Source organism: Paenibacillus endoradicis (assembly GCF_024721975.1).
Map to the genome: position 1 here is coordinate 1 of NZ_JANQBB010000004.1, position 57,671 is coordinate 57,671.

Sequence of the window (57,671 nt, forward strand, 5' to 3'; positions counted from 1 at the left end):
CGCCGCTAAGTATCAGAGAAGCAAGCTTCTCTTCAACTCCGCTCGACTTGCATGTATTAGGCACGCCGCCAGCGTTCGTCCTGAGCCAGGATCAAACTCTCCATTAAAGTGTTTGACTTGCTCATTTGTTTCGCTTGTTATTATCATGTTCACGGGGTGAAAATGATAATGGCAGTTCTTACTCGTTGTTCAGTTTTCAAAGATCAAGTGAAAATATCAAAGCGTTTCTCATTTACTTATGTAAGTGTGATTCGCATTTCGTTTTCGTGTGTGTCTCGCAATCTCTCGCGGCGACAAGAAATAATATACCATAGAACTTATAGGCTTTGCAAGCTTTTTGTCGATATTTTTATTAGTTTTTTGTCGAATAAATAGAAACCCCAACATCTAGTTATTGTTCATTGAACAGTGCTAGATGTTGGGGTTTCTATTATTGCAATACTTCAGTTATATATAAGTTTCTTTCAATCGTTAAATTCACGATAACATTATTAATGGATACCCATGGTCTTGTTGGATAATCTCTTTCGAAAAATACAATTTCGCCAATACGATTATCACTCAGTTTTACTTTTGTACCTGTATTGAACTTAGTAACCTTCTCAATAAAGATTCTAACGTACACAGGATCAAGTTTACCGAATGCGTCACTTTGAATTTGTTCCATTACTAAGTATGGTGAAAGAGGCTTACGATACACTTTATTTAGCGTCATAGCATGATATATGTCTGCTACTGCAACAATTTTAGAATATGGATGTAGTTTAGTACCATCAAAGCCATTAGGATAGCCTGAACCATCGACACGCTCATGATGTTGTAGTGCTGCTAACTTAACACCCTCATTTAATGCCGTAATGTTACGAAGAATTTGATATCCTATTAGAGTATGCTTCTTCATATCAATTTTTTCAGAATCGGTTAGCTTACCTGGTTTTGAAAGAATGCTACCATCAATTCTTGCATTGCCAATATCCATTAATAGACCGGCTAACGCAATTTGCATCCAATCCTTTTGTGGAAAGCCTACCCACTGTGCTAATAAATATGAGGTTAATGAAGTTAAAACACTTTTGTGCATCACATAATCAATATTATTAATATAGGCTGGTGCAAATGTAATAAGATTATACTCACTAATATGATTAAAGATTTTTTCAAGTTGTTGTCGAATATCCATTAGTGGAATTGGCTGATTAGCTAATATAAGATGTGGAACATTTCTGAGCATCTCAACCATCTTGTCATACTCTTTAATGAATGGACTTACTGGAGCTATAACTTTAGCTCCAGCTTTGGCCTCAACTATTTCTTCCTTCTTAATCGGTTCTTCAGTCATACTCGCTGCAATTTGAACCTTTGTAACCATAAAAGCTGTTAGAATGTCCAAATCTCGGTCTGAGATTACTCTATCCTTCGCAAATAAAGTACTTCCTAGTGGAGTGAGGACATCTTCGATCAATTTATCACCCATCTTAAGCTGATTAATTTTGATAGATACCATGGGTCCTCTTCCTTTCTAGTCATATATCAGTATTATGATTCGGTATCCGTAGATTCGTCAGCTATTTCTTCTACAACTTCCGTTTCTGTATCAGAATTTTCATTACCTTCACTAATGATACTAACTTCATCATTCACAGTACCATCTTCGTTCTCATCAAACTCTTCGTCTTCCGTCTTATCTACACGTGCTACTGTTGCTACCGTATCTTCATCACGTGTATTAATAAGTTTAACGCCCATTGTATCGCGTTTCATAGACTTAATACCATCCATGCTTGTACGAATAAGTGTACCAGAAGCAGTGATGATCATTAGATCCTCTGCATCGTCGACCACTTTCAATGCGACAACTAAACCACGTTCATCCGTTTGATTAATCGTTTTAATACCAATACCACCACGATTTTGCGGACGATATTCACTTTCAGGTGTACGTTTACCATATCCATTAGAAGTAACAACAAGAATTTCACGATCTGGAACAATAATATCCATATCAATGACTTTATCTTCATTTACTAATTGAATACCTTTAACACCTGTTGCTGAACGACCCATAGAACGAACATCTTTTTCATGGAAGCGTATGGACATACCATAACTAGTTCCTAACATCACGTTCTGATTACCATCTGTAAGCTTAACTCCAATTAGATCGTCATCTTCACGTAGAGAAATAGCAATTAACCCAACTTTACGAATATTTACATAATCGCTCAGAGGCGTTTTCTTAACAACACCAAGTCTCGTTGCAAAGAATAGATATTGCTCATCGTTGAATTCTACTACTGGAATAACAGCATTAATCGTTTCACCTTGTTCAATCTGAATAAGATTGATAATCGGCGTTCCTCTTGCTGTACGACTTAGATCTGGAATCTCATAAGCTTTCATCTTATAAACTTTACCTTTGTTCGTGAAGAACAGTAAGTAATGATGAGAGTTTGTTACGAATAAATGCTCTACGAAGTCATTTTCTTTCGTATCCATGCCGACAACGCCACGACCACCACGTTTCTGACTACGATATGTAGTTACAGGTAGACGTTTAATATAGCCTGAATGAGTAATTGAAATAAGCACATCTTCTCTAGGAATTAGATCTTCATCCAATATTTCCTCATCGCTAGCTGTAATCTCGGTACGTCTATCATCACCGAAACGAGTTTTAATTTCTTCTAGCTCTTCATAAATAATATCTAAAACAAGCTGTTCATCAGCCAAAATCGCTTTAAACTCAGCAATTTTGCGTTGAAGCTCTTCATATTCGGCTTCAATTTTGTCGCGTTCTAGTCCTGTTAGACGTTGCAGACGCATATCCAAAATCGCTTGTGCTTGTTCAAGTGTTAAGGAGAATCTAGAGATCAAGCCTTCACGTGCCTCATCAGCCGTTTGAGAAGCTCTAATTAATTTGATAACTTCGTCTAAATTATCTAATGCTATGCGTAAACCTTCCAAAATATGAGCTCTAGCTTCAGCTTTTTTCAATTCGAATTGTGTACGACGACGAATAACTTCGATTTGATGCTGTAAGTAATGATAAAGCATATCATGAAGATTCAATGTTTTCGGTTCACCGTTAACAAGAGCAAGCATATTAATACCAAAGTTAGATTGTAACTGAGTATGCTTATACAAGTTATTAAGTGCTACGCTCGGATTTACATCACGACGAAGTTCAATAACTATTCTCATACCAGTACGATCTGATTCATCTCGTAAATCTGTAATACCTTCAATTTTTTTCTCGCGAACTAGTTCGGCTATTTTTTCAATTAGGCGAGCTTTGTTTACTTGATAAGGTATTTCATGAACAATAATACGAGATTTACCGTTGTTTTCTTCTATTTCAGCACGAGCTCGCATCGTAACAGATCCACGACCAGTTAGATAAGCTTGTCTTATACCAGCACGTCCCATAACAAAACCAGATGTCGGGAAGTCAGGTCCTTTAATATGCTCCATCAAATCAAGCGAAGTTAATTCAGGATTGCGAATAAGCGCTTGAGCTCCATTAATAACTTCAACAAGGTTATGAGGTGGAATATTAGTTGCCATACCTACAGCAATACCTGTTACCCCATTTACAAGCAAGTTAGGGTATCTTGCAGGAAGTACGACAGGTTCTCTTTCTTCACCATCATAGTTATCTATGAAATCAATTGTTTCCTTGTTAATATCGCGTAATAGCTCCATTGCTACTTTGGATAATCTAGCCTCTGTATAACGCATTGCTGCCGCCATATCTCCATCAACTGATCCAAAGTTACCATGTCCATCAACGAGCATATAACGCATGGAGAAGTCCTGTGCCATACGAACCATTGATTCATATACAGCTGAATCACCATGAGGGTGATACTTACCAATTACTTCCCCAACGATTCTTGCTGATTTTTTGAAAGGTTTATCGGGTGACATGCCTAAATCTGACATCGCATATAAAATACGACGATGAACGGGTTTAAGTCCATCTCTAACATCAGGCAATGCGCGACTTACGATAATGCTCATTGCATAATCTAAAAATGAATCACGCATCTCCGTACCTATATCACGATTCACAATTGACATTTTTTGTTCCTCGGCCATGCTTTACCTCCTTGACGTCATATAAATCTTATTAATATAATCTCCAACATTAAACTATAGCAAACGAGAAGATTTAAATTGAATGACGATTATTTTCCACTATTACTATACTTGGATAACAATAGTTTTAATTGAAATACCAAACTTTATTATACCATTTATTGTGTTGACTGTCTTGATGAAAATCGGTTGTATTGCACAAAAAAAGATGCTATTCAGATTAAATCTATAACTTGAATAGCATCTTTAAATGTTAGAAATCTAGATTGTTTACATATTTAGCATTTTGTTCGATAAAGTCTCTACGAGGCTCAACATTATCACCCATAAGCGTATCGAAAATTGCATCTGCTTCCATTGCATCCTCAATTGTAACTTGAAGCATTGCACGACTTTCTGGATCCATGGTTGTTTCCCATAATTGTATAGCATCCATTTCTCCAAGACCTTTATAACGTTGAATATTAATTTTTGCACCTTCACCGAATTCTTCTAAGATAACTTCTCTTTCTTGCTCGGTTAAAGCATAACGCACAACTTTACCACGTTCAATTTTGAACAAAGGCGGTTGTGCAATATAGATAAATCCTGCCTCAACGACTTGACGCAAATAACGATAGAAGAAAGTAAGCAGTAATGTACGAATATGTGCGCCATCGACATCGGCATCCGTCATAATAATTACTTTATGATATCTAGCTTTCTCAATATCAAAGTCATCACCGATACCAGTACCGAGTGCTGTAATCATCGCTCTTATCTCAGCATTACCAAGAATACGATCAAGACGCGCTTTCTCTACGTTCAAAATTTTACCACGCAATGGCAAGATAGCTTGGAAGTGACGATCGCGACCTTGTTTTGCAGAACCACCCGCAGAGTCACCCTCTACAATGTACAATTCACTAATTGCTGCATCTTTGGAAGAACAATCTGCTAATTTACCAGGTAACGAACCAACTTCTAGCACACTTTTACGTCTAGTTAGCTCTCTTGCTTTACGAGCTGCTTCTCTTGCTCGTGCTGCTTGTAAACCTTTTTCAATAATTTTTTTCGATACGCTTGGATTCTCGTTCAAAAATTCCTGAAGCTTCTCAGAGAATAGTGATTCAACAATACCACGAACTTCACTATTACCTAGTTTAGTTTTTGTTTGACCTTCAAATTGAGGTTCAGGGATTTTTACAGAAATAATCGCCGTTAACCCTTCACGAACATCATCGCCAGAGAAGTTAGTATCATTCTCTTTTAACATATTAGATTTACGAGCGTAATCGTTAATGATTCTCGTTAATGCTGACTTAAAGCCAGATTCATGAGTACCACCTTCGTGGGTATGAATATTATTAGCAAAAGAATAGATATATTCAGAGTAGCTAGCATTATATTGCAATGAAACTTCAACATGAATATTATCTCGGTTACCTTCTACATAAATTGGTTCTTCATGAATGACTTCACGATGACGGCTTAAGTATTTAACGAACTCAATAATACCGCCCTCATAGTAGAACTCTTCAGATTGGCCATCACGCTCATCTGTCAGAATCAACTTAATCCCTTTATTTAAAAATGCTAACTCTCGAATACGAGTTTGTAACATTTCATATTCAAATACAGTCGTTTCTGTAAATATTTCAGGGTCAGGTCTAAATGTAGTCATTGTACCTGTCTCATCAGAGTCACCAACAATTTTAATATCGTATTGCGGGGCACCACGTTTATATTCTTGTTGATGGATATGCCCGTCACGCTTTATTTGAACCTTCACATGCTCAGATAGCGCATTTACAACGGAAATACCAACACCATGCAGACCACCAGAAACTTTGTAGCCTTCTCCGCCAAATTTACCACCCGCATGGAGTACCGTCATGACGACTTCAAGCGTAGATTTTTGAAGTTTAGTATTCAAACCAACTGGAATACCACGCCCATTATCAATTACGGTAATACTATTATCTGCGTGGATGATAACTTCAATTTGCGAACAGAAACCTGCTAGCGCTTCGTCAATACTGTTATCAACGACCTCCCACACAAGATGATGTAAACCTTTTCCGCTTGTAGAACCAATATACATACCAGGGCGCTTACGAACTGCTTCTAGCCCCTCTAATACTTGTATCTGGCTCTCGTCATACGTATTTTGTTCCAAAGACATGTACGTTCACTGCTCCTCTCAACTGCTAATGCATCTTAATTCTATATTTTTAATATTATAACGCTGCAAAATGATGAGCTCTTTTCTTCAACGTAGAAGATGAAATAGGAGAATAAATAACTTTATTCGATGTGACAACGATGCTTTTCGCTTCTTCCTCACCAATATCTTCGACTTCTTTACGATTACGAGCTCCCACCACAAACTGTTTGGATAGTTTGGATGAACTTTCAATCGTAATATCAAAAATAGCTACTATTTCAGATGTTCTCACAATTTTTTCTCCACCTACATGAATATACATGGATGGCTTTCACCTCATTCACGGAGATAAACTCACTTTGCCTTCTTTCACATAATAAATACCCGCATCTTGCAACTTCTCCATATCAACACTCTCTAGTCCAGTCGTTGTTATAAAGGTTTGCACTTTGCTTTGAAAGGTTTCTATTAGTTGTGTTTGACGATTACGATCCAACTCAGACAACACATCATCTAAAAGTAATATCGGATATTCACCGATCTCCTCATGAATGAGTTCTAACTCAGCAAGCTTTATAGATAATGCGGTTGTCCGCTGCTGTCCCTGTGAACCGAATATTTGAGCTTCCTTGTCGTTAATAAAAAATCCGATATCATCGCGATGAGGTCCTGCTAGTGTTACACCTCTTCGAAATTCCTGTTCTTTGACCTGTGTTAACTTTACCATAAATTGATCAAATAACATAGCTTCATCTCCGGAAGCATCGCAATCGAACGAAGGACGATATTCTAACTCAAGTTGCTCTTTACCATTCGTAATTTCTGCATGAATTTGCTTAGCATAAATTTGCAACTTATTAATAAAGTGTTGCCTTTTAATCATAATTTTAACACCTAATTGTGCTAGTTGCATGTTCCATACTTCTAACATGGCAAGATCATTACGCGCATCGCCATTTTTCAATACATTATTACGCTGTTGTAGCACTTTATGATATTGCTGTAACCAATACAGATAGCCAGGTTGTACCTGACCGATCTCCATATCAAGAAATCGTCTCCGTACCCCTGGCGTCCCTTTAACTATTTCAAGATCCTCGGGTGCAAACATCACAACATTCAAAGCGCCAACGTAGTCGCTCAGTTTCCGTTGTTCAAGTCCATTCAACTTAGCTTTTTTGCCTTTTTGACTGTAACTCAATTCAAGTTTAACTGATCCATACTTCTTATCGACTTGTCCTGCAATATGTGCAGACTCTTCATTCCAGCCAATAAGTTCTTTGTCCTTTGTTGTACGATGTGATTTAGACAAGGCTAGAACGAAAATAGCTTCTAGCAAATTAGTCTTACCTTGTGCGTTTGGTCCGAGAAATACATTTACCATATGCGGTGTAGCCAAATCTAAAGATTCATAATTACGATAATTTTGTAACTTAATACTGTTTAGTAGCACCTTACAACCTCCTGGTCTACCTTATCATTATGAACCAACTATAACAAATTTACCGTGTCCTTCAACATCAACTTTATCCCCAACGTAAATTTTACGTCCTCTACGTTGATCAACTTCACCATTTATCAACACTTTTGTTTCAAGCAAGAAAAATTTAGCTTGTCCACCTGTGGATATACAGTCAGACAGCTTCAAAAATGGACCTAAGGCAATATATTCTGTGGATATCTGTATTTCTTTCATCATGGTTCCTCCTACAATTTTTCTGTGCTTTCTAGATCAACTTCGTTGTACAGAAAAATACTTCGGAAGCATGATCCTAAAACTTTTCTGATCTTGCTTGCTTAACCTCTTCGTACAGAAAAGTACATCGTAAGCATTATCCAACTTTTCGCCGGAAAATACTCATCTGGTTTAGCCTGTTGTACGGTATGGCAAAATAACGTAGATGCTATAGTCGTGATCTAATGGTCGAATAATGATCGGGCGCATTGCACCTGTAAATCCAATCACAATTTTCTCACTATCGATGACTTTCAATACATCTAGCATATATTTTGAGTTAAATGCGATACGCAATGCTTCACCTTTATAATCAATGGCTTCGATCTGTTCAATAACACGTCCTAATTCTGTGGAACTTGAAGAAACCTCTATCATACCATTATCAATCGTTGTTAGGCGTACAATATTTGTTTTCTCTTCGCGAGACATCAAATAAGCACGATCCATAGCATCCGTTAAGTTTTTAGTATTAAGTACAATCTCTGTTTCAAAAACAGATGGAATTATTTTTGATGTATCTGGGTATGTTCCATCCAAAATACGAGTATAGAACATAATATGATCTAATTTAAACAATACTTGGTTATCAGCAACAACAACATCAATATTGTTATTGTTATCAGGAATAAGCTTTGAAAGCTCATTTAATGTTTTAGCAGCGATAACGATATTGTTAAATTTATAGTCTTCACCAGCATTAACCGTCGTTTTACGACTTGCAAGGCGGTGACGATCCGTAGCTGTAAATTTCAATTCTCCTTGTAATAAACTCCATAGAACACCTGTAAGAATAGGAGTTTGTTCACTTGTTGATGCAGCTAGTACGGTTTGTCTAATCATAGATTTGATTAAATCTCCTGGTACTTGCAAAATATAGTTTTGTTCAATGCTAGGTAGGACAGGGAAGTCTTCTGGATCAAGACCAACCATTTGAATTTCAGTTGAACCTGATCTAATCAATGTTTGATACTGTGATGACACTTCGATAGATACTTGGTCAGAAGGTAATTTCTTTACAATTTCGACTACGAATTTAGCAGGTAATACAACACTACCTGGTTTTTCAATTTCAGCGATAATTTGTCCGTTTTGTTCTACTGGGATGTAACTTTGAATAGAAATATCTGTATCACTTGCAGTTAATGTGACAGCTTGATGTGTTACGTCTATTTTAATACCACCTAAAATCGGTATTGTTGGTCTTGCAGAAACGGCTTTTGCTACGTTTTGAATGGCTTGGTTTAATTCATTTTTGGCAATTGTTAATTTCATGTTGAATCCCTCGTTTCGACATCTTTTATAGATGATATTTATTTAAAATATTAGTAGTAGTAGCAGTAGGGGCACTGAATATGTGGATAACCCCATATAATGCGGATAAAACAAGCCTATCCACATGTGCATAGCTTGTGCATAGGCTTGTTAAGTTGTTCACAGTTAATTTTTGATTTTTTCAGTAAGATTTTGAATGATTTTATATAACTCTTGATCAACTTGAATGAGCTGTGAAATTTTCTCATGTGCATGAATAACTGTCGTATGATCTCTACCTCCGAAAGCCTCTCCAATCTTAGGCAAAGAATAATCTGTTAGCTCACGAGATAAGTACATCGCAATTTGTCGCGGGAAGGCAACGGCCTTTGTTCTTTTACGCGCCTTGAAATCTTCCATGCGCAGGCCATAAAATTCACCAACTTTTGCTTGTATATCATTCATGGTAATCATGCGTGGACGAGAGGAAGGAATAATATCTTTCAATGCCTCGGCAGCAAGATGCGATGTAATATCAGCATTAATTAACGATGAATAAGCGACAACGCGAATAAGTGCACCTTCTAACTCACGAATGTTGGTATCAATCTGATTCGCAATGTAGTTCATTGCTTCATTCGGAATATCTAGATTTTCTGCGCGCGCTTTTTTACGAAGAATCGCAATTCGTGTTTCCAGATCCGGTGGTTGAATATCGGTAATAAGTCCCCATTCAAAGCGCGATCTCAGGCGTTCTTCCAATGTTGGAATTTCTTTTGGCGGACGGTCGCTTGAAATAATAATTTGTTTGCGCTCTTCATGCAATGCATTGAAAGTATGGAAAAACTCTTCTTGAGTTTGTTCTTTACCAGCAATAAATTGAATATCATCGATCAATAAAACGTCGATATTCCGGTATTTTGTACGGAAACTTTCACCTTGACTGTCACGAATAGCGTTAATGAATTCATTGGTGAATTTTTCAGAGGAAATATAGAGTACACGCGTATTTGGGTTATGTTCCATAATATAATGGCCAATCGCATGCATTAAATGTGTTTTTCCGAGTCCTACTCCACCATACAAAAATAATGGATTATAGGCTTTTGCTGGAGCTTCTGCTACAGCCAGTGATGCAGCATGAGCAAAACGATTATTCGTTCCAATAACGAATGTATCGAACGTATATTTCGGATTTAACATATTAGAAGGTGTTTCTTCAGCCAATACGACTCTAGAAGGCTGTCTAGAAGGAAATACAACAGATTGTTCTGCTGATTTAGGCTCACCAATCGAATATTTTATATTAATATTTTGTCCTAAATAGTCATAAAGAGTACTTTTTATTAAATTTGTATATTTGTTTTCTAACCATTCTGCAGCAAATGTAGTTGGCGCAATAATTTCTAGTAATGAATCATCAATAAATTTAGCTTTAGTGGCCTTAAACCAAGTATCATAACTCGGTTTACTAAGCTTCGTTTGGATGATTGACAATACTTGCTGCCATAAATCTTGAGTATGGCTATCCACAGCTTGTCACTCCTTATCAATAAAAATACGAATTTAGGAATAGATTGGGTTTATGTCGAATTTGACAATATAAAAGAGAAAGTTGTCCACAATATGCAGAATTTCTACAATAGGAGTTATTAGACTCAGAATATGTTGTACACAATATTATCCACAGACTGTTAATAACATTGATTATCTTTTAAACAATCCACAACGAAAACATATCTATCATAGCAAAAGATGCCTAGTATTTCAACGAATTTAAGGAAATTATCCACAATGTCAATAGGTTGTGCATAGAAGTTATCTACAACACAAGATATTGTTTATATCATGTGTAAAGTTCGACAGTTATTGCAAAACTCAAAATTTAATATCCACAAGTTGTTAAAAATTCAATTTACGGTGCTTTATTTAGTTATCCACAATAGTGATGAAAGCTATTCAAAAGAGAATGAACATATGAAGTGTTTACCTATTGTCATTAGATTGACTTTTAGGCTGTGACATGGTTTAATAGTAAAAGCGTATTTTTTGATGAACTATTAAACGTAAATCTTCTAGGAGATCATTACGTTTGAATAAGAATCTCATAGGAGGTGCAGCATAATGGGTCCTACATTTAAACCGAATGTAAGCAAACGTGCTAAAGTACATGGTTTCCGTAAACGTATGAGCAGTAAAAATGGTCGTAAAGTTTTGGCAGCTCGTCGTCAAAGAGGAAGAAAAGTGCTAAGCGCATAATTCAAAAGACCACACTGGGTGGTCTTTTTTTTATGCTTTTGTATAATGAATGATGGAAATTTTGGCAATACTGATATGGAATTTATAGAAACGGTGGCGATGGATGGTGCGCAGAAAGTTGCGTCTACGTAATCGTGAGGATTTCGGTCGCGTATATCGTGGAGGAAAATCATTTGCTAATGGTCAATTTGTTGTATATTGGTCACGGCAGCCAATTGCAGAACCATTTCGCTTAGGAATATCTGCAAGTAAGAAAATAGGTAATGCTGTTGTGCGTAATCGTATGAGACGCGTTATTAAGGAAATTGTTCGTCATATGGAGCAAGAAATTGCTCAAAATGTTGATTTTATTTTAATAGTAAGAAAGCCAGCCGTCAGCATGTCCTATACCGAGCTGGATCGGTCTATCCACCATGTGCTGCGCAAAGGTGGTTTGCTAAAAAGTAGCAAGCCTCATTCCCCAAGACGTACTACGATTTCAAAGAAAAGTTAGAGCTTTCTTCATTTGGACATAAACTTGCCCAATATTGCATTTCTATTGTAGTTAACTCGTATTTATTTGTGGAATTATTTATGGTATAGTCTAATTTGAGGTAACTGTACTAGCTCTCAGAGAGGAGATTTCATCTTGTTTCGTAACAATCGGAAATGGATTTTAGTTGTAGGTTTATTGCTTTCGATAAGCTTACTATCAGGTTGTATGCCTGAAGTTGACAATACGAAAACTACCGAGCATCTGTTAGAGGGTAATTTTTGGGAGAAAAATGTTGTTTATTACTTCGCATTAACCTTGGATGCTTTCGCAAAATGGTTTGGCGGTAGTTATGTGCTTGCTATTTTGTTACTTACTATTATTGTTCGCACAATAATCTTACCATTAACATTAAAGCAATATCGTAGCTCAAAAGCAATGCAGGCTTTACAGCCACAATTAGCCGAGTTAAAAACGAAGTACAAAGATAATCCTCAAAAGCAACAAGAGGAAATGATGAAATTGTACCAAGTTAACGGCGTTAACCCGCTTGCGGGATGTTTGCCGCTTATTGTACAGATGCCAATCTTTATTGCGTTGTATAATTCAATTTATTGGAATGCGAATCTTCGTACTACTGACTTTTTTGGTCTTTCTTTGAATGAACCAAGCCCATGGTACTTCTTGCCGCTTCTAGCTGCAATTACAACATTTACACAAACGAAGATGATGCAAAAAACACAGCAACAGCAAATGCCGGGTATGTCTATTTTGCTAGCTGTTTTCCCAGTCATGATTTTTGTAATGTCATTGTCATTCCCGATGGCACTACCACTATATTGGGTATTCAGTAACTGTTATACAATTGTTCAAAATTACTTCCTATATGTACTTCCAGCCCGCAAGGGGAAAGATAAGAAGGGGGCTCTTGGGAAATGACAAAAGTTCTTGCATCAGGTAAAACGATAGATGATGCGGTGAAAAACGGATTAGCGCAATTGCAAGTCACAGAAGATCGAGTGAAGGTTGTTATAGTTGAACAACCAGTAAAAGGTTTTTTAGGATTAATTGGTTCAAAGGAAGCTAAAGTCGAGCTTGAATTAATTCCAGATTCTAAAGAAGAAGCAGAAATCTTTATTCGTGATGTTGCAAAGGCAATGGGACTTGATGTTCAATTGACTTGGCAAGAATCGAAAGATGGAATACAACTTTCTATTGCTTGTGATGGAGACATTGGTATGATAATCGGAAAACGTGGACAAACGTTGGACGCATTGCAATATCTGGTCACTATTGTAGCGAATCGTTATTCAGATAACCACATTAGAATCGTTTTGGATGCACAGAATTTTCGAGAAGGTCGTCGCAAGAGGCTAGAAAGTCTTTCAGATCGTCTTGCAGGTACCGTCATTCGTACGAGAAAAGAAATTGTGCTCGAACCAATGGTACCGCATGAACGAAAAATTATTCATTCACATCTTCAAAGTCATGCGAAAGTTAGAACTTTCAGCAAAGGTGACGAGCCGAATCGTCGCATTGTCATTGCTTTGAAATGATCGGATAGTAGATATACAGGTAAGATAGAATAGAGGTGCAGCAATGACTCCAAGAGGTCATTGCTGTTTTCCGTTTATGAGAGGTGCAACTAATGATTGAACAAGATACAATCGCAGCAATTGCTACGGCAGTTGGAGAAGGCGGTATCGCTATTATCCGTGTTAGTGGTCCAAAAGCAATTGCAGGCGTAAATCATATATTTTCATCGAAGGTACCATTAATTGATGCACAGTCACATACGATTCATTATGGGCATATTGTAGATCCCGTAACAGGCGAAAGGGAAGAGGAAGTGTTAATCTCGTTAATGAGAGGTCCTCGATCTTTTACAGCTGAAGATGTTGTAGAGATTAATGCACATGGTGGTGTTATTGCCGTAGCTCGAGTTATGGATTTATTACTGCAACAAGAGGATATTCGCATTGCTGAGCCAGGTGAATTTACAAAACGAGCGTTTCTTAATGGACGTATTGATCTGATGCAGGCTGAAGCCGTTATTGATCTCATTCGTTCGAAGTCAGATCGTGCATTTGCTGTTGCCCGTAAGCAAGCGGATGGCGTACTTTCGAACAAGATTAAAGATTTGCGTCAAAATGTTATTGAATTACTGGCACATATTGAAGTTAATATAGATTATCCTGAGCATGATGTAGAAGCGATGACAAGTAGCTATATAAGAGAACAATGTGAAAAGACAATTACGGATATTGATAAATTATTAAAGACAGCTAGTGAAGGTAAAATACTTCGTGAAGGTATTCTAACCGCAATTGTCGGTAGACCAAACGTTGGAAAATCCTCACTTATGAATACATTGACCCAAGAAAATCGAGCAATTGTAACCGATATTCCTGGTACAACACGAGATGTAATTGAACAATATGTTACGCTTAATGGAATTCCGTTACGCTTATTAGATACAGCTGGTATTCGTGAAACGAATGATGTCGTCGAAAAGATTGGGGTAGAGCGTTCCCGTGATGCTATCGTTGAGGCGGATCTTATTCTATTCATGCTCAATGGTAATGAACCATTACAGGAGGAAGACAAAGAATTACTGTCTTCACTAGCGGGTCGCTCTGTAATTGTGATCGTGAATAAGACGGATTTGGAGCAGCAATTACAATTGGATGAAGTTATGCCTTTCCTTAATAGCGGTTCTCTTGTTAAAATGTCTATGATAAAGCAAGAGGGATTAGATCAACTTGAGGCTGCAATAAGTGGAATGTTCTTTGAAGGTAAGCTTGAAGCTAATGATCTTACGTATGTCAGCAATGTGCGACATATTTCCTTGTTGAAGAAATCAAAACAGTCGATGCAAGATGCGATTGAAGCAACATATATAGGTATACCGATTGACGTGATTCAAATAGATGCAAGATTGGCATGGGAAGCTTTAGGTGAAATTTTAGGTGATGAAGCCGGAGACTCCTTAATCGATCAAATTTTCTCCCAATTCTGTTTAGGTAAGTAAGGAGGTTGAATTAGTGGGTTATCAAGCGAAAGAATTTGATGTTATCGTTGTTGGTGCTGGTCACGCGGGATGTGAATCTGCACTAGCTTCAGCACGTATGGGGTGTGATACATTACTTTTAACGATTAATTTAGACATGGTAGCATTTATGCCATGTAATCCTTCAATAGGTGGTCCTGCTAAAGGGCATGTTGTTCGTGAAATTGATGCTCTTGGTGGTGAAATGGGCCGTAATATCGACAAAACGTTTATTCAAATGCGGATGTTGAACACAGGTAAAGGACCAGCAGTACATGCATTGCGTGCACAAGCTGATAAATTTCAGTATCAACATGAGATGAAGAAAACGATTGAAACAACGCCAAATCTTACATTGCGTCAAGGTATGGTGGATGATCTAATCATTGAAGATGGTAAATGTGTTGGTGTTGTATCACAAACAGGTGCACATTATCGTGCAAAAGCAGTTGTAATTACAACCGGTACGTATTTGCGCGGAAAAATTATTATGGGTGAGTTGATGTATGAAAGTGGACCTAACAATCAACAGCCTTCATTAAAGTTAGCAACATCTTTAAAAGAGAATGGACTTGATCTTGTTCGTTTCAAAACTGGTACACCACCACGTGTAAATGGTGAGACGATCGATTTCTCCAAAACGGAAATTCAACCAGGCGATGACGATCCGAAGTTTTTCTCTTATGAAACAAAGGAATCAAATATTGAGCAAATTCCATGTTGGTTGACATACACTTCGCCAGAAACACATCAAATTATTAATGATAATTTGCATCGTGCACCAATGTTCTCCGGAGCAATCGAAGGTACTGGGCCACGTTACTGTCCATCAATTGAAGATAAAATCGTACGTTTTGCGGACAAACCGAAACATCAAATTTTCCTTGAACCAGAAGGCCGTAATACACTTGAGTATTATGTTCAAGGCTTCTCTACAAGTATGCCGGAAGATGTCCAATTAGACATGCTTCGTTCTGTTCCAGGTCTTGAAAATGCTCAAATGATGCGTAATGGTTATGCGATTGAGTATGATTCGGTTGTACCAACACAATTATGGCCTTCATTGGAAACGAAGAAAATTGATGGTTTGTTTACTGCAGGTCAAATCAATGGTACATCTGGTTATGAGGAAGCAGCTGGGCAAGGTGTTATTGCAGGTATTAACGCTGCACGTAAAGTGCAGGGGAAAGAACCAGTTATTATAGACCGCTCACAAGGCTATATAGGTGTTATGATCGATGATCTTGTAACGAAGGGGACTAATGATCCTTATCGTCTGCTTACATCTCGTGCAGAATACCGCTTACTACTAAGACATGACAATGCTGATCTACGATTAACTCCACTAGGCTATGAAATTGGTCTAATTACGGAAGAGCGTTATGAAAGCTTCTTGCGTAAAAAAGAACTAGTAGAGCTAGAAATTGTTCGCTTAACAGAAACTCGTATTAAACCGAGTGATGTGAAGGATATTTTGGAAGAAGCGGGTTCAGCAGAATTAATTCAAGGCGGAAGTATTATTCTACTGCTTCGTCGTCCTGAAATAACTTATAAACATCTTGAAAAAGTATCACCTTCACCTTATGAGTTAACGGAGGAAATGAAGGAACAAGTTGAAATACAAATTAAATATGCTGGATATATTGATAAGCAACTTCACCAAGTTGAGCGTATGACGAAGATGGAGCGCAAACGTATCCCAGAAACTATAGATTATAGCGATATAAAAGGTCTTTCTAATGAATCAAAACAAAAGCTGGAACTTATTCGTCCACTATCGATTGGGCAAGCTACAAGAATTGGCGGCGTAACACCAGCAGATATTTCAGTGATGCTTATTTACTTGGAACATTATAACCGAGTGACAGCAGCGAAAGGATCATAATGGATCAGACGATACAATGGTTTACAGAACAATTACGATCGCATCAGATTGAATTGAGTGAACAACAACTCATTCAATTGGAACGATATTATGAATTGTTAGTAGAGTGGAACGAGAAAATGAATTTAACAGGCATTACGGAACGTGATGCAGTGTACGAAAAGCATTTCTATGATTCTATCTCTCTAGCTTTTTACGTAGATATGAAAAGCAAACGGAATATTGCTGATATAGGATCAGGAGCAGGATTTCCAAGTATTCCCTTAAAAATTGTTTTTCCACATTTGCAAGTACTGATTGTAGATTCTTTGAATAAGAGAATTGGATTTTTGAAACATCTAGTAGACCAATTAGGACTTCAAGACGTTCAGTGCGTTCATGGTCGCGCTGAAGATGTAGCTCGCCTTCCACAGTATCGCGATGCCTTTGAATTAGTTACAGCAAGAGCTGTTGCTCGGTTAGCTGTACTTAATGAGTTCTGCTTACCTTTTGTCGCACCAGGAGGTGTTTTTGCTAGTATGAAGGGTGCAAGCCTTTCAGAGGAGCTTCAAGAGGCGAAATTCAGTTTGAAAGAATTAAAAGGTAAGTTTGTTCAAGAACACGAGTTACAACTCCCTAATGAACGCTCAGAGCGTCATATCGTGTGTATCCAGAAGATTGGTCCAACTCCTAACAAGTATCCACGTAAAGCGGGTACGCCAATGAAGGAGCCATTACTATAATTAATGTTTCACGTGAAACACTAATTACCTATCCATCGTTATCGCTTACAGTGTATAATAGCAACTAACAGCATCATAGTTAGTTGCTATTTTTTATTTAATAGAGAATTTGTAGAAATAGCAGGATTCTAGTTAAAGATAGTCGAATTAATCATTAATGATTATATTTGGTACGTGTTCGAAAAATAGGTTTTCAACAATGACATGATTGTATACAGATAGGACGCGGGAACAGATCGCAGAGGCACACTCTATGGAAGTTCAAATTGTTCCAGCTAAATACATCATTCAGTGTGGGATATGTTACTTGTGAAACTTAGTGATCAAGGTTTTTTGAACAAGCTCTTACATTAAGATGCACTACATAGCTGTGTTTTAATCTTGATATGTGCAGGTTATTGACCTATTAGTACCATCTATAGAAGCGCAAGATCACTATAGTGGTTTTCATCACATGATTGGGTGGTTATAGTCAATATGAAAGATCAAATTTCGAAATTGTTTGGATTCAACGAGCAGAAATCTAACCATGAAGAAGTGAAATTAATTCCCATTACCGACATTGTAAGTAGTCCTTTTCAACCTAGGACTATTTTTGATGATGAGCGGATTGATGAGTTATGTCAAACCATTCGGACTCATGGTGTCATTCAACCGATTGTCGTACGAGTCAGAAATGATAAATACGAAATTATCGCTGGAGAACGCAGATGGAGAGCGGTAACTAAGTTAGGGCATGATACGATTCCTGCAATTGTCCGAGAATTTAATGATTCTCAAACTGCTTCTATTGCTCTGATTGAAAATTTACAACGAGAAAACTTAACTGCGGTTGAGGAAGCTGTAGCCTATCAACGATTAATTGAATTGCACACGTTAACACAGGAAAGTTTGGCACAAAGATTAGGGAAAAGTCAGTCTACAATTGCAAATAAACTTCGCTTATTAGGCTTACCTGAAATAGTGAAACAATCTCTAATGGAACGCCAAATTACAGAACGACATGCTAGAGCTTTACTTTCACTTGATAGTGAAGAACTACAGTTGAAAGTTCTTCAAGATATTATTAAAAATGAATTGAATGTTAAACAGACAGAGATGCGTATTGCATTTCTAAAGGAATTGACGAAGCCGAAGAAAGCGAAACGGATTTCGTTTACAAAAGATGTACGTCTTGCATTGAATACGATTCGCCAATCGATTGAGATGGTATCGGGCTCTGGACTTGAAATTAAGACAAAAGAACAAGATCATGAAGATCATTATGAAATAGTCATTAAAATCCCTAAAAATTCCAAATAAATTTGAAATATACAAAAGGAATGCCACCACCTGTCAATGTAGGCGGCAATGCCATTTCTTCAATAGTTTCACACATGAGGTGAGGAAAATGTCTAAAGTTATTGCGATAGCGAATCAAAAAGGTGGAGTTGGTAAAACGACGACTTCCGTCAATTTATCGGCTTGTCTTGCATCGCTAGGCAAGAAAGTATTACTTATTGATATCGATCCACAAGGAAATACAACAAGTGGTCTAGGTATTAATAAGGGCGACGTGGCTAATTGTATATATGATGTGTTAATTAATGAAGTGAACCCAAAAGAAATAATTATTTCAACGGCAGTTCCTGGTCTTGATATTATGCCGGCAACGATTCAACTTGCTGGCGCAGAGATTGAACTAGTCCCTACCATATCTAGAGAACAAAGATTGAAAAAAGCAATTGCTTCAGTTAAAGATAAATATGATTATGTTATGATCGATTGTCCGCCTTCACTAGGCATTTTAACTATAAATTCACTAACCGCTGCTGATTCTGTGCTTATCCCTATTCAGTGTGAATATTATGCGCTTGAAGGTTTAAGTCAGTTGTTAAATACAGTCCGTCTAGTGCAGAAACATTTAAATACATCGTTGCAAATTGAAGGTGTATTATTAACAATGTTAGATGCTCGAACAAATCTTGGTCTTCAGGTTATCGAAGAAGTTAAAAAATATTTCCAACAAAAGGTTTATCAGACGATAATTCCAAGAAATGTGCGTTTAAGTGAAGCTCCGTCACATGGACAGGCGATTATTTCATATGATCCAAAGTCTAAAGGTGCTGAAGTTTATCTTGAACTGGCTAAGGAAGTGATATCTTATGAAAAAGTCACTAGGTAAAGGGTTGGATGCATTATTTCAACCTATTGAAAGTGAAGAAGTACTTCGTCTTAATCTTACCGATATAAGACCAAACCCATATCAGCCGCGAAAAACGTTTGATGATGAAACAATAAAAGAACTTGCTGAATCAATCAAAGAGCAGGGAGTTATACAACCAATTATTGTTCGTAGAGTATTGCGTGGCTTTGAAATTGTAGCAGGAGAACGCCGTTTTCGTGCGTCGCAGTTATGCGGCAATGACAAGATTCCAGCAGTCGTTCGTGATATGGATGATGCTAAAGTAATGGAAATTGCTTTAATTGAGAATTTGCAACGCGAAGATCTGAATGCAATTGAAACTGCGGTAGCATATGAGGCGTTAATGGACAAATTCAGTTTAACGCAAGAAGAACTATCATTGAAAGTAGGTAAATCTCGCTCGCATATCGCTAATTTTGTACGGTTGTTAGCGCTACCAGTGAGTATTAAAGATTATGTTTCACGTGGAACAATGTCAATGGGACATGCAAGAGCAATTGTAGGTGTAAAAGATCAAAACATTCAATTAGACTTAGCCGAACAAGTGGTGGAGAGTAATTGGAGCGTTCGTGAATTGGAAGATGCAATTGCAAAGATGAATGAGAAAAAAACGATTCCTACTAAAAAGGAAAAAGTTAAAAAGAGGGATCCGTTTATTATTAGTATAGAATCACAATTGCGTGAAAAATATCAAACGGGTGTAAAAATTAAGCAATCTAAAAACAGAGGTAAAATTGAGCTTGAATACTATAGCAAGCAAGATTTGGAACGGATTTTAGAACTGTTGCAACTACAATAATTTGTATTAAATATGGTTGTATAATATGGCATATCAAAGTTGTAATCTTTTGTATAAAGGATTAAACTTAGGTATGCCATTATTTTATTTGTTGGAGGGAAACGGATTGTCAGAGCAACAACAATATATGTACTTTGATCATGCAGCAACATCATGGCCTAAGCCTGAATCCGTGATCCAAGCTGTCAGTCATGCTTTAATTAACGATAGTGCTAATCCTGGTCGGGGAAGTCATGCTATGGCAGTAAGAGCGAGTAGAATATTATTTAACGGAAGAAAGCAACTTGCAAAATTATTTGGTATTAAAAACCCGAATGATATTGCATTTACTTATAATACGACTATGGCGCTGAATATGGCTATAAAAGGTTTTGTGAAAAGTGGAGATCATGTTATCGCAACGTCAGTTGAACATAATTCAGTAAGAAGACCACTCTATGAGTTAGAACAAAACTATAATGTAGAAGTAACGTATATTGATGCTGATGAAGAGGGTCATATTAATATGAACCATTTAAAGCAAAGTTTCAAAGAAAACACGACGTTAATAGTTGTAAACCATAGTTCGAACTTGCTTGGAACGATAATGCCACTAGAGCAAATCAGTGAAATCGTACATAAGCATGGTGCGAAAATGTTAGTCGATGGGGCACAAAGTGTAGGGATAATACCAATCGATGTGACTACAATGGGGATAGATATGTTAGCGTTCCCTGGTCATAAGGGGTTACTCGGTCCCCAGGGGACGGGAGGGCTTTACATCGCTCCTGACATAGATCTGAATCCACTTCTACATGGTGGAACAGGAAGCCAGTCTGAAGTGCCATATCAGCCGTCAGTACGTCCTGACCGATATGAAGCTGGAACTCAGAATACTGCTGGAATAGCAGGACTTACAGAAGGTGTAAAACATGTTCTTTCGGTAGGGGTAGAACAGATTTATATGCATGAATGGGAACTTACACAGCAATTATTAAGAGGGTTACAGGAACTCGAAGGAGTACATTGCTTAGGACCACAAATTGGCGAACCTCGAACAGGGATTGTAGCATTTAATATTCCTCATATTGATCCTTCGGAGTTGTCGTTCATTCTTGATCAGCATTATAACATCGCTGTACGTGCAGGTTTTCATTGTACGCCAACCGCACATCAAGTTGCGGGAACAAGTGAACGAGGAGCAGTACGAGCAAGTATCGGATATAGTACAACAAAGGAACAAGTGGATGTATTTATCGGGGCTATTGAAGAGATAATAGCACAATACGAATAGCGGTAGATGTAGTTCAAAACAGTCACTTGTGATCACGATGTAACTCGCTGTAGGCTAGACGGCGGCGAATATGTCCCCCATCGAAAGCCTTCGTCTGCTCACGTACCAATAATGTGCGTTGTGCTACTCGTTTTCGCTGTGTGTCATCTTCTTGGGCTGACAAGTGAATGTTTTGAAGCATTATTGGAAGCGGAAGTTCAAACACCTGCTTTTACAACATACAATTTAAGAGAACAATTAATTATGCAGATATGAACATTAAGGGAGCGAAATGTAGTGGATTGGTTAACAGAGAATGTCGAAATTATTGTAATTGTTCTTATAGCTATGGTGTTAATTCAATGGATCATGATGTTGAATCTAGGAGGTAAACTGAAAAAGCTAAGAAAATCATATTTACATATGATGGAGGGTGCAGGCGTAGAAAATTTGGAAGGCGTTATTCAATCGTTGCAAGAAGAACAAAAACTACAAACTGCTGAAATAGAAAATGCAGCTCTACGAATGGCAAAAGTAGAGGCGAAAATGCCACAACTAAAAAGTAATATAGCAATAAAACGATATAATGCTTTTTCAAATATAGGTAGTGATATGAGTTTCTCCGTTGCGATTACGAATGATAATAAAGATGGAATAGTGTTAACGAGTATTCATAGTCGTGAGGGAGCCTATATATATGGCAAGCCAGTAGATAAGGGGACTTCACAATACTCATTAACACCGGAAGAGCAAGAAGTTATTAATGCAGCCAAGTAGTCTATAAATTGAACTCTGTTAGTTTCAAGTCTTGATCATCTTCTGAATTATTACGATAGCGTTTGGCAATAGCATGATACAAACATTGAGCAATAATATCAGCCATTGACATGACAAGATGAAGCCGAGTATTTTGCAATACGAAATACTCCATAAATCCACCGACGTTCACTACACCTGTAATATGCATATTGCCAACAGGAGGCAGTTCTTTATTAACTCCAGCTCCAGGTCTGACAGGACCTAGATTGGCCTGAATAAAGCCTACACTCGATGCTTGACCTAGACATGCATCGATTCCGATGACGAAAGGATTACGATAGCTGTTTTTGATAGTATCCATCGTCTGTTGTAAGTTAAGTGCATGCACAGGTTCGGCTATTGAACCGTATACATGCATAAGGGTAGAACGATATTTTGTTAAATGAGTACCAACTAGTGGTCCCAAACAATCTCCCGTTGAACGATCCGTCCCTATACATACAATAACAATTTCTTGCCCGGAGGAAGCATATTGTAGTAGATTAAGCAATTCTTGTTGCAATACGCTACGTATCAATGGGGAGTTATGCGATATTTTTACTGATGAGTTATTAGACATTGTTTCTTGTAAGTTTCCTTTCTTGAAACAAAATATATAATACTAGTATGTAGAGAAAATAAGGGATTTATACTTGTACTAGAGGATTACGAAAGGGGATCATCGGCATCGTGGTAGAAAATAACCTATTATTAATCGCTTTTGATTCTACACAACAAGCATTACGTGCGGAAATGTTACTAGAATACGCTGATATAGAAATCGATATTTGTCCTACACCGAAGGAAATTACTGCAGGATGCGCACTTTCTATTCATTTTCCGTTAGAGAATTTGAATACGGTACAGCAAATTATTGTCCAAGAGAACGTAGAAGTTAGAGGGATATTTGAGAAAAACGCTCATGATTATAGGTTAATTTCTTCTTAGATTGCTTAAGATGGTGGTGTGAAATGGACATGGAAAAATTGTATGATGATACATTGGGTATGCTAATTGATGATCCATTTTGGAGTAGTATAGTGTTAGGGTTACTTCGAATCATTCTAATAATTGTCATGGGCAGAATGCTCGTATGGCTAGTTCATAAATCTATAAATCGTGTAGTTATAGATAAAATGAGTGTGAAGCATCCAAATCAACGTCGTAGAATATTAACAGTAAGCAAATTGCTCAAAAACACAGTATCTTATATTACTTATTTTATTATGGGATTGCTTGTGTTATCAGAACTAGGTATACCAATAGCACCGTTAATAGGAGGTGCTGGAATTGTTGGTATAGCTATCGGTTTTGGTGCGCAAAGTTTGGTCAAAGATGTAATTACAGGTTACTTTATTGTGCTGGAGGATCAATTTGCGGTAGGGGATACTATTTCTACAGGTAAATTCAAAGGTAAAGTAGAAGTGATAGGTATGCGTACCACTAGATTAATTAATGAGAGTGGCGAAGTTCATATTGTACCAAATAACTTAATCAACGAAATTACTAATTTCTCAATGCATGCGGGTAACGTGAAGCTTGATATTCCTATAGAGTATAATGGGAACTTGCATCATATTATGCAAGTTGTGAAACAATGTGCAGACAATCTTGTACATGAGCGGATGATTGGAACGCCCAATGTGCTTGGTTTGCAACAGTTTAGTAAAGATGAAATCGTAATGCGCATCGAGGTGCAGTGTGTAGCCACGTATGAAGAAGAATTACTACGATATATGAATGAGCAATTTAAGTTAATGTTGGAACAAGAGCAGCTTCAAATGAAGCAAATTGACTCTTAAAAAAGGGGAGGGATTACAATGGAGCGAAAGCAATTTCAACTTGGGGATATCGTTCTTATGAAGAAAGTACATCCCTGTGGATCAAGTGAAATGGAAGTTATCCGTATGGGAATGGATATCCGTATGAAATGTGTAGGTTGTGGACATAGCATTCTAATCCCTCGTGCAAAATTCGAGAAAAATATGCGTAAAGTTGTGAGACCTGCTAATACGGACTAATATCTGTTGTCTTTACGTATAGTGTGCTAATTTTATGAAATCTAGTTATAACGATTTCTAGCTTAACGAAAGTTGAATTAAGATAACGAAATGAGCCACTCCAATATTGGAGTGGCTCATTTCGTTATCTTATGGGAGTGTAATTTCACTTGGTTATAAGTATAGATTAAGTGTTTAACCTACTATGGATTCAAGTATGTGAAGAAAATATCTTCAATCATCCATTTATCTTCGATATACCTTAGCATAATTCTTCGCTCGACATACATACCGCCAGCATCCTTTGGTACTTCGATTTGATCAAGATAACCATGACCTTCGCCAGTATAGAAGTAGCTACTAGCTTTTACTGTAAATTGGTGTTTAGACTTTAAACCTGCTTGTTGAATTATTTTATTGATGAAGGTATCGGTGAAATAAGGTTTGAAATGAGTTCTGATCTGTTTGTAAGCCGAAAGATTTGTTGCTGCATTTGCTTCTTTAATTAAAGTATTGATTCTTTGTTCAGATATTTCAGGAACCTCAATTTTAGATTTGGTAGATATAATAACTTTTCTATTATCTAAAGTCACTGTAGCAATTCCCGTTTTTTGTTCCCAATTAACAGTTGCTCCGATGGTCTGACTAATAAATCTTATTGGTACGAACGTAACACCTTGATCAATTTGAGGACGAGTATCAAGAGTGATACTTTCACCGTTAACCGTAACATAATTCGAATTTGTCGGTAGAACAATCTCAATATTACCTTTGTTCATCGTTACGGTTCTAGTCTGTTGAGCCCACTTCACATTAACATCTAGTGCTTCAGAAACAACGCGTAATGGAATTAATGTAGATCCACGTACAAGTTTTCCGTCTACATGGATATTATCTGATTGTGCAAAAGTTTGGTTTGGCAGAAACGGTTGTAACAATAATATAGCTGCCAATAATGCGACTATAGATTTCTTCATCATGATGTACTCCTCTGAGTTATCTAGTTTTATTATTACTGTACACGCGGTATGACACGAATAATAGAATCGTTTACGTTTACTCCAATAGCTTCCCATTGGCTGGATGCATTTCTTTCGTAATGAACCGTAATCGTATGTTTAGCTTCAGATCTCCAGTTTATATCACCTACAAAAGCAGTTATCTCTGCATCAAGTTTCTTTTTCTCTCTATTTAACTTTATGTCCATTTCTTCTATAGACAGAGATGTTAGCTGGAACTTTTCATTGTTCGTCACTTTTTCACCGATAATAATGTTTTCAGTAAACGACTTCGTATCTTGTAGTATCTGGTCTTCAGTAGGTTCAGTTGATGAATGACCACATGCTACTAAAAATAGTAGTAGAAAAAGAATTAGAGAATAAGTTACTTTATTCATATATATGTTCCCCTTATACTCTCGCAATTTATTATTAATATTTAAGTTAGCATCCTTTACTACATAATAAACGCGTAAGAGCTAAGTATTGTTGCAAATATTGATATGATATTTCGTTATTAAAGAGATAGCTGTATTTCCTATAATTATGCTATCATTATTGGTACCAATAATAGTAAGTGAGGTTTAGCTATGGAGTATAAAACCAATGTAATGCGAATTCTCGATCAACGAAAAATACACTACAATCATTATACTTACGCTGATACGGATGCTATTAGTGGTATAGAGGTAGCTGGAATATTAGGTGAAAATCCTGCTCAAGTATTTAAGACATTAGTAACGACAGGTAAGTCGAAACGTAATTATGTATTTATGATTCCTGTTGCTGAAGAACTCGATCTAAAGAAGGCTGCTGTAAGTGTTGGAGAGAAATCAATTGAGATGTTAAAGTCGAAAGATTTGTTGCCTCTAACAGGCTATGTACATGGGGGGTGCTCTCCAATTGGGATGAAGAAGCGATTGCTGACTGTTATTGATGCTTCTGCTAATCAGTTTAAAACCATTATATGTAGTGCAGGAAAAATTGGATATCAAGTTGAGCTCTCAATTACTAATCTATCCGAAATCATTCAGATGGAGCTAGCTGAGATTACAGTTATTCATAATGAGTAACCTATATATAAATAAAAAGTCGCGGGAAATGATCTAAACAGTTGATCTCCCGCGACTTTTTATTTATATAAGACGATGACAGAGGCCTAATTTCAATTAGTATAAGTTGTCTATGTGAATCTATAAGAGATCATTGAAGAGAGAATGTTAGCCATTATATTTATTTCAAGATATTGTTAATATATCGTTGAATGTCAAATATTACAGTCTTATAATTAACGATATGTAGTGAATATCCAAGAGAAAAGGGGTTCAAGTACATTGACGACTATACTGGTAATAACTGGAATTGTTTGTCATCTAATTATCTATTATACATACCGAAATCAAGGAAAGTATCGGGAAGGTATGCTATTTGCTGTATTGTTACCAGAGAGTGCGTTGTTAGATCCAGAGATTCAACATATTCAGCAGCAATACAGTAAAAAAATGAAGGTTAGTAATCGGTGGATGATAGCTTCATACATACCGCTTATTGCGTTGCACTCATGGACTACATTTCAACTCCTCTATTACATATGGTGGTTAATTGTTATAATATTCTGGTTAACGAAACCTTTTCGTCAATCGTTGCAAGCAACAATGGCACTAAAGGAAGAACATGAATGGTATGTTAAACCTAAGCAAGAAGTTAATGGTCAGTTAGTTGATGATGATGGTGATGAGTATTGGAGTAATGGATTTACTTATCATAATACTAATGATCGTCGCGTACTCGTTCCCAAACGAATTGGCATTGGTGAAACTATTAATACAGCTACTCGAACTGGTAAAATTATTATGCGTAGCACAATCAGTATTACACTGCTTAGTTTTATTTTTATTTCTTTTATGCTGATTCGCTCAGAATTCAATTCTCCAATATTAGAAATATTAGAGGGTGATACGATAGCGATTAACTATCCTATGTATTCCACAAACATGTTTGTAGAGGATATTGTAGATATCTCGCTAGTAAATGATTACCCTAAAGTTAAGAAAATAAATGGAGAAGCAACAAAGAATTTTTTAAGAGGACAATTTAATTCAAGTGATCTAGGGAAAATTAAAATGTACATTTTCAAAAACAATCCACCTTATATTGAAATTCAATTGAAAAGTGGATATGTTTTTTATAATGATCAAGATCCAGAGATGACTAAGCAATGGTACGAAGAACTGCTATTATTACATAACTCAAGTTAAATGAAGTTGATTTTTACTAGAAATATTAAGTGATAGCTTGTCTTTATATATGGTAATATCGTAATTAGTACTAACTCTTTTATAATGTGAATTGGAGGTGTCAACATCGTGAGTGAACAAACGCGAGTTGATGGATATTTTGGTGAATTTGGTGGTAGTTTTGTTCCTCCAGAATTACAAGAAGTAATGGATTACTTATCAGAGCAATTTTATCATTTTAAAGATGATCCCGATTTTAACGAAGAGCTTCAGTATTATTTAAAAGAATATGTAGGTCGTGAAAATCCACTTACATATGTTGATCGTTTGACTAAAGAGTGGGGTGGCGCAAAAATATATTTGAAGCGCGAGGATTTGAACCACACTGGAGCACATAAAATAAACAATGTCGTTGGACAGATTCTACTTGCTAAACGTATGGGTGCAAAGCGTGTTATTGCTGAGACTGGTGCAGGGCAGCATGGTGTTGCTACAGCGACAGCGTGTGCGATGTTCGATATGGAATGTATTATCTATATGGGCGCAGAGGATACGCGTAGACAAGCATTAAATGTATTCCGTATGGAATTATTAGGAGCAACAGTGGTGCCGGTAGAAGCGGGACAAGGCCGTTTGAAGGACGCTGTTGATGCTGCACTAGGTGATCTTGTTGAAAATTATAGCAATACCTTCTATTTACTTGGTTCTGCAGTAGGACCACATCCATTCCCAACGATGGTAAAGCATTTCCAATCCATTATTAGTGAGGAATCTAAACGTCAAATTCTTGAAAAAGAAGGTCGACTTCCAGATGCCGTTATCGCATGTGTAGGTGGAGGTTCTAATGCAATTGGAGCGTTCGCTCATTATATCGATGAGCCTTCTGTTCGACTTATTGGAGTGGAACCAGATCAAGCACCATCGTTAACAGAAGGTGTACCAAGCATACTACATGGCTTCAAATGTCTAGTATTGCTTGATGAAGAGGGAAACCCGAAACCAACATATTCTATAGCTGCAGGTCTTGATTATCCAGGTATCGGACCAGAGCATAGCCATCTGAAGGTAAGTGGACGTGCTGAGTATGTAACAATTTCTAATGAGGAAGTATTAGCAGCCTTCCAAGAGTTATCTCGTACAGAAGGAATTATTCCTGCATTAGAAAGTGCACATGCTGTAGCTTATGCTAAAAAACTTGCGCCAACGATGAGCCAAGATGAAATCATTATCGTGAACCTTTCTGGTCGTGGTGATAAAGACGTTGAGCAAGTGTTCAAAATGCTGAAGTAATATTTCTCTATAATAGAAGTAGTTCATAAAGCCCGCTTTTTGAACTTGCAGTAAAAAGAGAACGACCCTGCCTCTAAGAGAATCTTAGCGATAGGGTCGTTCTTTTCGTGACGGCTAATGATAATGTTGTTACACTTCATCTTCTGTAAGAAAAGAAAATTACACAAGTAAGAACAAACTCAGCGTAGGCTAAGCGGCTATTCCACTAATCGTAATGACCATTATTGCGTGGGCAATAATGGAATCCTTCCCTTGCTACATTTAGCGAGTTGAAAAGCTTTTATTCCTTGCACTTATTAAGTCCAATGGAACCACACCTCTCTTCACCGTCGATAATAATATGTGCACAATGATAAATTAATATACATGATCATGAAAAAAAGTTTACTCAGCAATAAATTATAAGTGCAAGTTCGCAACATATTCGATGTCGGGTATGCTTCCTGCATTAATTCGTTATCAAAGTCCGCGTTTTGAACTACCTCTATAATAAGTGGTGTATATTAACAACGCCATGCTCATCTTGTATTTGCCTATAACATTTGTTATACTAAGCAGATGCGAGTACACACTCGCTCCTTGCTCTATTTATAGGGCCGTTAGTCCAAAGGGAGGTGAAATAAAATGCGCAAATATGAAGTGATGTACATCATTCGTCCGGATGTTGAGCAAGAAGCTGTCCAAGCTCTTGTTGAAAAGTTTAATGGAGTTATCTCCAACGGTGGTGAGGTTACAAAATCCGATGTTATCGGAAAGCGTCGCCTTGCGTATGAAATCAACAAACTTCGTGAAGGTCATTTCGTACTAGTACAATTTACAGCTACTGCTGAGATTGTAAACGAGCTTGATCGTGTAATGAAGATTGCGGATGAAGTTATCCGTTCGTTGATCGTAAGAGATGTAGCTTAAGAAGTCTCAAGGTTTCGATTGGGAGGTCGTAATAATGTTGAACCGTGTGATATTGATCGGAAGATTAACGAAGGATCCAGAACTACGCTATACCCCAGCAGGTGTTGCTGTTACTCAATTTACGATTGCTGTTGATAGACCATTTTCTTCTAGTGGCGGAGAGCGTGAAGCGGATTTCATTCCAGTTGTAACGTGGCGCCAATTAGCTGAAACTTGCGCAAACTATTTGCGTAAAGGCCGCTTAACTGCAGTTGAAGGACGCATTCAAGTGCGGAATTACGAGAACAATGAGGGCAAGCGTGTGTATGTTACAGAAGTAATTGCAGACAATGTTCGCTTCTTGGAATCCAATCGTGAGGGTAGTCCTCGTGAAGAAAGCTATAGCAATAATAATGGTGGCGGATATAACGCAGATGGCGGAAGCCAAAGTAATCGTCCTGCTCAAGCCCCACGCAGTACCAATGTTGATCCATTCAAGGATGACGGACGCCCTATTGATATTTCGGAAGACGACTTACCATTCTAATGCACTGACATGTTTTGAATTTATGTTAAAAGTCACTTTGACCCTTGCTGATGCAAGGGTTCTTTTTTTGTCTATAGATAATTAAGTTTGGTAATAAGATAAAATATTATGCATGAGTTGCCTGTGGAAAAGTAATGAAGGATCAGAAAATAGAGTTATCCACTTGTGTATAACTCTATTTAAATGAATGCTATCCACCTGTAAATAACTCAAATAAAAAATATCCACTGTGGATAAGCGTGAGATGAAGACGAAGAGGGTTACTAACAATGTATCCACTATTGTATAGTAAAATGCTCCACAGCGGTAAATCTCAAATTACAGTTAGCATAACGAAAGAGACATTGAATAGTACAGCAATGCTTTTTTTAACATGTATTCATAACAATTTAAGATAATGACTTGCTCATGACGTAATTAGTTAATGATACTTGCTGCCGTTCTACTTGTTGCATCTGTTCAACTTGAAATCCGTGATGTTCAAAAAAAGGTTTAGCTGTAATGCTGGCTTCTGTATAAATGGAGTCCAGCTTCAATTGCTCCGCATCGTGTTCTAGTTGAGCTAGTAATGCGGTAGCAATTCCTTGTCGCTGATAATCTTTGTGAACGTATAGACGATCAAGATGACCATCATCACTCATATCAGTAAATCCAACGATAATATCATCTTTCTTTGCTACATAGGTAATATGTTGTTGTAAGCTCTGCTGCCAACTGTCTGCTTTACTTGAACGTTCCTCTGGCGGGGCCCATGCTTGCAACTGCTTAACGGTATAATGTTCTGCATTAATATGATGAACTGTATTGTAGAAGAGTGTAATGATTTCTTCTATATGATTAGGTTCATATTGCTCAATATGTAGCATTTTTAATTCTCCTTCAGATCTAATTAATGACTCGGCAAACATTAGAAAACCAGAAATACCCCATCACAGTGTACTTAAAAGAAGGTTGATCTTTGTAAGTAATATCTATGATAGGGTATTCATGTATATTATTAATCTTTACGTTTCTTAGCTATCGCTACCGTACAACGAGAGACACAGATTAGTCGATCTTGTTCATCCGTAATCTTAATATCCCATACTGCGGAGCTACGACCTTTGTGTAGTGGTGTACCTACAGCAGTAACGATCCCTTGCCCAACGCTGCGTAAATGATTCGCATTAATTTCCATGCCCATAGCAACTTCATTTTCTTGATCTATACTGGCCCAAGCACCGATACTAGCTACTGTTTCAGCAAGAACGACGGATGCCCCACCATGCAATAATCCAAAGGGTTGTTTTGTTTTTTCATTAACGGGCATCGTGCATACTACTTTATGTGCAGACAACTCTAATGTTTCAATACCTAACGTTTCAATAATTGTTCCTTTAATATCCATCATATCGATATTCCTCCGTACGTGACATGTAGAAGATCATTCGTTAGAACTGATTCACAACATAGCCAAGCAGTATACTGAACGTTAATAATAAGCCAAACATTGTATTGAACTGTGCTGTAGATTTCATAGCAGGCATCATCTCATAAGCAACCGTTTTGCCTTGGAATAGCTTAACAGCTTGAATCGCTTTCGGCGCACTGGCAAATACAAGTATTGCCCAAGGTGTAACATGACCGGTGAAGACAAGAACTACAATCCAAGCGAATGCAATAATAAATGTTGCAGCAAGTAACTTAATGGCATTAGGGCGACCTAGTAAAATGGCGATTGTTTTACGTCCAAATTCTTTGTCACCATCAAGATCACGAATGTTGTTCGATAAATTAATCGCGCCAATTAAGAAGCCGACACTTATAGAAACGAAGAAATGAGACCAAGAAAGATTGCCAGTCTGAATGAAATAAGTAATCATAATAATAACAGGACCCATTAGTAAGCCTGAGAATAGTTCTCCAAATGGAGTTGAAGAAATAGGAAGTGGTCCTGCTGTATAGAAATAGCCTACAAGCATACATACTACTCCAATTACAGCAATCCACCAAGAGCTAGATATACAAATGTATATTCCAATTAACATGGAGATAAAGTAGAACAAAAAGGCAAGGTTACGAACAAACTTAGGTGCTACACCATCTCGTACAATTGTACCGCCAATACCTACAGAGTCTTTTGTGTCTAGTCCGCGAACAAAATCGTAATATTCATTGAACATATTCGTTGCCGCTTGAATAAGAAGCGAAGCAACCAGCATCAACATAAACAACAACAAATTCATGCTATTATCAAAAAGTGCCATTGCAGTACCAGTAAATACAGGGACAAAAGATGCTGTCAATGTATGAGGACGCATTAGCCTCCACCAAACATTTTGTGTGGTTGTTTGTAATTCTGTTTGCATCATACCGCATCCTTACTATTATAATATAAGTAACATAATAAAGTTCATTTATAAGTGTAGGATAACTAGTGTAAAGTGTCAACGCAAGAAACTTGGTAGAAAGTTGACGATATTCTAGTAGGAGTGTATTCTTGAAACAGATAATTCGGTAAGGTAATGACAAGGGTGAATAACGTGATTTCTAATAATAAAATGTACATATTAATGAAAGAAGGCAAACGACAAGCCCATCTTTCTGGAAATAATGTGTTGGTAAGTTCAGTATCCGAGATCGACAAGATGGATTTACCAGCCTTTTTTTCATACGATGAACACAAATATAAGGGAAATCGATTCTTATGGTCTGAACCAGGCAGAACGTTATCATTCGTCGGCTTAGGTAGTGTTCTTACATTAACTGCGAACAATGCTACGACACGCTATGAAGAGATTAATGACGCTTGGACAGCAATTGCTACGGAAGCAATTATTGATCATAATATTTCTGGATATGTAGGACCTATATTATTTGGTGGTTTTTCTTTTGATCCTAATATTGCACGGACAGAGAAGTGGGGCGATTTCGCTCATACTAGCTTTGCTGTGCCTCAATTTATGGTTACGGAACATGAAGGTAAGACTTGGCTTACTATTAATGCATGGATATCACCAGATGAAGGAGATATCGAGCAGGAGACATTAAGCATTGATCTTGCGAAATACGCATATGTTGCTTCGGATAGAGACATACTGCAATCCATTATGAAGGAAGAAATTGCACCTTCTGACTGGATGAGTGCGGTAGGTAATGCCGCATCATCTATACGTAATGGAGAGTTAGAAAAAGTGGTACTAGCTAGAGCTATTACGTTAGAAGCAAAGGAACCGTTTCATGCAGAGGAAGTAGTTAGAAGTTTATTATCTGATCAGCTGGATACTTACGTATTTGCCATTGATAAGCAGTGTAGCTGTTTTGTCGGTGCAACTCCTGAACGACTAATTAAGCGCCAAGGAGATCAATTCCAGACGTTATCATTAGCGGGTTCTATTGCACGTGGTGCAACGGTATCAGAGGATGAACATTTAGGAAGTTTCTTGAGCCAAGATGTGAAAAATCTACATGAACATGAGTTAGCAGTCCATATGATCAAGGATGCTATGTTAGAGCTTTGTGAAGATGTTGATGCACCTGATGCACCAATTATTCGTAAGCTGAAAGATATCCAGCATCTAGCTACGCCTATTTCGGGTCAAGCTAAACCTAATGTTACATTACTACAAGCGGTGGAAGCATTACATCCTACGCCAGCACTTGGTGGTATGCCAAGGCAAGCTGCATTGGAATCAATTCGTACTTTAGAGCATATGGATCGTGGTTGGTATGCAGCTCCAATTGGTTGGTTGAATACACGCTTAGAAGGTGAGTTTGCGGCAGCGATACGTTCAGCATTACTGAAAGATCGCAGAGCATACTTATTTGCAGGCTGTGGCATTGTCGGCGATTCAGATCCGCTTAGTGAATATAATGAAACAGCATTGAAATTCAGACCAATGTTAGCAGCATTGCAAGCTATTGATGTTGAGGAGTAGCTGAAATAGCAAAAAAGTTACTCTAATGAGTTAGTTAAGCGCCACTTGGTGTGAAATAATGAAAAAAGTTAACTAGATAGTTATGAAAAGTTTAGGAGGGAAAGTGATGAGTTCAGACGGAGCAACATTATATCTCAGCGCATTTATTGATGAATTGGTAAGATCGGGCTTGAAGCATATCGTTGTCAGTCCTGGCTCGCGCTCGACACCTCTAGCGGTATTAGCGGCAGAACATCCACACCTTCAACTATGGATGAATATAGATGAACGTTCAGCGGCATTTTTTGCACTAGGAATTGCCAAGGCGAAGCAAGAAGCTGTAGCTCTATTATGTACATCAGGAACGGCTGCGGCTAATTACTTCCCTGCGATAACGGAAGCGAATTTGTCGCGTGTACCATTAGTTGTACTTACTGCAGATCGTCCACATGAGTTACGTGATGTGGGTGCACCGCAGACGATTAATCAGTTAGGATTGTACGGTGATCATGTGAAGTGGTTTTCTGAGATGCCTATTCCTGAGGCAAGTGATCTCTTGTTGAAGCATGCTCGTATTTCCGCAGCACGTGCGGTGATGACAGCAAATAGTAAGCCAAGTGGACCAGTCCACTTGAACTTCCCATTGCGAGAGCCATTACTTCCTAATCTTGAGCATCCACAGCTATTTGGCGGAGGCAGGGAAGATGGTCAACCTTATACCGCAAATGTAGCAGGAACGATGGTAGCCCCAGTAGAACAGATACAGATGCTAGCTAGGCAGTTAGGTGAAGTAGACAAAGGGATTATCGTATGTGGTCCTCATGACGAGCCTCAGCTGTTAGAAGTGGTGACTGCGTTAGCTAAGAAGCTTGGATATCCTATAATAGCGGATCCGCTATCTCAGCTAAGAAGTGGTTCTCATGATCATAGCTACATTGTAGATAGTTACGATTCATTTTTGAGAGATGAAATGGTGGCAGCAACGCTTGAGCCATTAGTGATCATTCGTCTTGGAGCAATGCCAGTCTCAAAACCGTTGCTACAATATATGAATCGTCATCAAAGCAGTAGAATGATTGTGGTCGATGAAGCGGGTTGGCGAGATCCTACATTGTTAGTATCAGATCGCTTCAACGTTCATCCAGTCTTATTCTGCAAGCAACTATGTGAAGCTACAGAGCAGTTACAGCTGTCTGAAGTGAAACGCGACCATAGTAAGTGGACAGCTCAATGGCTTAACGTAAATGATGTGACGAGAGAGCTATTACAGCAGGAAGTTAGCCGTGATCATGCAGGTCAACTGTTCGAAGGTACAGTAGTAACAGAACTACAAGCTTTAATGGATAGTAATAGCACATTGTTTGTTGGCAATTCGATGCCAATCCGTGATGTAGATAGTTTCTTCTGCAACAAAGAAAGCTCTATACGCATTTTGGCAAATCGCGGAGCGAATGGAATTGATGGACTGGTATCTACGGCGATTGGTATTAGTGCTGTAAATGAGCAGACGGTATTGTTAATTGGAGATCTGTCTTTCTATCATGATATGAATGGATTATTAGCGGCTAAGCTTCATCAGCTTAATATAACGATAGTCATTGTTAACAATGATGGTGGAGGTATTTTCTCCTTCCTACCACAAGCTAAGCTACCGAATCATTTTGAAGTACTATTCGGTACACCAACTGGACTTGATTATGAGTATGCAATTAAGATGTATGGCGGTCAATTCCAGAGGGTACAAAGTTGGCAACAATTCCGTGAAGCTTTCCAGCAGGCGGAGCAACTTGGTGGGTTACAAGTGATTGAAGTTCCAACGAATCGTGAACTTAATGTTGAACTTCATCGTCAAATCTGGCCGCGAATGTCAGCTAAGTTAGCGAAGCTGTTATCATGAGGGACTTAATGGGATGAAGTATATCATTAATGGGGCAACATATTATGTAGAGCTTCATGGCGAAGGACAAGCATTACTATTGCTACATGGTTTCTCAGGTAATCATGAACAGTGGACGCCTTTCATCGAAAGTTGGACTGCAGAACATCAGCTCATTATCGTTGATCTATTAGGTCATGGTAAGAGTGAAGCAAATGCTGATTATAATCGCTACCATACAGAGCAAACGGTCACCGACTTAGTCGAGCTGCTTGATCAATTATATATCGAATCTGCGATCGTGCTAGGATATTCCATGGGAGGCAGAATAGCCTTATCTATGGCACAGCTTGCCCCATCTAAAGTTAACGGCTTAATTCTGGAAAGTACTTCTCCAGGACTTGCCTCCTTAGAAGAAAGACAAGCTAGAATGGATAGTGATGAGGCATTAGCTTCGAAAATTGAACAACATGGAATTGATTGGTTTGCTGATTATTGGGCAGAACTTCCGTTATTTGCTAGTCTAAAATTGTTGCCATTAGAAGAACAAGAAGCTATTGACCAGCAGCGAAGAAGTAATAAGCCGCAAGGATTAGCAAATAGCTTACGAGGCATTGGTACAGGCGCTCAGCCTTCATGGTGGGATCATATGGAGCATATTACGAAGCCAACATTACTTATTGTTGGTGAATCAGATATGAAGTTTAGAAAGATTGCCGAGCTGATGATGCAACGTATGAATCAGCCATATAAGCAATTAGAGATTGTTTCCGAAGCTGGTCACAATGTGCATATGGAACAACCTCATAAATTTGATACAATAGTAAAGAGATATTTATCTATGAGAAAAGGGATGGTGTAACAGATGTCAGTAATACCTTGGGAAAAATACGGTAATTTCGAAGATATTCTGTATGAAACATATGATGGCATAGCTAAAATTACAATTAATCGTCCAGAAGTTCGTAATGCTTTCCGTCCTAAGACGGTAATGGAACTAATCAATGCATTTGCTATCGCTCGTGATGATGCGAACATTGGTGTTATCGTTCTAACAGGCGCTGGCGACTTAGCATTCTGCTCAGGCGGTGATCAAAAAGTTCGTGGTCATGGTGGTTATGTTGGCGATGATCAAATTCCTCGTCTGAACGTACTTGATCTTCAACGCTTGATCCGTACTATTCCTAAGCCAGTAATTGCAATGGTAGCGGGATATGCTATTGGCGGTGGACATGTTCTACATATTGTATGTGACTTAACAATTGCTGCTGATAACGCACGCTTTGGTCAAACAGGTCCGATGGTTGGTAGCTTCGACGGTGGTTATGGTGCAGGTTATCTAGCTCGCATCGTTGGTCAGAAGAAAGCTAGAGAAATCTGGTATCTATGTCGTCAATACGATGCTCAAGAAGCATTGGATATGGGTCTAGTTAATACCGTTGTTCCACTTGCTGATCTTGAAGCTGAAACGGTGAAATGGTGTCAAGAGATCTTATCTAAATCACCAATGGCGTTACGTTTCTTAAAAGCTGCATTTAATGCAGACACAGATGGACTAGCAGGAATTCAACAGCTTGCAGGCGATGCAACGCTACTTTACTATACAACAGAAGAAGCAAAAGAAGGTCGCGACTCTTTCAAAGAGAAAAGAGATCCAGACTTCAAGCAGTTCCCACGTTTCCCATAAGTCGTAAAAAAGGAGGGCAAAGCGATGCATATGCCTCATTGGCTTGATAAGCGAGCCTCTCTAACGCCTGACCGGATAGCGATTGAATATGGCAATGAGCAGATTACGTTTGCGCAATTGCGGGAGCGATCTCTCATTACAGCCAGTAAAATAAGTTCATTACCGACAAAGCAAGGCTACCCTATAGCCTTGCTTTGTTATAATGACAGCTATACCGTCGAGCTTATTCATGCGGTTCATTATGTTGGTGGAATCCTTATGCCGCTTAATATTCGGCTTACGGCCCATGAACTGCTCTATCAACTTCAAGATGCGAAGTGTAATGTACTCATCTATGATCCACAATTCCAGCAACTTATTGATCTTATAATTGATGAGTATAACAATATACGTTGTATATGTACGACGGCTTTGCAACAGATGGACATCGTAACCGATACCTCTCTAGTTACTTATATCGATCAAGAAGAGACGCATACGATAATGTACACGTCTGGGACGACTGGATTTCCGAAAGGTGTCATTCAAAGCTACAGTAATCATTGGAATTCAGCCGTCGGCTCAATGCTTAATCTTGGTCTATCTGAGCATGATAAATGGCTTGTGTGCGTTCCATTATTCCACATTAGTGGTTTATCGATAGTTATTCGTAGCGTACTTTATGGTATTCCGATGGTTATTCACGAAAAATTCGATCCCGTTACCGCAAATGCAGCTATTATAGATCAAGGTGTAACGATAATGTCGGTTGTCAGCAATATGCTGTCACGGATGGTAGAACAATTAGGTGATGTGCGTTACCCTGAACATTTCAGATGTATGTTACTCGGTGGTGGTCCAGCGCCACTTTCATTACTTGAGCAATGTGTAGTGAAGGAGATTCCGGTCTTTCAAACGTACGGTATGACAGAAACCTGCTCGCAGATCGTGACGCTTCAACCTGAGTATATGCTGTCTAAGTTAGGTTCGGCAGGAAAGCCACTTTTCCAAGCAGAATTAAAAATTATGATGGATGGTCATGAGGCGCAAGCTATGGAAGCTGGAGAAATCATTGTTCGTGGACCTAATGTCACTTCTGGTTATTTGAATGGTGTTGGTACGAATAGCTTTGTAGGCGGTTGGCTCTATACTGGAGATGTAGGCTACGTGGATGAAGATGGCTTTCTCTATGTACTCGATCGTCGCAGGGATATGTTCGTATCGGGTGGGGAGAATGTCTATCCTGCTGAGATTGAAGCGACACTTATTAGCCATCAAGCTGTACTCGAATCGGGTGTAACTAGTATGTCCCATGAGATTTGGGGGCAAGTACCTATAGCATTCGTCGTACTTAATCACGATACGAATTGTACGGAGGAAGATTTACTTCAGTATTGTTCAGAACGGTTGGCCAAGTATAAGCTGCCTAAGGCAATACATGTAGTAAAACAATTACCGCGTAATGCTTCTAATAAATTACTTCGTCGTGAGTTATTACAATTGCTACCTTCTTAGTAAGGAACGTTACGATTGATATACTTAACGCCATGGTCAACACGAACACCTTTAAGGCAAAGCGCAAGTCGCGAACTTGTATTGCTTTAAAGGTGTTTGTTATATGAGGATGTAGAGCGGGATAGAGCTTGTATTCGGAAGGAGCTTATTTATGATCACGATTCAATCTGTCGAGTTGTACCGGATAAGCATGGAATTGAAAGCCCCATTTGTTACGGCTAACGGTGCTTATGTTGATCGGGAGACAATACTAATTGAAATAACGGATAGCGAAGGAAATAGTGGGTGGGGAGAATGTGTTGCTTTTGCTACCCCATGGTATACCGAGGAAACGGTACAAGGCGCGTGGCATATACTGCAAAGCTTTCTCATTCCAACTTTGCTTGGAGTAAGTTTACAGCATCCGAAGGAAATTCCGGCTATATTTTCAAATGTGAAACGAAATCAGATGGCAAAAGCAGGACTAGAGATGGCGATCTGGGATCTATATGGTCAGATTGCGGGGCAACCTTTACATCAACTGATAGGTGGCGTAAGAGAAGAGTTGAAAGTTGGCGTAGCTATAGGGTTACAATCTACTTTGGATGATTATTATCGGCTAATTGATCAATATACAGCTGATGGCTATGAACGAATGAAGATAAAAATAAAACCAGGTCACGATATTACACTCATTGAAGATTTACGTTCTCGTTATCCGAAGCTCCCATTAATGGTAGATGCTAATTCTGCTTATGGTCTGAATGATATTACCCATTTACAACAACTTGATGACTATAATCTTATGATGATTGAGCAACCGCTTGCTGCTGATGATATTATTGATCATGCTAAGTTACAGGCGAATATGAAGACGCCTATTTGTCTCGATGAGAGCATAATTACATACGATGATGCGCGAAAAGCGATTGAGCTTGGCAGTTGCCAAGTTATCAATGTGAAATTAGGTAGAGTAGGCGGGATGACAGAAGCAATAAGAATACATGATCTTTGCAAGGAGCATGACATTGCGATATGGTGCGGGGGGATGTTAGAGTCGGGAATCGGCCGTGCTCATAATATGGCGCTCGCTTCATTAAGCCATTTCACGATACCAGGAGATATTTCTGCATCAGCACGATACTGGCATAAAGATGTCATATTACCTGAAGTAAAGATTGAACAAGGGGGCGTATTACTACCCTTCGGAGCGGGAATTGGCTTTGAAGTCAACCGGGAATATATTGAGCAACTAACACTAGAGAGATTGAAATTCAATCATTCACGATAATTGGATCATTTATAATATAAATACCATTATTTTTGTGCATACAACGCTGAAAAAAATTTGATTTTTAAAGTTTTATGAGTTATTCTATTGTAAGTGACTTTAACAGGGTACCTAGATGTACCTATCGAAAAATAGAGATAAAATTCAAAATTAAAACCGAGTCAGTTCGGACTATGTCAGTGATCTGAATTGCCATTAAAATTTGTAACAGAAGGGAAGGGTTCGAATGAGCTTCAGAAAAGAAGGCGGAGAAGATCGTGGCGAGCGTAAATTCGCTCGTAAAGGCGGCCGCAATAAACGTCGTAAAGTTTGTTTCTTCACTGTAAACAAAGTTACGCACATCGACTATAAAGATACTGATTTGCTTAAAAAGTTCATCAGCGAGCGTGGAAAAATTCTTCCTCGTCGTGTAACTGGTACAAGCGCGAAGTATCAACGTCTATTGACAATCGCTATTAAGCGTTCTCGTCAAATCGCATTACTACCATACACTACTGAATAGTAGGTTACGGATAAAGGGCTTCCCAACAGGGAAGTCCTTTTTAGGTTATATGAGGTTCAAAATCGTTGATTGTGATCACGATGTATCGCATTGGAGCTTAGTCGACGTCGAAGATGCCATTCATCGGAAGCCTGTGGTGCTCACGTACACGAAACGTACGTTGTGCTCCTCATTTCCTAGCTTCATGGCATCTTCTTGGTGCTGACCATCAAAGATTTTGAACTTTGATTTGAAGATGAGGTTCAAAACCTTTGATTGTGATCACGATGTATCGCATTGGAGCTTAGTCGACGTCGAATATGCCATTCATCGGAAGCCGTGCTCACGTACACGAAACGTACGCTGTGCTCCTCATTTCCTAGCTTCATGGCATATTCTTGGTGCTGACCATCAAAGATTTTGAACTTTGATTTGAAGATGAGGTTCAAAATCGTTGATTGTGATAACGCTGCATCGCAATATAGCTTAGTCGACGTCGATTATGCTAATCATCGCTGGTGTACATACATGTACACGCCACTGGAGTCATTAGAAGCTTCAAACTTTTATTGACAGCTTAATCGGGCGGATTTATAGTGAGAAGGTTGCTGTCGTGATGATATATGGACAAGTTTAAGCTAGGCAACAAAGGGAGAGAACTACATTGCTTAATAAGCTAAGGTCAACATGGTTTTTCAATGTTAGAGGGGATGTACTTGCAGGGATAACGGTCGCATTGGCGTTAATTCCTGAAGCTATTGCCTTCTCGATCATTGCAGGTGTCGATCCTATGGTTGGGATACATGCTTCATTCTGTATTGCTGTACTGATATCGATTTTTGGTGGAAGACCGGGGATGATTTCTGCTGCAACAGGTGCGATGTCTATCTTGATGGTGACACTTGTAGCGCAGTATGGGATTGAGTATTTATACGCTACGACGATTCTTACAGGATTAATTCAATATGCAATCGGAGCGTTAAAGTTAGGTAAGTGGATTTCGTTCGTTCCACAGTCCGTATTATCTGGATTTCTTAATTCGTTAGGTATTATGGTATTTATGAGCCAACTTCAACATTTTGTAGATGCTACATGGGTCGTCTATATGATCGGAGCAGTTACATTGTTAATTGTATATGGTTTGCCTTATATTACGAAAGCAATTCCGTCTACTTTAGTAGCAATTGTTGTGATGACGATCGTAACGATTGTCATCGGTCTTGATGTGAAAATGGTTGGAGATATGGGGATTATTAATAGTAGCTTACCATTATTCCACTGGCCTGATGTCCCTATTTCATGGGAAACTATTAAAATTATTGCGCCAGTAGCTTTAACTATGGCTATTGTCGGATTACTTGAATCATTGATAACTGCAACGGTTCTAGATGAACAGACGAAGACGAAGAGTGATAAGAATAAGGAAGTTCGTGGTCAAGGGCTTGCCAATACGATTACTGGTATGTTCGGTGGTATGGCTGGTTGTGCGATGATTGGACAATCTTTAATTAATGTTCGTTCAGGTGGCAGAGGTAGACTATCTACAATGGTTGCAGGGGGAGTACTGCTCTTACTTATCGTTACGTTGCGCGATGTCGTGGTGAAAATTCCGATGCCCGCGTTAGCTGGCGTGATGATTATGGTTGCCATAAGCACATTTGAATGGCAATCGATTAAGAATATAACAAAAGCGCCAATTGCTGATACGATGACGATGATCGTAACGGTTGTTGTTATATTAATCACTCATAACCTCGCACAAGGTGTATTGGTAGGGGTATTGCTCAGTGCCGTTATTTTTGCGATTCAATCTAGTAGGCTTCATATTATTACAGAAAAAGATGAAGATCATAAAATAATTACTTATTATATAAACGGTCCGTTATTTTTTGCAACATCTACGATGTTTGATCAATCCATTGAAGCCGTTGTAGGTTATGATAGAGTTGTTATTGATGGAAGTCAGTCAAAAGTATGGGATCAATCAGCAATTTTAGCGCTGGCTAAAGTGGTCAATCGTTTACGAGAAAGTGGTAATGAGGTTGAGCTCATCCTTTTTGATAAAGATAGTTCACTGCTCGTCAAAAAATCAGGCATGGCTGAAACACTAGGCGCATAATATAAAAGGCTTATGCCATTATGATCTCAGGACTAGAGATGATAATCGCATAAGCCTTATTTGTTAACCGATCAATATATTATCCTCTGGATAACCAAGACGAGATTGTTGTTTACGTTTTGCAAGTGCGTAAGCAAGTGTTAACGGTCCAAGTCGTCCAATGAACATCGTGAAGCAAATTATAATTTTACCAGGTGTCGAAAGATCTTTCGTTAGTCCCATGGATAAACCAGTCGTACTGAACGCCGATGTAGCTTCAAATAATACTTCTAAGAAATGATCTGCTAGCATGTCTTCGGTAATGGTCAGCACCAGTGCGATAAACAGTACACATGCCAGTGAACTCATAACGACTGCAAGAGCACGCAGAACAGTTTCTTGCGGTATTCTTCGTTTGAAGGCATGAATTTGCCCGCCACCTCTAAATGTTGTAATGGTAGCTAGTATAAGCACCACAACAGTATTGATTTTCACGCCACCACCTGTACCACCGGACGCAGCACCAATGAACATGTAAATAATAATTAGAAATTGTGACGCCGTAAGCATATGAGTGATCTCAAGCGTATTGAAACCTACACTTCGCGGCACTAGACTTTGAAATAACGATGCTTGGACTCGTTCGCCCCAGTTCAATGTACCGTATGTAGCAGGATTCATCGATTCAAGCAGAAAAAGAATCGAAAAGCCAATGATCGTAATAATGAGCGAAGACGAGAGAACTATTTTAGTGTGTAACGAAAACTTACGCCATTTACGCTTTTGAAATAGTTCAACAATAACGATATAACCTAATCCTCCAGCTACAAATAACGTAATAATGACAAAGTTGACAACGGGATCACCAACATAGGCGACTAGCCCTTCTGGCCAAAGTGCAAATCCTGCGTTGTTGAAAGCAGATACTGAGTGGAATAAAGCGTAGAAAAACGCTGTTTTCCAACCCATAGATGACTCCCAATGAAACGTCAGGATGAGCGTTGCAATCGACTCAAAAGCAAAAACAATAATAAATATGTAAATACTCAGCCGAACAAGTCCTTGTGAAGTGGATGATTGAGTCGTGTGTTGAATGAGGAGACGCTCTTTCAAACCAATACGTTTACCCATAATGATCGCAATAATAACGCTGATCGTCATGAATCCAAGTCCCCCGATTTGAATGAGCAACATAATGATACTTTGTCCAGCAATGGAGAAGTCAGAACCAGCATCAAGTACGCTTAGACCATTCACGCAAACAGCCGAAACAGCAGTAAAGAAGGCATTAATAAAACCAATAGAATGTCCGTTATGAGATGCAACAGGCATCATCAACAATAAAGTCCCAATAGTTATCAGTGCTAAAAATATGACAACAATAAATTGTGGTGGACTAAGTTGATAACGAAGTTTTCTTATTTTATTGGCAAGCTTACTCTGTTTGTTTTGAGATTTAGGATTAACGTTTTCGATCATAGTGCGTCTCCAACTGTCTGATTTGCTCCAAAGAACCAATAAGTAGTAAAGCATTACCAGTTTCTATGGTATCTTCTGCACTTGGGGCAACATTCATTTTTTTATCTGTTTTAATCGCAAGAATAGTACAGCCAAAGCGAGCTCGAATGTTAAGTTTTTGTAAGGACAATCCATACATAGCAGGTGGTGCAAGCATTTCGACAATATTATATTCATCTGAAAGCTCAATATAGTCAATGATGCTACTTGAACTAAGTTGATTAGCTAGTCTCATTGCCATATCTCGTTCTGGGTAAATGATTTTGTCGGCACCAATTTTGCGCAATACATTACCATGCATCTCATCGCGAGCTTTTGCGATAACGGTAGGTATTTTCATTTCTTTAAGTAATAAAGTAGTAAGGATACTTGATTGTAGATCATCACCGATAGCGACTACAGCATGGGTGAAATTACTAGCTCCTAATTCCTTCAACACAGCTTCATCTGTGCAGTCAGCTTGAATGGCATGTGTCGCATAAGGAGCGACATCTTGTACCAACTCAGCATCTCTATCTACCGCTAATACTTCGTGTCCATTAGCAACTAACGTACGGGTTAGGCTACTACCAAAGCGACCTAAACCTACGATAAGAAATTGTTTTTTCATAAACATATCACTTCCTAATTATTAGAACTAAGATGAATCATAGTCCATCTACTGAAGAAAATGCAATAAAATTCTAGCATAATTATTTTTATGAGAATTATTTAAGTTTGGTTTTTGATGGAGATGCGTAATTTGCCGAATGAAGACGATGATGTAGATAAATACTACTACATATAATTTATGATATAATGATGTTTAGAGCAACTTACAAACATTGATTCTACGTCTTGAGGTGAATGGTTTGAAAACAGGTATAAAACCGATACTATGGAGCTTATTAGCTCTTGCAATGGCATTGTTCATCGTAGTACCGGGTCTAAATGTACTAGCACTTTTGTTTAGCTTGGTTCCTTATACACTTCTTTATACACAAGTGGAAAGAAAGTCATTTGCTGTACATGTTATCGTAATTATGGTTGTTGGATGTATAATTATTGATCCATTTGTTTTTCTAAGTACAAGTTTATTAGCATTAATTCCAAGTATTTATATGGGTCATTTATATAAGAAGGGTACACCTTCTATAACGATCGTCCCCAAAATGACTGGTATTATGTTAGTACTCCTAATGTTGCAACTATTAATCATTGAAAATGTGGCCGGTATTTCCTTGTTAAGTGATTTACGTAAAACTTTGATCGAATTAATGAATAACGCTGCTGCGGATGCGTTATTGCCGATTGCTTGGAGCAATGAAGTCGCAGAAAGTTTTGTTAAAATATTTCTAGATATGATCCCGTTCATATTCCTACTTATGGCGTTCGGTATTGTAGTCTGCTCCCATTATGTTGCGCGTAAATTAGCAACAATGGAAGGTGTTGTTATTCCACCATTCCCAGCAGCTAAAGATTGGCGCTTACCACGATCCATATTATTTATCTACCTACTTGTCTATATCATGCAGATGATGGTAGATCCGTTGGATACTTCGTTTCTAACGGTAGCACTTGCAAATCTTGTGCCAGCGTTAAGTTTCTTATTCTCTATTCAAGCGGTTGGTTTTTTCTACTATCTCGCACATAATCGAAATTGGCCCAAAATCATTCCGGTTTTAATAGCAATTCCTATCCTCATAATACCGTTATTTAGTATTATTGGGATATTGGACGCGGCTTTTCCACTTAGAAAGTATTTTTCTAAGCAAACATAGGCACGGGAGCGATTATTAATATGCCAAATTTTTTAACGAAACGCTGGCACGGTCTTCATAGTATTATTTCCATCGTTATAATGCTGATATTAACAGTCATGCTAAGTATCTTTTCATGGATAGCAGGAGCAATTGGACTACTGTTATCCATAGGTATAGCTGTCTATTTGTATATTGCTGAACGCGCATTTCGCCGCGAATTCAAGTCATACATTCAGACTCTATCGTACCGCCTGAAGAAAGGCGGTACGGATGTTATTCAAGAATTGCCTTTTGGTATTATTATTTATAATGAAGACAACATTGTAGAGTGGCATAATCCTTATATTAATCAAATTTTACATGATGAATCGTTAGTTGGTGAATCATTAACGAAGTTATTTCCTTCCCTTTCGCAATTGAAAGATCGTGAAGGGAAAATTGAGGTTATGTTGCATCAACATATGTATCGGCTCACCTTCCGTGAGAAGGATCGGATTGTCTACGTCGTAGATATTACGGAAACATGGGCATTACATAAAAAGTATGATGAGGAACGACTATCTCTAGGTGTTGTTATGATTGATAATTTAGAAGAGGTAACCCAAGGACTTGATGATAATCAACGTGCAGTGCTGCTGTCTAAAGTGACTGGCGAAATTACAGATTGGGCACAGAAATATGAAGTGTATTTGAAACGATTAACATCAGATCGCTTTCTTCTTATTACTGATCAAAAGACACTACGTATACTTGAGCAAACACGGTTTGACATTCTTGATGATGTACGTGAAATGACAAGTGATCAGAAAATACCGATGACACTTAGTATCGGATTCGCTGCTGGTGCCGATCATATTCAGGAGTTAGGACAATGGTCACATCGAAGTCTAGATATCGCATTAGGTCGTGGTGGTGACCAAGTAACAGTTAAGTTTGGTACACGTCAGACATTCTACGGTGGAAAAACCAATGCAGTAGAGAAACGTACACGTGTAAGAGCGCGTGTCGTGGCGCATACACTGAGAGATCTTATTAAGGAAAGTTACAATGTTGTCATTATGGGACATCGTATACCTGATATGGATGCGATCGGTGCAGCAGTTGGAATATTGAAAGCTGCTCGGATGCTGGGCAAAGAATCATACATTGTACTAGAAGGTAATAATCCATCTATCGATCGTATGATGGAGCTTTTGCGTGAGGATGAGAAGATTGCGAAGCGCTTCATTACTCCTGAGCAGGCAATTAATCTAATGACGCCAGCAACTTTAGCCATTGTTGTAGATACGCATAAAGCATCTATGGTAGCTGAACCGAAGCTTCTGAGCATGACAGAGCGGTTAGCGGTTATCGACCATCATCGACGTAGTGAGGAGTTTTTAAGTCATGCTACATTGATGTACTTAGAGCCTTACGCATCGTCAACATGTGAATTGGTTACTGAACTGCTACAATATATACATGATCGCATCTCACTTGATGTGCGCGAAGCAACCTCATTATTAGCGGGTATTACGATTGATACGAAAAGCTTCTCGTTAAGAACAGGTGCTAGAACATTTGAAGCGGCATCTTTTCTACGTCGAAATGGCGCAGATTCATCGATGATTCAGCGTATGCTACAAGAAGATTTGAATGGGTATATTAACAAGTCTGATATTATTAAGCATGCAACGATCATCTATGAACATATTGCATTAGCTATTGTTGAAAAAGGTCAAGTAAAATCGCAGTTATTAATTGCTCAATCAGCAGATACTTTGCTGAATATGTCTAATATTTATGCTTCATTCGTTGTTTCTGAGCGACCTGATGGCTTAATAGCAGTAAGTGCCCGTTCATTTGGACAAATCAATGTGCAGGTTGTTATGGAGCTAATGGGTGGCGGTGGGCATCTAACCAATGCCGCAGCACAGCTAGAAGGAACAGTGGATGAAGTAGCAGCTAAATTGAAAGCAGTACTCAAACAAATTGAGGATGAAGAGGGGTTATTCGAATGAAAGTAATTTTTCTACAAGATGTTAAAGGTCAAGGTAAAAAAGGTGAAGTTAAAGAAGTATCTGAAGGGTATGTACGTAATTTCCTATTGCCTAAAAATTTAGTTAAGATTGCTTCAGCAGGCAATGTGAAAACTTTAGATATGCAACATGCTTCTGAATTGAAGCGTAAAGAGCAAGAGAAACAAGATGCTATTGCATTAGGTAAAAAAATCGAAGAACTAACAATTCAAGTAAAAGCTAAAGCTGGTGAAGGTGGCAAATTGTTCGGCGCGATTACAACGAAACAAATTGCTGACGCTATCGCAGCACTTGGCATCAAACTTGATAAACGTAAAATGGAGTTAGATGAGCCGATTCGTTCACTTGGCGTAACTCAAGTACCTGTTAAATTGCATCAAGATGTTAAGGCTACGATGAAAGTGCAAATCGTAGAAGAATAATTAGAGGATGCTCAAACTGTTCGCTTGTGATCACGATGTGTTGCGTTGTAGCGTATTCGGCGTCGAAAATGGCATTCATCGGAAGTTAAGTACAATCGCTTTCGAAGTATGTTTCTTGCAGAAACATTGTAAGTGCTCATATATCAACACCGTACATTGCGCGATTGGTTAAGTAGCTACATGCCATTATCTTGATGATGACAAACGACTTTTTTGAGCTTATATTGAAAGAATATACTAAAAATCTCGCTCGTGATAACGATGTGATGCGATAAGCGTATTCATTGTCGTAATGTATCGAGCTTTTTATTGGAATAAATAGCTTTAAGTGAGAATTCAAAAAGCCTGCTTTTTGAATTGCTTCTTAAAATGAAAGTTCAAAAAGCGGGCTTTCAGAACCGAGAAGATGGAGCTAATTTTCGGAAGGAGGAAACTCCAGTGTACGTAGTTGGTACACGAGTACCGGACTTCCCAAATTCGCTTCATATTCGATTTCGAATAAGCTACGGTAGCTTACTCATCGTTATCAAAGTCCGCTTTTTGAACTACCTTATAGAAGAAAGGAAATGGGCAGATGAACTCAGAACCATTATTTGACCGTGTGCCTCCGCAAAATATGGAGGCGGAACAGGCTGTTATTGGAGCGGCACTGTTACAAGCAGAAGCTTTAATAACCGCGCTGGAACGCGTAAAGAGTGAAGATTTCTATAGTAGCGCCCATCAACTCATCTTTGAAGCTATGATTGATCTTGGCGAGAACAGTCAACCGATTGACCTCGTGACGTTAACAGCACAATTGCAGGACAAAGGTATGTTAGAAGAAGTAGGCGGCGTAAGTTATCTTGCTAAGCTTGCAAATTCAGTACCTACAGCTGCAAACGTAGAATATTATGCACAAATCGTTGAAGAAAAGTCGATGTTACGTCGCCTAATTCGTACAGCAACTAACATCGTCTCCGATGGTTATGCGAATGCGGAAGACATAACAAGTTTGCTTAGTGATGCCGAGAAAAAGATTCTTGAAATTTCGAATCGTCGCTCAAGTAGCGGATTTATTTCTATTCGCGATGTGTTGATGGAAGTTTTTGAGAAGGTAGAATTCCTTTACGCTAACCGTGGAGGAACATCTGGTATACCATCTGGCTTCGTTGATCTTGATCGGATGACAGCAGGATTCCAACGCAGTGACTTAATTATCGTAGCAGCACGTCCTTCCGTTGGTAAAACAGCGTTTGCCTTAAATATAGCGCAAAACGTTGGTGTGCGGGCCAAAGAGACCGTTGCTATATTTAGTCTGGAGATGTCAGCAGCACAGCTTGTCCAACGTATGATATGTGCGGAAGCGAATGTTGATGCAACCCGAATGCGTACCGGTAATCTGGAAACGGATGATTGGGAGAAGCTTACGATGGCGATCGGGGCATTATCTGAAGCGGAAATTTTTATCGATGATACTCCTGGTATTACAGTTGCGGAAATTCGCGCCAAATGCCGTCGTCTGAAAAAGGAAAAGGGTTTAGGTATGATTTTAATTGACTATTTGCAATTAATTTCAGGTCGCGGAAAAGCTGGAGAAAACCGTCAACAGGAAGTATCTGAAATTTCGCGTACGTTGAAGCAAATTGCACGTGAACTTGAAGTGCCTGTTATTGCACTATCGCAGCTTAGTCGTGGCGTTGAACAACGTCAAGATAAACGTCCAATGATGTCAGATCTTCGTGAATCGGGTTCTATTGAGCAAGATGCGGATATCGTTTCCTTCTTATATCGTGATGATTACTACGATAAAGAGTCAGAGAAGAAAAATATTATCGAAATTATAATAGCCAAACAACGTAACGGACCCGTTGGTACAGTTGAACTCGTATTCCTCAAAAACTTTAATAAATTCGTGAACTTAGATCGAAATCATCAAGATCCATCACAAGCTTCTTAATATCCGAACGATTATATGTACAACCATATAATCGTTCGTTTTTTGTTTGACTTTTGATAGTTGAATTGGTAAAATATTAATGCTGTCCTTTGACGGTATCTTTTGATGTGACAAAAATTATCGATGTGGAAACATCGAGTGGAGGTATGGCTATGTCAACAGTAGTTGTTGTTGGTACGCAATGGGGAGATGAAGGGAAAGGTAAAATTACCGATTTTCTTGCGGAAGGTGCGGACGTAGTAGCGCGTTACCAAGGTGGTAACAATGCTGGCCACACGATCCTTATTGATAATAAAAAATATAAGCTAACAATGATACCATCTGGTATCTTTAATGCCAATAAAACATGTGTAATCGGTAACGGTATGGTAATTAATCCTGAAGCATTAATTACTGAAATTAATTATATTCATGACAATGGTTTCTCTACAGAAAATCTTGTTATTAGTGATCGTGCACATGTCATTATGCCTTATCATCTTATTCTTGATGGTCTTGAAGAAGATCGTAAAGGTGATAATAAAATTGGTACGACTCGTAAAGGAATCGGCCCTTGTTATATGGATAAAGCTTCACGTAGCGGTATTCGTATTGCTGATCTTATGGATGCAGAAGAATTCTCTGCTCGTGTACGTGCGATCGTAATTGAGAAAAACCAAGTGATTGAGCAAGTATATGGTTCTACAAAAGTTGACGCTGAACAAATTATTAAAGAGTATCTTGAATATGCAGAAGTACTTCGTCCATATGTGACAGATACATCTGTTATCTTAAATGACGCAATTGATGCAGATCAAAAAGTGCTATTTGAAGGTGCTCAAGGCGTTATGCTTGATATCGACCAAGGAACATATCCGTATGTTACTTCTTCAAATCCATCAGCTGGTGGTGTTTGTATCGGTTCTGGCGTAGGCCCATCACGTATTCAACAAGTTATTGGTGTTGCAAAAGCATACACTACTCGTGTTGGTGACGGTCCTTTCCCTACAGAGCAAGATAATGAAATCGGTCAATTGATCCGCGATACAGGTCATGAGTACGGAACGGTTACTGGTCGTCCTCGTCGTGTAGGTTGGTTCGATACTGTTGTAATTCGTCATGCACGTCGTGTAAGTGGTATTACAGGTCTTTCTCTTAACTCATTAGACGTCCTTTCTGGTCTTAATACGGTTAAGATTTGTACGGGTTACAAATACCGTGGAGAAATCATTCACCACTACCCTGCAAGCTTGAAAGCAGTTAGTGAATGTGAAGCGGTATATGAAGAACTACCAGGTTGGTCAGAAGACATTACTAATGTTAAACGTCTTGAAGATCTTCCAGCTAACACATTAGCTTATGTTAACCGTGTTGCAGAACTAACAGGAATTCCAATTGCGATCTTCTCAGTGGGTCGTAATCGTGAGCAGACGAATCAGGTACTCCCTATCTACTAAGAGTGATCCGCTTGTGATCACGATGATTGTGCTAAAGTAGCTCGTTCGGCTGCGAATATGCCATTCATCGTTCGCTCCAGTGCTCATGTACCAACAACGTACATTCCGCGCTTCGCTTCTCTAGCTTCATGTCATCTTCTTGGTGCTGACAATCGAATCTTCGCGGATGTCCTCTTTGTAAGTATGCCAGGATGGATGTGCTTGAATGTTCGGGGAAGAACTTATGATCACTTCGTGATGCTCATAAGTGAATGCTCGACTACTTGAATTCTTCTCGTGAAACCTATGCTACTTGTGATCACGTTGTGATACTCACAAGTTCAATGATAAGATTACAGATTAAGGACTCAATTATTAGCGATTCTCGCTTATAATTGAGTCTTTTTTGTTACTTGTTAAGTTTAGTGCATACGAAGTCTCATATCGACAACGACACGCAGCAGCGAAAGAGAACTAATCGCTAGTGGAAAAGCGATAGCGGTCGTTTTTGTCCTCGGATTTATAACTCTATTGTTTATTACGATAAATCGGAGGACAACGGCGATTGTAACAGCGATTAGTTCTCGAAGCGCAACCCGCAGCTCCTCGATTTTCATGAACTATATAAGTGATATTTTATGCAAATTTAGGAAATAAGTAATATCTATGAGAATGAGTCCTACCCTTTCTGTCCATAATGATAGAGACTATGAAATGTGGTAGGAGTGAATGATATGATATTGAAGGTTTTAATGTGGGCGGGTAAAGCAATTGCAATGGTTTTAATTGTTTGTATGCTATCAATATGGACGACAGGGTATATTATAACTAGTTATGTAGAATCTATTTTGAAGCAATACGAGATTCCAATAGAAATTCCGCCGATGGCAATGTCCGGAGTTTGGGGCGTGCTGTGGGGAAGTGAAGTAGATACATTAAGCAAAGACAAAGAAGTCGTAGTAGACACTCCTAGCACCACAGAGCAACCAGAGACAGATGAGGGACAAATACCGAGTGATCTCAACACTGAACCAGAGGATGATGCTCAAGAGGTATTAGCTCCTATTGAAGTTGACGATACGGAAGTAGCGATGACTCCAGAGGAGGTTAAAGCTGCAAAAGATACTGTTTCAGTGAAAGATAAAGATAGAATGCTAGAGCTGTTAATGACGAAATTACCCGCAGATTCTTGGCAAACTTTCTCAACTTACCTAGAAGATGGATTGACTGATCAAGAGTTATTAGACATCCAACAAATTATGGCGCAACACCTAGATGACGCGGAATATGAAGAGTTAATGATAATTCTTAAGAAATATTAATGTGCCTAAAAACCCCCAAAGGTTGCTCGAATTGTTAACCATATGTTAAAGTTAGAGGCGGATGATCCTTCAGGAGCATTTGTCTTTTTTTCTGTGAGGATACTTTAATAATAGCAAAAGTGCTAAAAGGAGAATATCATGGCCGGATTCGGGGACATGAGTCGTATGAAAGAATCAGTTACGAAATTAGTAGACAAGCTAGTTAGTAAGATTCGACCAGTAGACTCTAAAGCAGTAAACGCTGAACCAGATGTACAGACCGATGCAGTGATACCAACACCACCACTTTGGCGTAAAAAAACCACCCTTCTTATAGGTGGTGCCATCATACTACTAACAGCTGCGGGCGTTATAGGCGTTCAAAAATATAATGAGTACAGAATTAATAATACGTTTGAAATTTTTCATGTTTACCAAAATGGAACAATAATCGGTTCAGTAGATTCTAAAGATTTAGTAGAAAAGCTAATAGGTGATGAAAAACTAGAATTAGCCAACAATAATCCCGGTATTAATATGGTGCTAGACACAGGCGAACTTACATATGAAAGTGAAACAGCTTTTAAACTGTATGCAGAAACTGATGCAACATTAAGTGCACTTGAAAAATCATTTACATCACACGCTGTCGGAGTAGCTGTCGTTGTTGACGGCAAGACATTAGGTATCGTCAAAGATGAAGCAGCAGCAGTTAATATTTTAAGTAGATTACAAAGTGAATATGCACCTGCATTAGCTAGTGCAGATTCGAATACGAGAACGATTGAATCTTTATCTTTTAATGCGAATGAAACAACAACAGAACAACAAGAGAAAGTAAATTCTGATGAACCTTCTACGGTAGTTACAGAAATCGGCTTTGTTGAAGCTGTTGATGTTGAGAATGTAAATATAGATCCAACCGAAATTTTAGATGAAGATGCTTTATATGCTACTATTGTTGATGGCAGTACGAAGCCAACGAAATATGTTGTGCAAAAGGGCGATTGCGTAGGTTGTATTGCTTTTAAATTTGGTATTTCAGAACAAGTAATCTATGAGAATAATCCTTCTATTGTCGGTGACAAAATCACTGCAGGTGATGAGTTAGACTTAACAGTGCGTATGCCTGAAATTACAGTAAAATCTACTGAGCAAACGGTAGAGATTGAAGAAATTGCTATTCCAATCGAATATGTTAAAAATGATGAAATTCGTGAAGGCGAAACGAAAACGATTCAAACGGGATCAGCAGGTTCGCAAAAGTTAACGTATAGCATTTACAAAGAGAATGGATACATTCTTACAGAAGAATTAATATCTAAGGAAGTTATCGTTGAAGCCGTTCCTACCATTATTGAAAAAGGAACGATGGTTATTGCAGGTATCGGTTCTGGTCAATTCTCATATCCAGTAACCAATCACCGTCTTTCTAGTAAATACGGTTCACGATGGGGAAGAACCCATAAAGGAATCGACATCACTGGCGATAAGAATATCAAAGCAGCAGATGCCGGTGTAGTTGAGTTTGTTGGAACGAAAAATGGTTATGGTAATACTATTATTATTGACCATCAGAACGGATACAAAACATTGTACGGACATCTTAAATCTATTGGCGTAAGCAAAGGAGATAAGTTGAGTCAGGGTGACACAATCGGTGTTATGGGTAATACTGGTCGCTCGACAGGCGTACATCTTCACTTCGAAATTTTGAAAAATGGTAGCAACGTTAATCCACTAAGCTATTTATAATTTCATATATACTAAAGGGCGAGTACAAAAGTATTAATACTTTTATACTCGCCCTTTTCTTATGTTCATAAAGTCACAAAAATTATTATGCAGCGGTGTTGCAATCATTGGGTACAAGAGGTAAGGCTATGGTAAAATAGTATTTATATGATGGATAAATGAGGCGGTGATTGCGCATGTACGGAAAAATATTAGTAGTAGACGATGAGCAGCCGATAGCAGATATTTTGAAATTTAGTTTAGAAAAAGAAGGATATGAAGTGATTTGCGCTTTCGATGGTGAAGAAGCTATTCGACTTGCTTTTGAAGAGCAACCAGATCTTATGCTACTTGATCTTATGCTACCCATTAAAGATGGGATGGATGTCTGTCGTGAAGTAAGAGCAAAACTGCATATGCCGATTATTATGCTAACCGCAAAAGATACGGAAATTGATAAAGTTTTAGGATTAGAGTTAGGTGCAGATGATTACGTTACTAAGCCTTTTAGTACTCGTGAATTACTTGCACGGGTTAAAGCACATTTGCGAAGACAGAAGAAGTCAACGTTGCTAGCACAGGAGTTACTAGCTGAAGACGGTAATGATCACGATAACTTTGAGCAACAAGGGTTTAGTCTGTTTAATTTATTTATCGATACAGATATGTATGCACTATATAAAGATGGAGAGCCGATTGAGCTAACACATCGTGAATTTGAACTTGTTCATTATTTGGCAAAACATTGTGGAAAAGTAATGACCCGAGAACATTTACTGCAGGCAGTATGGGGATTTGAATATTTCGGAGATGTACGGACAGTTGATGTTACTATTCGTCGTTTGCGTGAAAAAATCGAAAATGATCCAAGTCGCCCAGAATATATTTTGACTCGTCGTGGACTTGGGTATATGATGCGCAATCCGAAATTCGGGAGTATATAATGAAACTGAAACAATATTTTCAAACGATTCAAGTAAAGCTCGTTATTATTTATTTATTGCTTATTCTCGTAGCGATGCAACTAATTGGTGTGTACTTTATAAGTGCGGTAAAAGCATCGCTAGTGAATAACTTTACCAATAATTTGAAAGAGCAAGCCGATATTCTTGCAAAGTTTGCTGCACCGAGTCTTTCGCCGACTATCGATAGTGATACAGATCCTTCGGATAATACATCGGAAGATTTGAACCTTGTTGTACGTAATTTGTTCAGTATTAGTGGGGCAGAAGTACAAGTGCTTGATGCGAATGGTAAAATCGTCGCAACTTCTTTGCAACTTCATCAATCGTACATCGGTCAGAAAAACAAGTCATTAGCGGTAAGTCGTGCGCTGCAAAATATATCTGATAACGAAGAAGAATATATCGAGGAAGATGGTTCGCGTAAGAAGATGATCGCGGTGCCTGTTACTCATAATGATAAAATTGTCGGAGCTGTGCATATTGTTGCTTCGATGACAGAAGTATATGACACGATGAATCGTGTGAACCAAATATTTTTCTCAGGTACAATTATTGCGCTCGGATTGACGGGTGTGCTTGGTGTTGTGCTCGCTCATACAATTACACATCCAATACAAGGCCTAACGCGTCAAGCTGAACTAGTAGCTGAAGGACATTTCGATATGAAAGCTCCAGTGCTAGGTAATGACGAGATTGGTCGCCTCAGTATGGCATTCAATGAGATGACCATTCGATTAAAGGAAGCACTATCAGCCAATGAGGAAGAGAACGAGAAGCTAATCTCCGTTCTTTCTAATATGAGTGATGGTGTATTAGCTGTTGATGAGAACAATCAAGTTATCGTCTGGAATAAACGTGCCCTGGAATTACTAGAACTCGGCACATTACAGGATAAAGTAATGCCAGAAGTGTTAGAGTTGAGCAAGGAACAAGTGGAATTTTTACAACAAGGACGTACGCAAATTTTTATCATTAGACGTGATAGTCCGGACTATGATACCTCTTCAGAAGAAGATAGTATTCTGAAAGTCACATTATCTCCGATTCATCGACGTGATCGCGGCATTACTGGCGCGATTGCTGTAATACAAGATGTTACTGATCAAGAAAAACTTGAAATATCACGTCGTCAATTTGTAGCTAACGTATCTCATGAATTACGGACACCACTGACCACAATTAAAAGTTACGCCGAGGCGTTGAA

General features: G+C 38.5%; 53 protein-coding genes and 1 rRNA gene (1 of these 54 running past the window's edge). 37 read left to right on the forward strand and 17 right to left on the reverse strand.

The window, feature by feature from the left end:
• The 9 genes from NV377_RS14110 to dnaA all read right to left on the reverse strand — a co-directional run.
• A 16S ribosomal RNA gene (locus NV377_RS14110) occupies positions 1 to 107 on the reverse strand; the annotation flags it as partial.
• A gap of 323 nt (positions 108 to 430) precedes the next feature.
• A complete protein-coding gene (locus NV377_RS14115; RefSeq protein WP_258201432.1) occupies positions 431 to 1,504 on the reverse strand; it encodes an HD-GYP domain-containing protein in 1,074 nt (357 codons plus the stop codon).
• 32 nt (positions 1,505 to 1,536) lie between these two features.
• Positions 1,537 to 4,098 (reverse strand): DNA gyrase subunit A, encoded by a 2,562-nt coding sequence (gyrA, locus tag NV377_RS14120; protein WP_258201433.1) that lies wholly within the window; start codon positions 4,096 to 4,098, stop codon positions 1,537 to 1,539.
• Positions 4,099 to 4,351: 253 nt separating this feature from the next.
• Positions 4,352 to 6,262, reverse strand: coding sequence for a DNA topoisomerase (ATP-hydrolyzing) subunit B (gene gyrB / locus NV377_RS14125; RefSeq protein ID WP_258201434.1), 1,911 nt, complete (start codon positions 6,260 to 6,262; stop codon positions 4,352 to 4,354).
• A gap of 55 nt (positions 6,263 to 6,317) precedes the next feature.
• Complete coding sequence (gene remB, locus NV377_RS14130; RefSeq protein WP_258201435.1) at positions 6,318 to 6,566, reverse strand: extracellular matrix regulator RemB; 249 nt, start codon at positions 6,564 to 6,566, stop codon at positions 6,318 to 6,320.
• Positions 6,567 to 6,584: 18 nt separating this feature from the next.
• Positions 6,585 to 7,697 carry a DNA replication/repair protein RecF gene (gene recF, locus NV377_RS14135; RefSeq protein WP_258201436.1) on the reverse strand — a complete coding sequence of 371 codons (1,113 nt, stop codon included), beginning with the start codon at positions 7,695 to 7,697 and terminating at the stop codon, positions 6,585 to 6,587.
• 27 nt (positions 7,698 to 7,724) lie between these two features.
• Positions 7,725 to 7,940: a S4 domain-containing protein YaaA gene (yaaA, locus tag NV377_RS14140; RefSeq protein ID WP_308860151.1), complete on the reverse strand. Its 216-nt coding sequence runs from the start codon at positions 7,938 to 7,940 to the stop codon at positions 7,725 to 7,727.
• Between the two features lie 171 nt (positions 7,941 to 8,111).
• The gene (gene dnaN, locus NV377_RS14145) at positions 8,112 to 9,254 is read right to left on the reverse strand and encodes a DNA polymerase III subunit beta (RefSeq protein ID WP_258201438.1); all 1,143 of its coding nucleotides are present in this window, start codon (positions 9,252 to 9,254) and stop codon (positions 8,112 to 8,114) included.
• Positions 9,255 to 9,419: 165 nt separating this feature from the next.
• Positions 9,420 to 10,766, reverse strand: a complete 1,347-nt coding sequence (gene dnaA / locus NV377_RS14150; RefSeq protein WP_258201439.1) for a chromosomal replication initiator protein DnaA — start codon at positions 10,764 to 10,766, stop codon at positions 9,420 to 9,422.
• A 591-nt stretch (positions 10,767 to 11,357) separates the two neighbouring features.
• Here dnaA and rpmH point away from each other — a divergent pair.
• The 12 genes from rpmH (at position 11,358) to NV377_RS14210 (ending at position 22,633) form a co-directional block, all read left to right on the forward strand.
• The gene (gene rpmH, locus NV377_RS14155; RefSeq protein ID WP_258201440.1) at positions 11,358 to 11,492 is read left to right on the forward strand and encodes a 50S ribosomal protein L34; all 135 of its coding nucleotides are present in this window, start codon (positions 11,358 to 11,360) and stop codon (positions 11,490 to 11,492) included.
• Positions 11,493 to 11,598: 106 nt separating this feature from the next.
• Entirely contained in the window at positions 11,599 to 11,985 is a 387-nt protein-coding gene (rnpA, locus tag NV377_RS14160; protein WP_258201863.1) for a ribonuclease P protein component, read from the forward strand.
• 135 nt (positions 11,986 to 12,120) lie between these two features.
• A complete protein-coding gene (locus tag NV377_RS14165) occupies positions 12,121 to 12,903 on the forward strand; it encodes a YidC/Oxa1 family membrane protein insertase (RefSeq protein ID WP_258201441.1) in 783 nt (260 codons plus the stop codon).
• A complete protein-coding gene (gene jag, locus NV377_RS14170; RefSeq protein ID WP_258201442.1) occupies positions 12,900 to 13,520 on the forward strand; it encodes an RNA-binding cell elongation regulator Jag/EloR in 621 nt (206 codons plus the stop codon). The genes NV377_RS14165 and jag overlap by 4 nt, the downstream gene beginning before the upstream one ends.
• Before the next feature lie 95 nt (positions 13,521 to 13,615).
• Positions 13,616 to 14,995, forward strand: coding sequence for a tRNA uridine-5-carboxymethylaminomethyl(34) synthesis GTPase MnmE (gene mnmE / locus NV377_RS14175; protein ID WP_258201864.1), 1,380 nt, complete (start codon positions 13,616 to 13,618; stop codon positions 14,993 to 14,995).
• A 13-nt stretch (positions 14,996 to 15,008) separates the two neighbouring features.
• Positions 15,009 to 16,898: a tRNA uridine-5-carboxymethylaminomethyl(34) synthesis enzyme MnmG gene (gene mnmG, locus NV377_RS14180; RefSeq protein WP_258201443.1), complete on the forward strand. Its 1,890-nt coding sequence runs from the start codon at positions 15,009 to 15,011 to the stop codon at positions 16,896 to 16,898.
• Positions 16,898 to 17,620 carry a 16S rRNA (guanine(527)-N(7))-methyltransferase RsmG gene (rsmG, locus tag NV377_RS14185; protein ID WP_258201444.1) on the forward strand — a complete coding sequence of 241 codons (723 nt, stop codon included), beginning with the start codon at positions 16,898 to 16,900 and terminating at the stop codon, positions 17,618 to 17,620. The genes mnmG and rsmG overlap by 1 nt, the downstream gene beginning before the upstream one ends.
• A 477-nt stretch (positions 17,621 to 18,097) precedes the next feature.
• Positions 18,098 to 18,922 carry a nucleoid occlusion protein gene (gene noc / locus NV377_RS14190; RefSeq protein WP_258201445.1) on the forward strand — a complete coding sequence of 275 codons (825 nt, stop codon included), beginning with the start codon at positions 18,098 to 18,100 and terminating at the stop codon, positions 18,920 to 18,922.
• Positions 18,923 to 19,010: 88 nt separating this feature from the next.
• Positions 19,011 to 19,784, forward strand: coding sequence for a ParA family protein (locus NV377_RS14195; protein WP_258201446.1), 774 nt, complete (start codon positions 19,011 to 19,013; stop codon positions 19,782 to 19,784).
• Positions 19,765 to 20,604, forward strand: a complete 840-nt coding sequence (locus tag NV377_RS14200) for a ParB/RepB/Spo0J family partition protein (RefSeq protein ID WP_258201447.1) — start codon at positions 19,765 to 19,767, stop codon at positions 20,602 to 20,604. The genes NV377_RS14195 and NV377_RS14200 overlap by 20 nt, the downstream gene beginning before the upstream one ends.
• Before the next feature lie 127 nt (positions 20,605 to 20,731).
• Positions 20,732 to 21,877, forward strand: a complete 1,146-nt coding sequence (locus NV377_RS14205; RefSeq protein ID WP_258201865.1) for an aminotransferase class V-fold PLP-dependent enzyme — start codon at positions 20,732 to 20,734, stop codon at positions 21,875 to 21,877.
• 276 nt (positions 21,878 to 22,153) lie between these two features.
• The gene (locus NV377_RS14210; RefSeq protein ID WP_258201448.1) at positions 22,154 to 22,633 is read left to right on the forward strand and encodes a DUF4446 family protein; all 480 of its coding nucleotides are present in this window, start codon (positions 22,154 to 22,156) and stop codon (positions 22,631 to 22,633) included.
• A 1-nt stretch (position 22,634) separates the two neighbouring features.
• On the opposite strand, the gene yyaC is transcribed toward NV377_RS14210, so the two are convergent.
• Positions 22,635 to 23,234, reverse strand: coding sequence for a spore protease YyaC (gene yyaC / locus NV377_RS14215; RefSeq protein ID WP_258201449.1), 600 nt, complete (start codon positions 23,232 to 23,234; stop codon positions 22,635 to 22,637).
• 110 nt (positions 23,235 to 23,344) lie between these two features.
• On the opposite strand from yyaC, the gene NV377_RS14220 reads away from it, so the two are divergent.
• The 3 genes from NV377_RS14220 to NV377_RS14230 are packed head-to-tail and all read left to right on the forward strand — an operon-like array spanning position 23,345 to position 24,675.
• On the forward strand, positions 23,345 to 23,602 hold the full coding sequence (locus tag NV377_RS14220; protein ID WP_258201450.1) for a putative Se/S carrier protein: 258 nt from the start codon (positions 23,345 to 23,347) through the stop codon (positions 23,600 to 23,602).
• Between the two features lie 23 nt (positions 23,603 to 23,625).
• Complete coding sequence (locus NV377_RS14225; RefSeq protein ID WP_258201451.1) at positions 23,626 to 24,456, forward strand: mechanosensitive ion channel family protein; 831 nt, start codon at positions 23,626 to 23,628, stop codon at positions 24,454 to 24,456.
• Between the two features lie 18 nt (positions 24,457 to 24,474).
• The gene (locus NV377_RS14230; protein ID WP_258201452.1) at positions 24,475 to 24,675 is read left to right on the forward strand and encodes a DUF951 domain-containing protein; all 201 of its coding nucleotides are present in this window, start codon (positions 24,475 to 24,477) and stop codon (positions 24,673 to 24,675) included.
• Between the two features lie 182 nt (positions 24,676 to 24,857).
• Here NV377_RS14230 and NV377_RS14235 read toward each other — a convergent pair whose 3' ends face one another.
• Positions 24,858 to 25,634, reverse strand: a complete 777-nt coding sequence (locus NV377_RS14235; RefSeq protein ID WP_258201453.1) for a copper amine oxidase N-terminal domain-containing protein — start codon at positions 25,632 to 25,634, stop codon at positions 24,858 to 24,860.
• Between the two features lie 32 nt (positions 25,635 to 25,666).
• Positions 25,667 to 26,050 (reverse strand): hypothetical protein, encoded by a 384-nt coding sequence (locus NV377_RS14240; RefSeq protein WP_258201454.1) that lies wholly within the window; start codon positions 26,048 to 26,050, stop codon positions 25,667 to 25,669.
• Positions 26,051 to 26,242: 192 nt separating this feature from the next.
• On the opposite strand from NV377_RS14240, the gene ybaK reads away from it, so the two are divergent.
• The 5 genes from ybaK (at position 26,243) to ssb (ending at position 30,614) form a co-directional block, all read left to right on the forward strand.
• Complete coding sequence (gene ybaK, locus NV377_RS14245; protein WP_258201455.1) at positions 26,243 to 26,725, forward strand: Cys-tRNA(Pro) deacylase; 483 nt, start codon at positions 26,243 to 26,245, stop codon at positions 26,723 to 26,725.
• Between the two features lie 261 nt (positions 26,726 to 26,986).
• Positions 26,987 to 27,910 carry a DUF5808 domain-containing protein gene (locus tag NV377_RS14250; protein WP_258201456.1) on the forward strand — a complete coding sequence of 308 codons (924 nt, stop codon included), beginning with the start codon at positions 26,987 to 26,989 and terminating at the stop codon, positions 27,908 to 27,910.
• 108 nt (positions 27,911 to 28,018) lie between these two features.
• Positions 28,019 to 29,179 carry a tryptophan synthase subunit beta gene (gene trpB, locus NV377_RS14255; RefSeq protein WP_258201457.1) on the forward strand — a complete coding sequence of 387 codons (1,161 nt, stop codon included), beginning with the start codon at positions 28,019 to 28,021 and terminating at the stop codon, positions 29,177 to 29,179.
• 624 nt (positions 29,180 to 29,803) lie between these two features.
• The gene (gene rpsF, locus NV377_RS14260; protein ID WP_258201458.1) at positions 29,804 to 30,088 is read left to right on the forward strand and encodes a 30S ribosomal protein S6; all 285 of its coding nucleotides are present in this window, start codon (positions 29,804 to 29,806) and stop codon (positions 30,086 to 30,088) included.
• A gap of 34 nt (positions 30,089 to 30,122) precedes the next feature.
• Positions 30,123 to 30,614, forward strand: a complete 492-nt coding sequence (gene ssb, locus NV377_RS14265) for a single-stranded DNA-binding protein (protein ID WP_258201459.1) — start codon at positions 30,123 to 30,125, stop codon at positions 30,612 to 30,614.
• Positions 30,615 to 31,003: 389 nt separating this feature from the next.
• Here ssb and NV377_RS14270 read toward each other — a convergent pair whose 3' ends face one another.
• The 3 genes from NV377_RS14270 to NV377_RS14280 form a co-directional block, all read right to left on the reverse strand.
• Positions 31,004 to 31,480, reverse strand: a complete 477-nt coding sequence (locus NV377_RS14270; RefSeq protein ID WP_258201460.1) for a GNAT family N-acetyltransferase — start codon at positions 31,478 to 31,480, stop codon at positions 31,004 to 31,006.
• 131 nt (positions 31,481 to 31,611) lie between these two features.
• Complete coding sequence (locus tag NV377_RS14275; protein WP_373425822.1) at positions 31,612 to 32,001, reverse strand: hotdog fold thioesterase; 390 nt, start codon at positions 31,999 to 32,001, stop codon at positions 31,612 to 31,614.
• A gap of 43 nt (positions 32,002 to 32,044) precedes the next feature.
• Positions 32,045 to 32,962, reverse strand: coding sequence for a 1,4-dihydroxy-2-naphthoate polyprenyltransferase (locus NV377_RS14280; RefSeq protein ID WP_258201867.1), 918 nt, complete (start codon positions 32,960 to 32,962; stop codon positions 32,045 to 32,047).
• Between the two features lie 174 nt (positions 32,963 to 33,136).
• On the opposite strand from NV377_RS14280, the gene NV377_RS14285 reads away from it, so the two are divergent.
• From NV377_RS14285 to NV377_RS14320, 8 genes are all read left to right on the forward strand, one after another.
• Positions 33,137 to 34,531, forward strand: coding sequence for an isochorismate synthase (locus NV377_RS14285; protein ID WP_258201461.1), 1,395 nt, complete (start codon positions 33,137 to 33,139; stop codon positions 34,529 to 34,531).
• A 106-nt stretch (positions 34,532 to 34,637) separates the two neighbouring features.
• The gene (gene menD, locus NV377_RS14290; RefSeq protein ID WP_258201462.1) at positions 34,638 to 36,407 is read left to right on the forward strand and encodes a 2-succinyl-5-enolpyruvyl-6-hydroxy-3-cyclohexene-1-carboxylic-acid synthase; all 1,770 of its coding nucleotides are present in this window, start codon (positions 34,638 to 34,640) and stop codon (positions 36,405 to 36,407) included.
• A gap of 13 nt (positions 36,408 to 36,420) precedes the next feature.
• Complete coding sequence (gene menH, locus NV377_RS14295; RefSeq protein WP_258201463.1) at positions 36,421 to 37,248, forward strand: 2-succinyl-6-hydroxy-2,4-cyclohexadiene-1-carboxylate synthase; 828 nt, start codon at positions 36,421 to 36,423, stop codon at positions 37,246 to 37,248.
• Positions 37,249 to 37,251: 3 nt separating this feature from the next.
• The gene (gene menB / locus NV377_RS14300; RefSeq protein ID WP_258201464.1) at positions 37,252 to 38,073 is read left to right on the forward strand and encodes a 1,4-dihydroxy-2-naphthoyl-CoA synthase; all 822 of its coding nucleotides are present in this window, start codon (positions 37,252 to 37,254) and stop codon (positions 38,071 to 38,073) included.
• Between the two features lie 24 nt (positions 38,074 to 38,097).
• On the forward strand, positions 38,098 to 39,567 hold the full coding sequence (locus NV377_RS14305) for an o-succinylbenzoate--CoA ligase (RefSeq protein WP_258201465.1): 1,470 nt from the start codon (positions 38,098 to 38,100) through the stop codon (positions 39,565 to 39,567).
• 151 nt (positions 39,568 to 39,718) lie between these two features.
• Positions 39,719 to 40,837, forward strand: a complete 1,119-nt coding sequence (gene menC, locus NV377_RS14310) for an o-succinylbenzoate synthase (RefSeq protein WP_258201466.1) — start codon at positions 39,719 to 39,721, stop codon at positions 40,835 to 40,837.
• Positions 40,838 to 41,063: 226 nt separating this feature from the next.
• The gene (gene rpsR, locus NV377_RS14315) at positions 41,064 to 41,339 is read left to right on the forward strand and encodes a 30S ribosomal protein S18 (RefSeq protein WP_258201467.1); all 276 of its coding nucleotides are present in this window, start codon (positions 41,064 to 41,066) and stop codon (positions 41,337 to 41,339) included.
• Between the two features lie 643 nt (positions 41,340 to 41,982).
• Entirely contained in the window at positions 41,983 to 43,437 is a 1,455-nt protein-coding gene (locus tag NV377_RS14320) for a SulP family inorganic anion transporter (RefSeq protein ID WP_258201468.1), read from the forward strand.
• Positions 43,438 to 43,500: 63 nt separating this feature from the next.
• Here NV377_RS14320 and NV377_RS14325 read toward each other — a convergent pair whose 3' ends face one another.
• Both NV377_RS14325 and NV377_RS14330 read right to left on the reverse strand, forming a co-directional pair.
• Entirely contained in the window at positions 43,501 to 44,895 is a 1,395-nt protein-coding gene (locus NV377_RS14325) for a TrkH family potassium uptake protein (RefSeq protein ID WP_258201469.1), read from the reverse strand.
• Entirely contained in the window at positions 44,879 to 45,544 is a 666-nt protein-coding gene (locus tag NV377_RS14330; protein ID WP_258201470.1) for a potassium channel family protein, read from the reverse strand. Before NV377_RS14330 ends, NV377_RS14325 begins: the two co-directional genes overlap by 17 nt.
• 241 nt (positions 45,545 to 45,785) lie before the next feature.
• On the opposite strand from NV377_RS14330, the gene NV377_RS14335 reads away from it, so the two are divergent.
• The 9 genes from NV377_RS14335 to walK all read left to right on the forward strand — a co-directional run.
• Entirely contained in the window at positions 45,786 to 46,694 is a 909-nt protein-coding gene (locus NV377_RS14335) for a DUF2232 domain-containing protein (protein WP_258201471.1), read from the forward strand.
• Positions 46,695 to 46,714: 20 nt separating this feature from the next.
• Positions 46,715 to 48,676, forward strand: a complete 1,962-nt coding sequence (locus NV377_RS14340; RefSeq protein WP_258201472.1) for a DHH family phosphoesterase — start codon at positions 46,715 to 46,717, stop codon at positions 48,674 to 48,676.
• Complete coding sequence (gene rplI / locus NV377_RS14345) at positions 48,673 to 49,116, forward strand: 50S ribosomal protein L9 (RefSeq protein WP_258201473.1); 444 nt, start codon at positions 48,673 to 48,675, stop codon at positions 49,114 to 49,116. Before NV377_RS14340 ends, rplI begins: the two co-directional genes overlap by 4 nt.
• A 574-nt stretch (positions 49,117 to 49,690) precedes the next feature.
• The gene (gene dnaB, locus NV377_RS14350) at positions 49,691 to 51,052 is read left to right on the forward strand and encodes a replicative DNA helicase (RefSeq protein WP_258201474.1); all 1,362 of its coding nucleotides are present in this window, start codon (positions 49,691 to 49,693) and stop codon (positions 51,050 to 51,052) included.
• A gap of 152 nt (positions 51,053 to 51,204) precedes the next feature.
• On the forward strand, positions 51,205 to 52,488 hold the full coding sequence (locus tag NV377_RS14355) for an adenylosuccinate synthase (protein WP_258201475.1): 1,284 nt from the start codon (positions 51,205 to 51,207) through the stop codon (positions 52,486 to 52,488).
• A 713-nt stretch (positions 52,489 to 53,201) separates the two neighbouring features.
• On the forward strand, positions 53,202 to 53,789 hold the full coding sequence (locus tag NV377_RS14360) for a hypothetical protein (RefSeq protein WP_258201476.1): 588 nt from the start codon (positions 53,202 to 53,204) through the stop codon (positions 53,787 to 53,789).
• Positions 53,790 to 53,927: 138 nt separating this feature from the next.
• Complete coding sequence (locus NV377_RS14365) at positions 53,928 to 55,523, forward strand: M23 family metallopeptidase (protein WP_258201477.1); 1,596 nt, start codon at positions 53,928 to 53,930, stop codon at positions 55,521 to 55,523.
• Positions 55,524 to 55,699: 176 nt separating this feature from the next.
• Entirely contained in the window at positions 55,700 to 56,446 is a 747-nt protein-coding gene (gene yycF, locus NV377_RS14370) for a response regulator YycF (RefSeq protein ID WP_258201478.1), read from the forward strand.
• Positions 56,446 to 57,671 carry the 5' portion of a cell wall metabolism sensor histidine kinase WalK gene (gene walK, locus NV377_RS14375; protein WP_258201479.1) on the forward strand. The gene runs 622 nt beyond the window's last position, so 1,226 of the gene's 1,848 nt are visible here — the first part of the coding sequence; its start codon is at positions 56,446 to 56,448; the stop codon falls past the right edge of the window. The genes yycF and walK overlap by 1 nt, the downstream gene beginning before the upstream one ends.

Bases quoted from the DNA above. Each gene is read 5' to 3' on its own strand.
- NV377_RS14115 (WP_258201432.1), bottom strand. From the start codon at position 1,504: ATGGTATCTATCAAAATTAATCAGCTTAAGATGGGTGATAAATTGATC.
- gyrA (WP_258201433.1), bottom strand. From the start codon at position 4,098: ATGGCCGAGGAACAAAAAATGTCAATTGTGAATCGTGATATAGGTACG.
- gyrB (WP_258201434.1), bottom strand. From the start codon at position 6,262: ATGTCTTTGGAACAAAATACGTATGACGAGAGCCAGATACAAGTATTA.
- remB (WP_258201435.1), bottom strand. From the start codon at position 6,566: ATGTATATTCATGTAGGTGGAGAAAAAATTGTGAGAACATCTGAAATA.
- yaaA (WP_308860151.1), bottom strand. From the start codon at position 7,940: ATGAAAGAAATACAGATATCCACAGAATATATTGCCTTAGGTCCATTT.
- dnaN (WP_258201438.1), bottom strand. From the start codon at position 9,254: ATGAAATTAACAATTGCCAAAAATGAATTAAACCAAGCCATTCAAAAC.
- rpmH (WP_258201440.1), top strand. From the start codon at position 11,358: ATGGGTCCTACATTTAAACCGAATGTAAGCAAACGTGCTAAAGTACAT.
- jag (WP_258201442.1), top strand. From the start codon at position 12,900: ATGACAAAAGTTCTTGCATCAGGTAAAACGATAGATGATGCGGTGAAA.
- rsmG (WP_258201444.1), top strand. From the start codon at position 16,898: ATGGATCAGACGATACAATGGTTTACAGAACAATTACGATCGCATCAG.
- noc (WP_258201445.1), top strand. From the start codon at position 18,098: ATGAAAGATCAAATTTCGAAATTGTTTGGATTCAACGAGCAGAAATCT.
- NV377_RS14195 (WP_258201446.1), top strand. From the start codon at position 19,011: ATGTCTAAAGTTATTGCGATAGCGAATCAAAAAGGTGGAGTTGGTAAA.
- NV377_RS14200 (WP_258201447.1), top strand. From the start codon at position 19,765: ATGAAAAAGTCACTAGGTAAAGGGTTGGATGCATTATTTCAACCTATT.
- NV377_RS14205 (WP_258201865.1), top strand. From the start codon at position 20,732: ATGTACTTTGATCATGCAGCAACATCATGGCCTAAGCCTGAATCCGTG.
- yyaC (WP_258201449.1), bottom strand. From the start codon at position 23,234: ATGTCTAATAACTCATCAGTAAAAATATCGCATAACTCCCCATTGATA.
- NV377_RS14225 (WP_258201451.1), top strand. From the start codon at position 23,626: ATGGACATGGAAAAATTGTATGATGATACATTGGGTATGCTAATTGAT.
- NV377_RS14230 (WP_258201452.1), top strand. From the start codon at position 24,475: ATGGAGCGAAAGCAATTTCAACTTGGGGATATCGTTCTTATGAAGAAA.
- NV377_RS14235 (WP_258201453.1), bottom strand. From the start codon at position 25,634: ATGATGAAGAAATCTATAGTCGCATTATTGGCAGCTATATTATTGTTA.
- NV377_RS14240 (WP_258201454.1), bottom strand. From the start codon at position 26,050: ATGAATAAAGTAACTTATTCTCTAATTCTTTTTCTACTACTATTTTTA.
- ybaK (WP_258201455.1), top strand. From the start codon at position 26,243: ATGGAGTATAAAACCAATGTAATGCGAATTCTCGATCAACGAAAAATA.
- rpsF (WP_258201458.1), top strand. From the start codon at position 29,804: ATGCGCAAATATGAAGTGATGTACATCATTCGTCCGGATGTTGAGCAA.
- ssb (WP_258201459.1), top strand. From the start codon at position 30,123: ATGTTGAACCGTGTGATATTGATCGGAAGATTAACGAAGGATCCAGAA.
- NV377_RS14270 (WP_258201460.1), bottom strand. From the start codon at position 31,480: ATGCTACATATTGAGCAATATGAACCTAATCATATAGAAGAAATCATT.
- NV377_RS14275 (WP_373425822.1), bottom strand. From the start codon at position 32,001: ATGGATATTAAAGGAACAATTATTGAAACGTTAGGTATTGAAACATTA.
- NV377_RS14280 (WP_258201867.1), bottom strand. From the start codon at position 32,962: ATGCAAACAGAATTACAAACAACCACACAAAATGTTTGGTGGAGGCTA.
- menD (WP_258201462.1), top strand. From the start codon at position 34,638: ATGAGTTCAGACGGAGCAACATTATATCTCAGCGCATTTATTGATGAA.
- menH (WP_258201463.1), top strand. From the start codon at position 36,421: ATGAAGTATATCATTAATGGGGCAACATATTATGTAGAGCTTCATGGC.
- menB (WP_258201464.1), top strand. From the start codon at position 37,252: ATGTCAGTAATACCTTGGGAAAAATACGGTAATTTCGAAGATATTCTG.
- NV377_RS14305 (WP_258201465.1), top strand. From the start codon at position 38,098: ATGCATATGCCTCATTGGCTTGATAAGCGAGCCTCTCTAACGCCTGAC.
- menC (WP_258201466.1), top strand. From the start codon at position 39,719: ATGATCACGATTCAATCTGTCGAGTTGTACCGGATAAGCATGGAATTG.
- rpsR (WP_258201467.1), top strand. From the start codon at position 41,064: ATGAGCTTCAGAAAAGAAGGCGGAGAAGATCGTGGCGAGCGTAAATTC.
- NV377_RS14325 (WP_258201469.1), bottom strand. From the start codon at position 44,895: ATGATCGAAAACGTTAATCCTAAATCTCAAAACAAACAGAGTAAGCTT.
- NV377_RS14330 (WP_258201470.1), bottom strand. From the start codon at position 45,544: ATGAAAAAACAATTTCTTATCGTAGGTTTAGGTCGCTTTGGTAGTAGC.
- NV377_RS14340 (WP_258201472.1), top strand. From the start codon at position 46,715: ATGCCAAATTTTTTAACGAAACGCTGGCACGGTCTTCATAGTATTATT.
- rplI (WP_258201473.1), top strand. From the start codon at position 48,673: ATGAAAGTAATTTTTCTACAAGATGTTAAAGGTCAAGGTAAAAAAGGT.
- dnaB (WP_258201474.1), top strand. From the start codon at position 49,691: ATGAACTCAGAACCATTATTTGACCGTGTGCCTCCGCAAAATATGGAG.
- NV377_RS14355 (WP_258201475.1), top strand. From the start codon at position 51,205: ATGTCAACAGTAGTTGTTGTTGGTACGCAATGGGGAGATGAAGGGAAA.
- NV377_RS14360 (WP_258201476.1), top strand. From the start codon at position 53,202: ATGATATTGAAGGTTTTAATGTGGGCGGGTAAAGCAATTGCAATGGTT.
- NV377_RS14365 (WP_258201477.1), top strand. From the start codon at position 53,928: ATGGCCGGATTCGGGGACATGAGTCGTATGAAAGAATCAGTTACGAAA.
- yycF (WP_258201478.1), top strand. From the start codon at position 55,700: ATGTACGGAAAAATATTAGTAGTAGACGATGAGCAGCCGATAGCAGAT.